Source organism: Butyrivibrio sp. AE2005 (assembly GCF_000686965.1).
GTDB lineage: Bacteria > Bacillota > Clostridia > Lachnospirales > Lachnospiraceae > Butyrivibrio > Butyrivibrio hungatei_A.
This window is the reverse complement of the sequence record NZ_JMMD01000023.1, coordinates 1-57,671: the sequence shown is the minus strand read 5'-3', so window position 1 is coordinate 57,671 and position 57,671 is coordinate 1. Positions and strand designations below refer to the sequence as shown.

Sequence of the window (57,671 nt, the reverse complement as noted above, 5' to 3'; positions counted from 1 at the left end):
TTAAGAAGTATCTGAGAATATATCAGACAAGCAGCCCGTCATATGTTTTGATGGCTTCAATAGATCTTTGTATGCAGGAGATGGAAGAAAACGGAGATCGCTATATAGAAGCTCTTTTAGACTACAGAAACAGAATATCCTACAAGACAAGATCGCTTAAGAACATTGTAATACCGGGACGTGAGATGATAGACGATCCTGCCAAAGTTGTGATCTGTGATAGTAGTGGGACAATGACAGGAAAGCAGATATATGGTATACTTCGGGAGGAATATAATCTTCAACTTGAGATGGCGGGAGATAAAATTGCGCTTGCCATTTTGTCAGGATGGGATACGACTGAAGGTATCGACAGGCTTATAGAAGCAGTCTCGGAACTAGATGAAAAAATCCAGAAAACTAAGATAAATACCGGAACATCTGTAAATGATCCTATTTGCAAAAAAGGATTTACAGAATATCCCAATGTTATAATGAAATTGAGCGAAGCATGGGATAGACCTACTGATGAAACTCTGCTTAAAGAGGCAAAAGGAAAAGTGGCCGGAGATTTTATAAATCTTTATCCGCCCGGAATTCCGCTTATTGTGCCGGGAGAAGAGTTTTCAGAGGAACTTATTCAGGATATTTGCGGATATATTGAAGAAGACTTAAATGTTCAAGGCGTGATTTCTGAGCCCAGTGGGACGGGCTTTTACGTAAGAACAATAAAGTAATATACAAATGGCGAACTATTTTTTATAGCAAGAAAGGAATTACATGCGCAGAACCAAGATAATCTGTACAATCGGACCGGCAAGTGAGAATGAGGATAAGTTACGTGAGATAATGCTTGCAGGTATGAACGTTGCACGTTTTAATTTTTCTCACGGATCACATGAAGAGCACAAGAGAAAATATGACAGAATAAAGAAACTTCGTGAAGAACTCAATCTTCCTATAGCAGTTATGCTTGATACAAAGGGACCTGAGATAAGACTCAAAGATTTTGCCAATGGCAAAGAGGAGCTTGTTGCAGGCCAGAAGTTCACTCTGACTTCAAGGGAAGTTGCCGGAACTAAGGACGAAGTTTCAATTACATATAAAGAGCTTACATCCGATTGCAAAGAGGGAATGACAATCCTTCTTGATGACGGACTTATTGAGCTTAAGGTTGATGAAGTAACAAAAGAAGATATCATCTGTACCGTAGTAAACGGCGGACCTATATCCGATAAGAAGGGCGTAAATGTTCCCGGAGCAAAGCTTACAATGCCATATCTTAGTGAGCAGGACAGAGGTGATATCGAGTTTGGATGTGACCAGGGATTTGATTTTGTTGCAGCTTCTTTTGTCAGAACAAAAGAGGACGTTCTTGATGTCAGGAAAATCCTTGATGCAAAGAACAGCTGCATGAAGATAATTGCAAAGATTGAAAGTACACAGGGTATTAATAACCTTGAGGAAATTATTGATACAGCGGACGGAATCATGGTTGCAAGAGGAGACATGGGTGTAGAAGTTCCTTTTGAAGATGTTCCGGTTATCCAAAAAGAGATGATAAAGCTAGCGGAATCAAAGGGTAAATATGTTATCACAGCAACACAGATGCTTGATTCCATGATCCATCATCCAAGACCGACAAGAGCAGAAGTAACAGACGTTGCGAATGCTATATATGACGGAACAACAGCAATCATGCTTTCTGGCGAGACTGCTTCGGGAGATTATCCTGTAGAAGCGGTAAAGACAATGGCTAGAATCGCAGAGCGCACCGAGCAGGATATTGACTACGTCGGAAGACTTAAAAAGAGAGATTACGCTCCTTCCGATTCTACAACAGCTATTTCACATGCGACATGTAATATCGCGACTGAAGTCGGTGCAGACGCAATCCTTACTGTATCAATGTCTGGATTTACAGCTGCAATGGTATCAAGATATAAGCCAAGCTGCAGGATAATCGCATGCACAACTAAGCCTACGGTTTGCAGACAGACTAACCTCATGTGGGGAGTAACACCTCTTCACATCAGACAGGAAGATACAACGGACGAACTCTTTAAAGAAGCAATCAATTCTGCAAAGAACGCAGGACTTCTCAAGGAAGGCGATAAAGTAGTACTTACAGCGGGTGTACCTCTCGGAATACCCGGAAGAACCAATATGATACGTGTTGAGGAGCTCTGATGGGAAAAATATTTCTTTTAATGGGGAAAAGCTCGTCTGGAAAAGACACTATCTATCGTGAACTCATGAGAGAAAAAGATTTGGGACTTAAAAAAGTTGTCTCTTACACTACAAGACCCATGCGTGAGGGCGAAACAGACGGTGTTCAGTATCTTTTCAAGAATGAAGAAGAGTATAAGCAGCTTAAGGCAGATAACAAGATAATCGAAGAGCGCGCATACAACACCAAATGTGGCATTTGGAGATATTTTACGGCTGATGACGGACAGATCGACTTAAGTGACGGCGACTATCTGATAATCGGTACACTTGAGTCCTATTGCTACATAAGAGATTATTTTGGAAAAGAAAATGTGGTGCCTGTTTATATAGACACAAGCGCAAGAACAAGGCTTGAGCGCGCAATGCATCGCGAGGATGAGCAGGAAAATCCCAGATATGACGAGATGTGCAGAAGATTCCTTGCGGATGAAGAAGATTTTAGCGAAACAAAGCTGTCGGAAGCGAAGATAGAAAAACGTTTTGAGAACAATGCTGAGATTGACGACTGTATTAAGGAAATTACTGAATACATAGCGCAGAAAATACGATAAAATATATGTAGAAGCATAAGTGTGCCGGAACATTGAATCTATAGTAAGTGCGTCGGCATACCGGATTAAGAGGTGCGCGGCATGGATATCAAAGTAAACAATATCGGTCAGACAGCTCAGGTTACAGGGCCGGAACAGCCCAAAGAAGCAAATGGCGATTTTAAGTTTATGCTTACTTCCAAGCTCGAGGATACAGGGCTTGCGGAGAGGCTTAATCTTATGTTGCAGGATATTGTTCAACAGGGCGAGAGAATTGCGAAACGCAACGACATCAAAGACATGCAGCGTTACAGGATTCTTATTAAAGATTTTATGAATGAAGTAGTATCAAGGTCTCATGCTTTTTCACGTGAGAACTTTCTGGACAGAAAGGGACGCCATCGCGTGTACGGAATAATCAGGCAGGTTGATGACGAACTTGATGCTTTGGCAAAAGAACTTGTTAAAGATGAAAAAGACAACATAGGGATACTTGCAAAAATAGGTCAGATACAGGGGTTATTGCTGGACATATTTACTTAAAGAGGAGTGAAAATGGCGGATTTTTCCGAGATTATCGATCAGGGGCAGCTAAAAGAACACATGCAGAATGCTCTTTTGGCGGATAAAATATCTCATGCATACATAATATCCGGAGAAGTCGGCTCGGGAAAAGAATTTGTGGCAAGAATTTTTGCCAAGGCACTCCAGTGCGAGAACAGAGAAGAGCGGGACGGATACACGGAAGCGTGCAACACATGCCCATCCTGTGTAAAGGCACTAAGTGACAGCCATCCCGATATAATAACGATAACTCATGAGAAGCCGGGAAGTATAGGTGTTGACGACATCAGACAGAAACTACGCGATGATGTTGTCATAAAGCCATATGAGAGTAAGCATAAAGTGTACATCATCCCGGAAGGCGAAAAGATGACACCGGCAGCACAGAATGCGCTTCTTAAGACGCTTGAAGAGCCGCCGTCATATATAGTCATAATAATTCTTACAAGCAATATCAATGCTTTTCTGCAGACAATCATAAGCAGATGCATAGTACTGCCAATGAAGCCTGCTCAGGACGATTCTATCAAGAAATATCTTATGGAAGAGTGTCAGGTGGTGGATTATAAGGCGATGCTTTGTGCGTCTTTTGCGAGGGGAAATGTCGGAAAAGCGCTGGAACTTGCGTCAAATGAGCGTTTTGAAAACCTCAAAGATTCCACGATTGAGCTTATATCTAAGTTAGAGCGGCTTGAGATCCACGATATCATGGACAGGCTGCATACTCTGCTTGCGCCTTTGGAAGAAGACGCCAAGACAGCGAAAAAAGGAATCGACTCAAAGAACTTTGAAGACTTTATGGATATTCTCGTTTTTTTGTTCAGGGATATGCTTGTCTACAAGGCGACTGAGAATCCCGATCACTTGATTTTCACTGATAAGTTGTCGTATATTAGAAGTGTTACAGTTAACATTTCATATGAAAAACTGAACGAAATAATAAAAACAATGGATCAAGCGAGAAATCGCATAAACTCCAATGTTAATATAGATCTTGTACTTGAGCTTATGCTCATTGCAATTAAGGGGTACATTTATGACAAGAGTAATCGGCGTTAGATTCAGAACAGCCGGAAAGATATATTTCTTTTCACCGGGAAAGTATGTGATCAAAAAAGGCGATCACGTAATCGTAGAGACAGCCCGTGGAGTTGAGTACGGAACAGTAGTTGGAGAACCCAGAGAGGTGGAAGACAGCGAGGTTGTCAAGCCACTCAAATCGGTGCTTCGAACAGCAAGTACCAAAGACGACGAGCAGGAGAAGGCCAACAGGGAAAAAGAGAAAGAGGCATTCAAGATCTGTCTTGAGAAGATCAAGAAGCACAATCTTGAGATGAAGCTTATAGACGCTGAATATACCTTTGATAATAACAAGATTCTCTTTTACTTTACTGCGGACGGCAGAATAGATTTCAGAGAGCTGGTAAAAGATCTCGCGGCTGTATTTAAGACAAGGATTGAGCTCAGGCAGATCGGCGTAAGAGACGAGACCAAGATTATCGGTGGTTACGGTATTTGTGGAAGAACACTTTGTTGCCACACTTACCTTTCCGATTTCGTGCCCGTTTCGATCAAGATGGCCAAAGAGCAGAGCCTTTCCCTTAATCCGACCAAGATTTCCGGAGTTTGCGGAAGACTTATGTGCTGTCTTAAAAACGAAGAGGATGTTTACGAAGAGCTTAACCGCATGATGCCCGGAGTCGGTGACTTCTGCAAGACGAAGGACGGATACGAGGGTGAAGTTGCGAGCGTTAATATCCTTCGCCAGACGATAAAGCTCCTTGTCGATGTTGACGACGAGAAGGAAGTACACGATTATAAGCTTGATGAGATCGAGTACACCAAGAAGAGACAGAAGAAAAAGAATAATACAAAAGACAATCACCGTGATGATGAGGATGTCAAAGAGCTTGAGAAGCTTGAGCGCATAGAGAAACAGGAAGGAAAGTCAAAACTTGGGGACAATTAATCTTAAACCCGGAGAAAGACTGGATGATCTTCAAAGGAACGGCTATAGGATAATACAAGATCCCGAAAAATTTTGTTTTGGAATGGATGCGGTATTATTGTCGGGATTTGCGGATGCACCGGAAAATGGCAGAGTGCTTGACCTTGGAACCGGAACCGGAATAATACCGATATTGATGGCAGCCAAGACCAAGGCAAGTGAACTTATAGGATTGGAGATTCAACCTGAAAGCGCTGAGATGGCGGACAGAAGCGTTGAACTAAACGACCTCCGAGATCGGGTGAAAATAATTCAAGGCGATATTAAAGAGGCAGGTCAGATATTCGGAGCTGCTTCTTTTGATGTTGTGACAAGTAATCCGCCTTACATGATCGGCGGGCACGGACTGCAGAATCCGGACGGGCCGAAAGCGATTGCAAGACACGAAGTTCTGTGTGAGTTAAAAGATGTAGTGGCAGCGGCGGCAAAATGCCTTAAGCCCGGCGGAAAGTTCTACATGGTACACAGACCGTTCCGACTTGCGGAGATAATGGTCACAATGCATGAATATAAGCTGGAGCCAAAGAGAATGAGGATGGTTCATCCTTTTATCGACAAAGAGCCCGGCATGGTTCTCATTGAAGGAGTAAGGGGAGGAAAATCAAGGATAAAAGTTGAGAGTCCTCTCATAATCTACGAAGAACAGGGCAAATACACAAAGGAAATATTCGACATCTACGGATATTGATAAAAGCATCAAAAAGGAAATACGGATGAGCGGAACACTATATCTGTGTGCGACACCCATAGGAAATCTCGACGATATGACCTTCAGGGTTTTGGACACACTTAAGCAGGTAGATCTCATTGCGGCAGAGGATACGCGAAACAGCATTAAGCTTCTTAATCACTTCGATATCCACACTGAAATGACAAGCTATCACGAATACAATAAATATGACAAGGCGCAGTATCTTATTGAGCAGATGCAGCAGGGAAAAGATGTTGCTCTTATAACGGATGCAGGAACGCCCGCGATATCAGATCCGGGTGAAGTTCTTGTGGCTGAGTGTCATAAGGCCGGAGTGCCCGTAACTTCTCTTCCTGGACCGGCTGCATGTATAACTGCACTTACACTTTCGGGGCTGAGTACGAGAAGATTTTGTTTTGAAGGTTTTTTACCCGCATCGGATGATAAAAAAGCAAGAAAAAGAATTCTCGAAGATCTGAAAACCGAGAGCAGGACGATCATATTGTACGAAGCGCCTCATCACCTCAGGGCGGTTCTTGATGACCTTTATGAAACTCTCGGAGACAGAAGAGTGAGCATATGCAGAGAGCTTACAAAAAAGTTTGAAGAAGTTAACGTAACGACACTTGCACAGGCAATTGCTTTTTACAAAGAAAATGAACCCAGAGGTGAATACGTGCTTGTTCTTGAAGGGAAAAGCCTTGAGGAACAGGAAGAAGAAAAAAGGCAGAGCTGGAAAGAAATGAGCATCGAAGATCATATGAAATATTATGAAGATGAGGGATTTTCTCATAAAGATGCCATGAAAAAAGTTGCTGCGGACCGAGGAGTCGGAAAACGCGAGATATATCAAGCTCTTTTGGAAAACAACGAGAAGTAAGCCATAGCATTTTTCAGTCGAATTTGTTTTTTTTGTGCTAAATTCTTGTTAAAAGATAGACTTTGTAGTATAAAAGAAGTATCGGTCATAATTTGTTTTCTTTTCAAAAGATGATTGAAAAGAGAGTACAATTTATTACATAAGATCAAAAATAAAAGAAGAGAGGTCAAATCAGATGGCAGAGATTAATTTAAGTCAGTATGGTATCACAGGAACAACTGAGATAGTTCATAACCCTTCATATGAGTGCTTATATGAAGAAGAGTTAAAGCCTGAACTTACAGGTTATGAGAAAGGACAGGACACAGAACTTGGTGCTGTCAACGTTATGACAGGTATCTACACAGGACGTTCACCTAAAGATAAATATATCGTTATGGATGAGAATTCTAAGGACACTGTATGGTGGACAACAGAGGAGTATCCTAACGATAACCATCCTATGACAGAAGAGACATGGGCAAAGGTTAAGGAGATCGCAAAGAACGAGCTTTGCAACAAGAGACTTTTCGTTGTTGACGCATTCTGCGGAGCAAACAAAGATTCTCGTATGGCAGTTCGTTTCATCGTTGAGGTTGCTTGGCAGGCTCACTTCATTAAGAACATGTTCATTCAGCCTACAGATGCAGAGCTTGCAGATTTCAAGCCTGATTTCGTAGTATACAACGCTTCACTTGCAAAGGTTGAGGATTACAAGGCACTTGGACTTAACTCTGAGACATGTGTAGCATTCAATATCACAAGCCGTGAGCAGGTTATCATCAACACATGGTACGGCGGAGAGATGAAGAAGGGTATGTTCTCAATGATGAACTACTACCTTCCTCTTAAGGGCATGGCTTCTATGCACTGCTCAGCTAACACAGATATGGACGGAAAGAACACAGCAATCTTCTTTGGTCTTTCTGGAACAGGTAAGACAACACTTTCAACAGATCCTAAGAGACTCCTCATCGGTGATGACGAGCACGGCTGGGATGACAACGGTGTATTCAACTTCGAAGGTGGTTGCTACGCTAAGGTTATCGGCCTTGACAAAGAGTCTGAGCCTGATATCTACAACGCTATCAAGAGAGATGCTCTTCTTGAGAACGTTACAGTTGCAGCAGACGGAAAGATCGATTTCGAAGATAAGAGCGTAACAGAGAATACTCGTGTATCTTATCCTATCAACCACATCGACAACATCGTACAGAAGGTTAACAAGATCTCTGCAGGTCCTGATGCGAAGAACGTTATCTTCCTTTCAGCTGACGCTTTCGGAGTACTTCCTCCTGTATCAATCCTTACACCTGAGCAGACTCAGTACTACTTCCTTTCAGGTTTCACAGCTAAGCTTGCAGGAACAGAGAGAGGAATCACAGAGCCTACACCTACATTCTCAGCTTGCTTCGGACAGGCATTCCTTGAGCTTCATCCTACAAAGTACGCTCAGGAGCTCGTTAAGAAGATGCAGAAGAGCGGAGCTAAGGCTTACCTCGTAAACACAGGATGGAACGGAACAGGTAAGAGAATTTCTATTAAGGATACTCGTGGAATCATCGATGCAATCCTTAACGGTGATGTAAACAAGGCTGAGACAAAGAAGATCCCGATCTTCGATTTCGAAGTTCCTACATCACTTCCCGGAGTTGATCCTGCAATCCTTGATCCCAGAGATACATACGCTGATGCTTCTGAGTGGGAAGCAAAGGCTAAGGATCTTGCACAGAGATTCAACAAGAACTTCAAGAAGTACGAAGGAAACGCAGACGGCAAGGCACTTGTTGCTGCAGGCCCTCAGCTTTAATTAGAAATTAAGTCTTGGACTTATGATAAAAGGCGTCGAGAGAATATCTCGGCGCCTTTTGTAATATAGCATGATATAAAAAAGAGCTATGGTTTATGAAGTGATTTATCATTCATAACCATAGCTCAATATTTTTACTTTTAATTCTTAGCTGTTCTTTTTCTCGTGCTCAAGAGAAGCCTTGATAAATCCTGAGAAAAGAGGATGTGGTCTGTTGGGACGAGACTTAAGTTCCGGATGAGCCTGAGTAGCAATGTGGAAATCGTTTTCGGGAAGCTCGATCATCTCAACGATACGTCCGTCGGGAGACAAGCCGCAAAGCTTCATTCCGTTGCTTACAAGAACGCTTCTGTAATCGTTGTTTACTTCATATCTGTGACGATGACGCTCTGTAATATTCTCTGAACCAAAGAGCTTATATGCCATTGAGTCCTTATCAAGAACGCAAGGATATGAACCGAGACGAAGTGTTCCTCCGATATCCTCAACACCGTTCTGGTCGGGAAGAAGTGCAATCATAGGATGTGTTGTATTGGGCTCAAACTCAATTGAATGAGCATCATTATATCCGATAACATTTCTTGCAAACTCAATGATGGCAAGCTGCATTCCAAGGCAAAGACCAAGGAAAGGAATGTTGTTCTCACGGGCGAACTTGATAGAGTGGATCATACCTTCGATACCACGGTCTCCAAATCCACCGGGAACGATGATACCGTCAACATCTGAAAGAATGGAAGCAACATTATCTTCCGTAACTTCTTCAGAATCAACCCATTTGATATCTACGGCTGTATGATTTGAGATACCGCCGTGTTTAAGAGCTTCAACAACACTTATATATGCATCGTGGAGCTGAGTATATTTGCCGACAAGAGCAATCTTAACTTCATGGCTGAGAGAGTAAAGAGTATCAACCATTGCCTTCCAGTCTGTAAGATCGGGCTCGGGACAATCAAGGTTGAGACATTCACATGCAACGTGAGCCAGGTGCTCTTTTTCCATAGCAAGCGGAGCTTCATAAAGGTACTCAAGGTCAAGGTTCTGAAGAACGTGATTGCTTGGTACGTTACAGAAGAGCGCAATCTTGTCCTTAGTATCCTGATCGAGTGAAACCTCTGAACGACATACGATAACATCGGGCTGAAGTCCCATTCCCTGCATAGTCTTAACAGCAGACTGTGTGGGCTTTGTCTTGATTTCCTGAGAAACACGAAGGTAAGGGATAAGAGAAACAAGAATAAGCATAGCGTTCTCGTGTCCTACCTCATGCTGGAACTGTCTGATTGCTTCAAGGAATGGCTGGCTTTCGATATCTCCGACTGTTCCGCCTACTTCGATGATAGCGATATGAGTTTCCTCATCAGTAAAGTTCCTGTAGAACTTACTCTTAATCTCATTTGTGATATGAGGGATAACCTGTACGGTACGTCCGCCGTAGTCTCCGCGACGTTCTTTCTGAAGAACGGACCAGTAGATCTTACCGGTTGTAACATTGGAATTTTTATCAAGATTCTCGTCAATAAATCTTTCATAGTGACCAAGGTCAAGGTCAGTCTCAGTGCCGTCCTCGGTAACAAAAACTTCACCGTGCTGAACGGGGTTCATTGTTCCCGGGTCGATATTGATGTATGGATCGAACTTCTGCATTGTAACCTTGTAGCCGCGCGCCTTCAACAATCTTCCGAGTGAAGCAGCGGTGATTCCCTTGCCGAGTCCGGATACGACACCACCTGTCACAAAAATATACTTTACTGCCATTTTAAATATTCCTCCTGATCTTTTGACGAGATAAAAATTTTAATAACAAAACAAGTTATTATTATATAATTTCGCCGGAGTAAAATCTATACATAAGTGGAAATAATTTAATAAAACTTTCAGAATCAACAATTGAAATAATAAATTGTACACTATATAATGGTTAAATGTGAGGGCAAAAGCCCACATGCTGTCGACTTTTCAGAAAATAGTGTCGACTGAAACATTATTACTACAATAGTATAGCATATAGATATAAGGAATAAATAGAATGGATAACAATCAAAATCAGAGAAATAACAACCCCATGGGGGGCGGTGGATCCAATTCACCAAGAAGACAAAATATTATTTTGTTACTTGTTGCAGCACTTATTACAATGGTCTGCATGACATATTTTCTCAGAGCATTTTCTTCAGAGACCAACAAAGAGATATCTTACACTGAGTTTATCAGCATGGTCAATGAGGGAAAAGTTGAGAAAATAGTTATCGAGTACGACAGGATAAACATTTATCCCAAGGAAGAGGAAAACAAGGATCAGAACAGCCTTAGATATGCATATTGGGCAGGTGTGGACCAGATTACTTACTTTACAGGTAAAGCGGAAGATGACAGCGACCTTACAAAGAGAATGCTTGATGCGGGAGTTGAAGTCAGCAGCGAAGTTCCCGATAATGCGGGACTTATCGTTTCGTTCATTCTTCAGTATGTTGCACCTGTACTTATATTCTGGCTCATTCTTTCAGTGATCTTCAGAAGAATGGGAAGAGGCGGCGGCCCTCTCGGTGTAGGTAAGAGCAATGCCAAGGTCTACGTTCAGAAAGAAACCGGCGTGACGTTTAAGGATGTTGCAGGTGAGGATGAGGCAAAAGAGTCACTTGTGGAAGTCGTTGATTTCCTTCATAATCCGTCAAAGTACGCCAAGATTGGAGCTAAGCTTCCAAAGGGAGCACTTCTTGTGGGACCTCCCGGAACAGGTAAAACACTTCTTGCCAAGGCAGTTGCGGGCGAGGCACACGTTCCTTTTTACTCACTTGCAGGTTCAGACTTCATCGAGCTCTATGTCGGTGTCGGTGCAAGCCGTGTAAGAGATCTTTTCAGCGAGGCAAGCAAAAATGCGCCTTGTATCATTTTCATAGATGAGATCGATGCCATCGGAAGAAGCCGTGACAATAAGTACGGCGGTGGAAATGAAGAGAGAGAGCAGACACTTAACCAGCTCCTTTCTGAGATGGACGGATTCGATTCATCAAAGGGTGTACTTATCCTCGGAGCAACAAACAGACCCGAGATCCTTGATAAAGCTCTTTTAAGACCCGGTCGTTTCGACAGAAGAATCATCGTTGATAAACCCGATCTTAAGGGAAGAGAAGAAATCCTTAAGGTTCATTCCAAGGACGTTAAGATGGATGAGACCGTTGATCTTAAGGAACTTGCTCTTGCAACGGGCGGAGCGGTAGGATCCGATCTTGCCAACATGATCAATGAGGCTGCCATCAATGCGGTTAAGGCAGGAAGAGAATTTGTATGCCAGAAAGACCTTATGGAAGCTTTTGAACAGGTTATCGCAGGAAAAGAGAAGAAGGATTCAATCCTCAGCAAAGAAGAGCGTAAGCTTGTAAGCTACCATGAAGTTGGTCATGCTCTTGTGAGCGCTATTCTTTCAAATACAGAGCCTGTACAGAAGATTACCATAGTTCCCAGAACAAAGGGCTCACTTGGATATGTTCTCCGTCTTCCTGAGGATGAGAACCATTTAAGAACAAAAGATGAACTCATGGAGCAGCTCATTGTTTCGCTCGGCGGACGTGCGGCTGAGGAGCTTATATTTAATACTGTAACAACAGGTGCCATGCAGGATATCGAGGATGCAACTGCTACTGCAAGGAATATGATCACACTTTACGGTATGAGTGACAGATTCGGACTTATGCAGCTTGAATCCATCCAGAACAGATATCTTGACGGAAACAGAGTCCTTCAGTGCAGTGATGAGACTGCAACACTTATTGATGAGGAAGTTAAGGCACTTCTTGCAGAATGTTATGAGAAGTCCAAGAAGATCCTCAGCGAGCACCTTAATACGATCGACAAGATAGCTGAGTTCCTTATTGAGAAAGAGACAATAACAGGAAAAGAATTCATGAAGATATACAGGGAAGTTGAAGGCATCCCTGAACCCACAGAGGAAGAGGCAGAGGAGTCAAAGAAAAAGCGTATCTACGCTGTAAGACCTGAATCTGCCAAGATCGGCGAGAATATTCCTTTGAGGGAAAACAAGAAAAAAGACAATGATTCCGAGGCTTCAAAAGAAGCAGAGAAGGCTGAAGCTCCCAAGGAAACAGAGGAGCAGATTGCACCTGCAACTGAAGAAAAGACTGAGGAAAAGAGCGTAACAGCATCCGAAGAGAATGCTTCAGGCGGAAGATTTTCACACGTTCCGGATAATTTTGACAATAAGTAAATAATAATTCCCCCCGCTTTTTGGTTTTGCGCCTGTATAACGGCAAAAATGCAGATGGCGGGGGTTTTTGCATTAACGGATTGTCGTATTATCATCGGTATATTATAATGTTAATGCGCTGTAGTCAGTGCTGTGATTACGAAATGGCGATTTTTCGCGGTAATACAGACACAGAGAACATAAGGTAGATCAGGAATGAATTATAAGATTTGTATAAGTACGGATAAAGGAATTGTCAAACAGGTCAATCAGGACGCCACGATGGTGAAGGTTGCCAGTACTTCCGCATACGGAAGGATAGTGATGGGAGTTTTGTGTGACGGAATGGGTGGACTTTCCCACGGAGAAGTTGCAAGTGCGACAGCAATCGAAGGCTTTGCACATTGGTTTGTTACGGACCTTCCGAGGGCACTTACGAGAGAAAACTCGACAGAGCGCCTTGATACGGTGGAGAAGCCGGATATAATGACAGAAGTTGAGCGCCACTGGATGTCGCTTGTAAGAGATATCAACATCAATATATTAAGATACGGCGATGAGAACAGATGCAGACTCGGAACCACAATAGTTGCATTTATAGAAGTTGCCGGTGACTATCTTATCATGAATGTCGGAGACTCAAGAGTTTACAGCGTTGAATCAAATAAGATGACTCTTTTGACACATGATCAGAGTGTAGTGCAGGATATGATGGACAAGGGCCTTATGACTGAGGAAGAGGCAGAGAAGAGCCCGCAGAAGAGTATTCTTTTGCAGTGCGTAGGTGCGTCGGATATAGTTGTGCCTCAGTTCGTACGAGGCAGGGTTAACCCCGGTACATCGATACTTATGTGCTCGGATGGATTCTGGAGGAAACTTTCCGAAGGAGAAATAATTAGTAAATTCACGAAGAGCAGAGCTTTATCTGAGGAAGAAATGAAGAAGGAACTGGACAATATGGTTGATCTTTTGAAGGAAAGAGGCGAGACAGATAACATTTCCGCAATCCATATTGCCATAGATTAAGGGAAACATATGTTAGAAATTGGAAGCATTGTCGGCGGCAAGTATAAAGTACTGAATATTATTGGTCAGGGTGGTATGAGTACCGTTTACCTGGCTATGAATGAGCGTGCGAACAAGCAGTGGGCAATTAAAGAGGTCAGAAAAGACGCAGTTACCAACTACCGCGTTGTGCGTCAGAGCCTAATTACAGAGACCGATCTGTTAAAAGAGCTCTCACATCCCTATCTTCCCAGTATAGTGGATGTCATAGACGAGGACGGAAGATTCCTCATCGTAATGGATTACATTGAAGGAAACACCTTGGAGAAAGCGCTTAGGCTCCTTGGACCTCAGCCGCAGGAATATGTAATTGAGTGGGGCATACAGCTGTGTGATGTGCTTGGATACCTTCACACCAGAAAGCCGCCTATCATATATAGAGATTTAAAGCCCGGAAATATCATGCTCCGTCCAAACGGAACAATTACACTTATTGATTTCGGAACAGCGAGAGAATATAAGGAAGCCAATACGGGAGATACATCATACCTAGGAACAAGAGGATATGCAGCTCCCGAACAGTTCGGCGGAATGGGACAGACTGATGCAAGGACGGATATCTATTGTCTGGGAACGACAATGTATCATCTTGTAACGGGACACAATCCCGGAGAGCCTCCGTTTGAGCTGTATCCTATAAGATACTGGAATCCGCAGCTTTCACCCGGACTTGAGTATATTATCGCGAAATGTGTTCAGAATAATCCTGATGACAGATATAACTCCTGTGCGGAGGTTATGTACGATCTCCAGAATTACAAGGAGCTCGACAGAGGATACAAGAAGACAGCAAAGATCAGTATTGCGCTTTTTGCCGCAGTAGTAGCACTTTTCGTCGTATTCCTTTCATCTGCGGTGTCATTCAAGGTTAAGGCCAATACGATACAGAAAGAGAATTACACGCATTACATAACAGAAGCAAAAGGTGCTGCAGATAACCTTACATCCGTTGAGATGTATGCGAAGGCCATAGCGATGCAGCCTGAAAATAAGGATGCGTATATAGATCTTTTGGATAACTTCTTCCTTATCGATGATAACTTCTCTGAGGAAGAAGATAAGCAGTTAAGGTCTATACTCATTACTCCCACAAAAGAGGGAACCGTTGAAGAAGCTCTTGCGAAGAATAAAGATGCTTATGCGGAGATAGCTTACAAGCTTGGAATAGCATATTATTATTGTTATAAGGAAGAAGGCAATAAGCAGATGGCAATCAAGTGGCTTGAGATTGCTGCAGAAAACAATAAGCTATCAACTGCGCAGCAGGAAAGAGCGAAGCGTCTCGGAAAGATTGCCGGTTATTACAACGTGATAGGTAATTCAACTAAGAACGGCGATAAAGTGGTTAGTTACAAAGAGTTCTGGGGTGACCTTGTAGCGATAGCAGACGGCGATATCGCAGCTGTTGATAACGAAACAACGGCGCTTATCATCTATAAGGAGATAGCAAGCCAGGTATATAACAATGCGGATAAGTTTTTGAAAGACGGAGTAACATATGAGGAAATTAATGATGAGATAACCCTCTTACTCAGAAGCATTGATTATATTGTCAGCAACTACGAGCTTACAGACAGAACCAGAGAACTTGTCAGCGAAGACCAGAGAAATTTAGCGCTTGCAAAGGATGCGCTTGAAACCGCCGCAGGCAAAAAGAAGAATGGATAAAAGATGAACGATATAGAATTATACAACCTTATGGCGCTCATATCCGCCGGCGTGGCGCTTATAATGCTTGTGCTTGCCATAGTAATGTGGATTAAGCTTGATATAAGGCATTATATAGCCGTGCTTACGGGAACCGAGGCCAGAAAAAGAATAGAGAACTTAAGGAAATCAGCGGAAGCCGGAAGCGTCCATGCAGATGTCTACGGAAGCAACAATAAGGCCAAGCTTTCATGGAATACATCGGAAGGCCTTGCGAGAGTTGCTGCGATGGAGATTTCCGATGAAGACGGAACAGTTGTCCTTGCGCCTACAGGTACCATGCAGAGAGAAGGTACAACGGTGCTTGAGAGTAGCGAAGAATACGCAACAACAGTATTAAACGCAATAAAAGATTCAGAATTTGTTGTTGAAAGAGAAATAGTTAACAGAGGCGATGAGTGATTTTGACGTCAAAGAAGAATTAAAGAAACTTCCCAATAAACCCGGCGTATACATTATGCGTGATTCAAACGACGCCATAATGTACGTTGGGAAAGCGGTTAACTTGCACAACCGTGTCAGGTCTTATTTTCGAGCAAATATCGGAAGAGGACCGCAAATAGACAGAATGGTTGAGCAGATTGCCCGCTTTGAGTATATCGTGACGGATTCTGAGCTCGAAGCCCTCGTTCTTGAGAATAATCTCATCAAAGAGCATTGTCCCAGGTATAATACCCTTCTAAAAGATGACAAGACATATCCCTATATTAAAGTGACAGTCTCGGAGGATTATCCGAGAGTTCTTTTTTCCAGATTGATGAAAAAAGACAGATCGAGATACTTCGGCCCATTTACGAGTGCTGCGGCCGTAAAGGATACGATCGACCTTATAAACAAACTCTATGGCCTTAGGACATGTAACAGGGTTCTTCCAAGGGACATAGGGCTGGACAGACCGTGCCTTAATTACCACATGAAGCAGTGCAGCGGTCCCTGTACAGGCGATATTACCAAGGAAGAGTACAGAGAGCGCGTTGACAAGGCGCTTGAATTTTTAAACGGAAACTACGGGCTTATTATAAAAGAGCTTGAGCAGAAGATGAATGATGCTTCGGAAGAACTTGATTTTGAATCTGCGGCGAAATACAGAGATCTTCTTTCGAGTGTCAGAGTCGTTGCCCAGAAACAAAAAATGACAGACTCGTCAATGGAAGACAAAGACATAATCGCTATAGCTTCAGACGAGAACGATGCAGTGGTACAGGTCTTTTTCGTAAGGGACGGAAGACTGATCGGAAGAGAACACTTCTATATGACTCATGTGTCAGAAAATCCGGAAAAAGAAATCCTTCTCAATTTCGTTAAGCAGTTCTATGCCGGAACACCTTTTATTCCCAGAGAATTGGTGCTTCCTGAACCCATTGAGGATATGGAGATAATTCAGGAATGGCTCAGCGAGAGGAAAAGCAGCAGAGTCTATATCACCGTTCCCGAAAGAGGACAAAAAGAAAAACTCATGGAACTTGCGGCTCAGAACGCAAGGCTTATTTTGTCCAAGGATAAAGAGAGGATAAAACGCGAAGAGGGTAGAACCATCGGCGCTGTAAAAGAGATAGAAAAGCTCCTTGGACTTAAGGATATCAGCCGAATGGAGGCATATGATATTTCCAATATAAGCGGCTTTGCAAATGTAGGTTCCATGGTAGTTTACGAAAAGGGAAAGCCCAAGAAGAGCGACTATAGGAAGTTTAGAATCCAGTCGGTTTCAGGGCCCGATGACTATGCGTGCATGCACGAAGTGCTGACAAGAAGGCTTCTTCATGGAATCGAAGAAAAGAAAGACCTTGAAGTAAGGGAGATTGACGCAAGATACGGAAGTTTTACCAAGTTTCCCGACCTGATATTGATGGACGGAGGAAGAGGACAGGTCAATATCTGTCTGAAAGTTCTCGATGAACTTGGAATCAACATCCCTGTGTGCGGAATGGTGAAGGATGACAATCACAGAACCAGAGGGCTTTATTATAACAATGTCGAGCTTCCTATAGATATAAGATCGGAGGGCTTCAAACTTATCACAAGGATACAGGATGAGGCGCATAGATTTGCTATCGAGTATCACAGGTCACTACGTAGTAAAGCGCAGGTTAAAAGCTCGCTTGATGACATCCCGGGAATTGGTCCGTCGAGAAGGAAGGCGCTGATGAAGCATTTTAAGTCCATAGAAGACATAAGAAATGCTTCAGCTGAGGAAATTGCTGAAGTTCCGGGGATTCCTGTAAATGTTGCGATAAAAATTAAGGAGTTTTTAAGCGGGAATAAATAGAATATTTGATTAATTTATCCGAAAAAACACATGCTTAAAAAGTGGCTAAAAAGGCCACTTTTTTTAATTGAAAAATTTAATGCGATTTTCGATATTTTTAGCAGAAAATCTATTGCTATTATCAAAAAAAAGATGTAATATTAGCGAAGCTGAATTAACATTCAATAACAATTCATTAACAGCTTGATTACAAATGCTTGGGAAAAAGCATGAGAAAAGTCTGGGATAGCTTGGAGGAAAGTATGAAGAAGGTCAAATTAAGGTCTATGGCGAAAAGAATGCTTCCGGTAATGTTGATACCGATTCTTTTGTTCGGAAACTATGCCACAATCACGGCTTCTGCTGAGGAAGTAACTGCTCAGGAGAAGGCAGTGGAGGAGAAGGCTACTGAAGAGAAGAAGTCTGAGGAAAAGGCTTCAGAGGAAACAAGCAAGGAAGATAAGGCTAAGGAAGAGAAAGCTGCTGAAGAAAAAGCCAAGGAAGATAAGGCTAAAGAAGAGAAAGCTGCTGAAGAAAAAGCCAAAGAAGATAACTCCAAAGAGGAAAAAGCCAAAGAGGACAAATCTAAGGAAGAAAAGGCAAAAGAAGATAAGTCTAAAGAAGAGAAAGCTTCAGAGACTAAGGCTTCAGAAGACAAGAAAACCACAGAGACAACTGACTCCAAGACTGATAAGAGCAAAGAGTCGGACGAGAGTGACAAGAAAAGTGATAATAATGAAGATAGCTCTAAGTCTGATGAAAGCACACCGGATGTGGTAGAACCTGTAAAGAACGTAGACGACGTACTTGAGAACAAGCAGGAGACCACACCTGAAGAGACTGAAAAGAAGGAAGATACAGACAAAAAGCCTGTTAAGAAAAAAGATAAAAAGGTTACAATAAGTTTCGATATACAGAACAAAGGCAATAGCGGATTGAAGATTTCTGCTGAGGATAAGAATGACATAGGCAGATACTATTCTTTTAATGTTGACGGAGAAGAAGATTCTGCAGAGGTTGTTTTCAGCTATTCTATTGCAAGTTTTTATGAATTGTATTTTGCTTCAGGTGACGAGTTCACTGTAGATGCAAAGGAACATACCATCACATGCAAATTGGAAGACCTGAAGGACGGCGAGAATAGGTTCAAGTTCACAGGTAAAGTTGATGTGACAGATAAAGACGCTCCTGCAATCTCAGAGCCCGGAGCAAAGGGAGATGCGGATTACACAGGAAGCAACGGAGAAGCTGTTGTAGCAGGTTCAGACAAGTCAAAGCCTGCTTTCACAGTAAAAGTTACTGACGAGGGATCGGGCGTTGATAAGGTTTATGCCGTAGATTCATATGGCACACAGCGTGAAATGTCAGGAGATGACGGTTCATATTCATGGTCTCCTTCAAATTACGGAAATTACAAGATTGTAAAGGTAATCGCTAAGGATAAGCTTGGAAATAAGTCAGAGAGCGGAGTGGGAGATATTCCTCTTATCTGCTACTATGCTTCAGATGAAGAGAAGGATTTCATAGTAAATACAAAGACGGAAGACTGGTATTCACTTGCAGCACATAATGAATCAAACTTTATGCTTGAAGTAACAGGTATATCCAACCGCGAGGTTCAGGAGATCACTGTTTCCGATGTAACAACAAAGGTAGATATCTCAAGAAGCAACTACGGCGGTAGATATACATTCAGAGCAAATATTCCGCTTCCTGTAAAAGAAGGCGAAAAAGAATATGAAGTAAAATGTCTTTTCTACGGAGACAAAGAGGCAAAGACAATTGCGAAGAAGACAGTAAGAATCGATAACACAGCACCTTCTGCAGAAATCAAAGTAGACGGTGAAGAAGAGAAGCTCACTCCTTTTGAGAGATTCCTTCGTCTGTATGACAGATTCGGATGGTTCGCTTCAAACAAAGACATAAATGTCCTTATCAAGGTTCCAAAGAACTGCGATGGCGAGACAAAAGATAAGAAAACCAGCGGATTCTATGGTATTGTTTACAACGTAAACGGCCAGAGAAGAGAAAAGACAATTAACGATGCAAGCGGCAAGAGTGATAAAGAATATTACGTATTTGAGGAAAGAGTTCGTTCATATGGCGGATTATCAGAGTGCAAATACGATGTAGAAGTAGTAAGTATCAGAGACTATGCAGGAAACGTGGCAGATCACGTTGAAGGCGGAACGGGTTCATTCGTTATCGATAAGTCTGCACCTACCATCGTTTACGACGTTGACGGAATGGTTGCACAGGACGAGAACAGAATGTATTTTGGCGGCAATGGTCGCGGTACGGTAACAATCGAAGATATGGATCTTGATATTGATTCTATCAAGTTTACAGAAGGTTCCGGAGACAACTTCAAGTATGCTATTCCTTCTTACAATGAAAAAGAGAGCGACGGAAAGCATAAGGCTGTTTACGATTTCAGACTTGAAGGCGACGGAACATACAAGATCGAGACATATGCTAAGGATACACTCGATCAGGAAAATACAGCGCTCAGTAATGAGATGGTTGTTGATACAACAGCTCCCAAGATTGAGATTTCTTATGATAAAGAAGCGCCTTCGGCAGACGGAAACAAGTACTATGCACAGAACGTGCAGGTAACCGTTAAGGTAGATGAGAAGTGGCTTGATGAGACTAAGTCTTTTGTATATATCAAAAAGCTTGATGTTTCAGGCGCAGAAGTGGGTCATGCACCTCTTAATGACTGGAGCGGAGACCTTGGAGATGAGAGCCATCAGATCACATTTACAACTGACGGCGACGGAATGTATCAGATCTCGGTTGAAGCTTATGATATGTCCGAGAATCACGAAAGTGCAGAAGGAAACAAGTTTGGCGTAGATACTACAGTACCTGAGGTAACACTTACATTTGATGAGAACGATCCTCAGAATGACAAGTACTACAACAAGCCCAGAACAGCTACTCTCACAGTTACAGACTTCTCTTTCTACAACGAGGGAGAAACACTTGATATCGACCAGAAGGTTGGCGGTGCAGAAGTAGACGGATGGGCAAACACAGGCCTTAACACATACACACGTACAATTAAGTTTGCGGAAGACGGATTCTACAGCTTCAATTTCCTTTGCAAGGACAGAGCGGGAAATGAGTCAAAGAATGTTTATGAAAAAGAATTTGTAATTGACCGCACATCACCTGAAATAAATGTTACATACAACAAAATAGCTGTTGGAAACGAGAAGTTCTACAAGGACACAAGAGTTGCAAACGTAGACATTAAGGAAATGTCTTTTGCAGACAAGCTCGTTGAAGTTACACCTCAGTCAATTCCTGATGTTTCATCAGTACCGGCACTTGCAGGATTTGCTTCAAACAACTTCAACAACGTTTCACATATCTCATTCAGTGAGGATGGAACATACGGCTACACGATCAAGTGCACAGACCTTGCAGGTAATACATCAAAAGAATTCACATCTGATGTATTCATTATCGACAAGACAGCACCTGAAGTAACATTCTCGGGAGTTGAGAACTACTCAGCAAACAACGGTGTGGTAGCACCTTCGGTAGTTTATGGAGACAAGTATATTGATATAGATGCATCCAAGGTTGCTCTTAAGGGCGCAAACAACGGCGGAGTAAACGTGGAATGTGCAATTAAGCCTATTGAGAACGGCTTCTCAGTTTCATACAGCGACTTCTCACATGATAAGAAGATGGATGATCTGTATGTACTCGAAGCAACAGTTCGCGACAAGGCAGGAAACGAGACCAAGGACAAGCTTGTGTTCTCAGTTAACCGTCACGGTTCGGTATTCGTAATTGGTGACGTTGCAAAGAAGTTCAACGAGAAGTACTACATAAATGAGCCCAAGGATATCACGATCACAGAGATCAACATCGACGAGCTCACACAGAAGAACGTTTCAATAAGCCGCGACGGAGATATCAAGGACCTCAGAAAGGGAAAAGATTTCTCAGTTAAGCAGCAGGGAAATGAAACATCTTGGAAGACATATACATACACAATTTCCAAGAACAACTTCAATGAAGACGGTGTTTATGCATTAACCGTTTACAGTAAAGATAAAGCTACAAACGTACAGGATAACAAATCAAGAGATGCAGAAGTATCATTTGCAATTGATATGACCGCACCCGGAATTGTTGCCGCAGGAATTGAACAAGGCGGAGTATACAAACAGGAATCACTCGACTTCAACGTCAACGTAACAGATAACATGGGCGTATCAAAGCTTTCTATCTGCAATAACGGAGAAGAAATTGATTCTTGCACAGGAGAAGAGCTTGAGGAAAAAGGCGGAGTAAGAAGTCTTACACTTAAGGAAGCCGATAAGGTACAGGAAATCACGGTTATTGCCGAGGACCTTGCTGGTAATAAGGAAACAATGGCAATTGGCGGAATACTCGTAACAACCAAGCAGGAAGTAATTGATGATAATAAGACTGCTTTGGATCCCGAGCCCGGACATAAGCCCGGAAATGTACCCAGCCCTGCAAACAGCATGTCATACTTTGTATTTGCAATTGCAGCAATCGCAACATTGTCAGTCGGCGGCGGAGCAATCTGGCTTATTAGGATGAAGAAATAAATAAAAAAATAAATAACAAACAAAAGAGCAGTTTAACGACTGCTTTTTTGTTTGGGAAAAATAATTTCACATTTGTTTTTTCGTATGAAAATATATTGTCAACTGCGCAGAACTGCGGTACTATAAACGATGCTGGGCGTATTAGCCCGCATGCTTTTGGGGAAAAGCATATAAAGTCTGGAAATATCTTGGAGGAGAAGTATGATGTACACCAAAGTCAAGGCTATTGCGAAAAAAGTGCTTCCGGTTATGATGGTACCAGTTCTTTTATTCGGCAATTATGCCACAATCACGTCTTATGCAGATGATGTCGAGATATCTGCAAGTTCCACAGAAGAAAAACAAAAAACAGAAACAGAACAAAACAGTACAAGTACAGAAAATGGCCCTACAACGAATGGTCCTGTAATAATCGATGGAGAGGATAAGTCCAAACCGGTTGAGCCAAAGAGCGAGTCCGGAGCAGAACAGGATATTTCAAATTCCGGTGATTTAAACAAGCAGGAAGATGAAAAATTGGGCGGCGCATCAGAGCAGAGGGATGAAGCCGGCAACGATTTACTAAAGCAGAATGGCGTAGGTGCCGATGGTTCAACGGAACAGAATGGTAAAGAAACCGTAGAGCCAGGCAATGCAGAATCATACGATTTAGGAAAAATGGACGGAGCAAAAAGCAAAGATGTAGCTCGAAATTTGCTGACATCTATGGCTGTTATCGGTAATACCGGAAATCAATTAGATCTTTTGACAAAAGCCAAAGACGGAGTGTCTAATCAGGATAATCAGGCGAAGAATACCACTCCCTCAACTCCCAAAGTAAAAAAATGCAATATATCATTTAAAATTGAGAATAGAGCCGAAGGTGATTTTAAGCTTTATTTGGATGGTGATGAAATCGACGGTAATACATATTCTTTTGACGTGTCGGAAGACAGTGAGTCAAGAGAAATTGTTTTTAACTATGCACTTGCCGACAACTACAAGCTGGAAGAAGTTTCGGGCGGCACTATAGATACTGAAGAAAAAACTATCACATGTTCATACGAAGATATTGATTTCGGCGATGATAGTGAAAATGATGCCGGAAACAATAATGACAACGAAAACAATAACGATAATGATGCCGGAAACAATAACGACAACGAAAACAGTAGCGAAAACAATAACAACGACGGTGATGGCGAAAACAACACAGATAATACTAACAGCGGAAGCAATAGTGGAAGCCATGGACAGGAAGAACTCAGCAAAGATTACACATTCTCCGCTACAGTGATCAAGATCGACGCCGAAGGCCCTTCCATTGAATCACCTTCTATAAACACTGAAACGGGTGCGGTTCAATATGAAGGAAGCGACGGAAAAAGTGTTATAGCTTCATCAAATAACGATAATCTGGTATTTACAGTAAAAGTAAAGGACGAGAAGTCAGACGTTGACGAAAACGAAGTGTTTATTGTTGACTCGAAAGACGCAAAGCACCTACTGACTAAGCGCGAGAATGATGAAAACATCTATACCTGGTCACCAAGCGAGGTTGGCAACTATTCGATCAAAAAAGTAATCGCAAAAGATAAGTGGGGCAACGAATCATCCATTCCTAATAATGATGATGATGAAATGTCGGATCTCTTTAATTCTTTCCCGACAATCTGCTATTATCCGGAAGACGAGGAGAACAAGTTATCTGTTAACACTATCGATAATGAAGGAGAGTGGCAGCAGGTTAACTCAAAAACGTTTGGAATGACGATTGAGACTGAGAATAAAACAGTCAGAGAGATAGAGTCGGTAAAGATAAAGAAAACAGACGAGAGCGGAAATACGTCTGAAATTCCTGTCGATAAATCTCAGATACAGCGCAGCTTTTCAAATGATTCAAGTTCAGACGGAAAGCACTATTTCAGCGTAACAGTTAATATACCTGTAGAAGAAGGCGAAAAGATTTATGAAGTAAGCTGCCATTTTTACGGCGACAGCGAGAAAGACGAAAACGATAATGACATAGACTTATACAAGCAGGTTGCCACGAAGACTGTTAGAATCGACAACACGGCTCCCTCAGCGGAGATTGTTGTTGAAGGTGATGAGAATGAGATTAACCTCACTTCATTTGGCAGATTTTTCCACGATTTTACGCGAGGATGGTTTGCGGCTAACAGCGATATAACTGTACTCATCAAGGTTCCGAGGAACTGCGACGGTGCGACGGATGTCAAGAAGGTCAGCGGTTTCGATAGCATAACATACAAGGTTAATTATGACGGTAAAGACAAAGTAGTAACCAAGAAAATCAACGACATTAACGCTTCTAAGAGCACGGATGAGTATTATGTGTTCGAGGAAAAGATAAGATCAACAGGCGAACTTAACATAGACGATTATAAAGTTCAAGTGCTCAGTATTTGCGACGCTGCAGAAAATGTCGCAGATCATGCGAAGGACAACAAAGAGTTTGGAAGGACAAGATTCATTATAGACAGAACTGCACCGACTATTGTTTATGATATCGACGGACAGGTTGCGCAGGACGAAAACAGACTTTATTTTGATGGCAGCGCACGCGGAAAGGTAACTATCGAAGATATCGATCTTAAGGTTGATTCAATCAAATTCAGAAACGAAGACGGATCGGTTAAGTATGTAGTTCCTTCTTATAATGAAAAGGACAGCACTGAACTTAGCAAGCGCATTTACGATTTCCTTCTCGAAAACGACGGTGCATACAAGATTGAGACAACTGCCAGTGATACCCTCGGACAGACAAGTTCTGAAACAAGCACAGAGATAGTTGTCGATAAGACTGCCCCCAAGATTGAGATAACCTATGATAAAGAAGCACCTTCGGCAGACGGAAACAAGTACTATCCTTCAAACGTTCAGATCACTGTAAAGGTAAACGATAAATGGCTTGATAAAACAAGTTCTTTTGTCCGTGTGAAAAAAATTGATGTGGCAGGCGGAGAAGTTGGTGTTGAGCCGCTGAATAACTGGAGCGGAGATCTTGGCGACGATGAACATGTCATAACATTTACAACTGACGGCGACGGTTTCTACCAGGTTTCGGTTGAAGCGAATGATATGTCAAAGAACCATGACAGCGCTGAAGGAAACAAGTTTGGCGTAGATACTACGGTTCCTGAAGTTACGCTTACATTTGACGAGAACGATCCTCACAATGATAAGTACTATGACAAGGCAAGAACAGCAACCATCACGGTTACAGATTTTTCTTTTAACGAAGATGAAGCGAAGCTTGCAGTAGATGAGCAGATCGGAAAAGCATCTGCGAGCAGCTGGGCAAACACAGCGGTTAATGTGTATACGCGCACGGTTAGCTTTGAGCAGGACGGAAAGTATACGCTCAAGTTTAACTGTAAGGATAAGGCAGGAAACAGCTCCAATGAGGTTTCTGAGGCGGAGTTCGTAATCGACCGTACAGCGCCTGAGATAAATGTTTCATATAACAGCCTTACACCCGGAAACGGTAAGTATTACAAGGATACACGAATCGCAAATGTAAATATTAAAGAGATGTCTTTTGACGACAAACTTGTTGAACTGGCGCCTCAGCCTGTGAGCGACTTGGGTACAATGCCGGGACTTGGCGGTTTTTCATCGTCGGATGACAAGAACGTTTCGCAGATCTCATTCAGTGAAGACGGAACCTACGGATATATCATTAAATGTAAAGACCTTGCGGGCAACACGGCAACCGAGTACATGTCGGATATATTCATTATTGATAAGACAGCTCCCGAAGTTAACTTCTCAGGAGTTGAGAACTTCTCGGCCAACAACGGCGAGGTTGCGCCTACTGTAGTTTACGGCGATAAATACATTGATATTCAGGCATCTAAGGTTACTCTGAAGGGTGCAAACAACGGCCCTGTAAATGTCGGAAGTAGCGTGAAACAGATAGAGAACGGCTTTGCGGTTTCATACAGCGATTTTGCGCACGACAAGAGCATGGACGATCTGTACGTGCTCGAAGCGACTGTTTGCGATATGGCGGGAAATCAGACCAAGGACGAACTTGTCTTTTCCGTTAACCGCCACGGTTCGGTATTCGTTGTCGGCGATGTGGCCAGAAAGTTCAATGAGAAATATTACATTAACCAGCCAAAAGACATCACGATAACTGAGATCAACATCGATGAGCTCACTCAGAAAGATGTTTCGATAAGCCGCGACGGAAGTATCAGAGAGCTCGTAAACGGCAAGGATTATTCCGTAAGCCGACAGGGAAGCGATACTTCATGGAAGACATATACTTACACGATTGGTAAAAAGAACTTTGGAACGGACGGAATTTACTCCGTAACGGTTTACAGTAAGGACAAAGCTACAAACATCCAGGATAACAAGTCAAGAGATGCCGAGATCACCTTCGCGGTTGATATGACGGCTCCGGGAATTGTTACCGCAGGACTTGAAGAGGGCGGCGTTTACAAGCAGGATTCGCTTGACTTCAACGTTGACGTAACAGACAACATGGGTGTTGAGAACCTCACCATCTACAAGGACGGTCAGATCGTTAAGGCATGCACCGGTGAAGAACTCGAAGGAGCAGGCGGCGTAGAGACAATCACACTTAACGAGTCTGAGGAAAGACAGTCTGTAACTGTTATCGCACAGGACTATGCCGGCAACAAGGAGACGCTCGCAATCGGAGGTGTCCTTGTATCAACCAAGGAAGTTCCTGTCGAGACGGAGGATATTCTCGGTCAGAAAAAAGAGAATCCTCACAAAAAAAATGCGGCTAAAAACAGCTTATCATTCTTCGTTTACGCTCTTGCTGCTGTGGCAGCGTTGTCCGTTGGCGGAGGAGCGGTATATTTACTTAAAGTAAAAAGTAAGGTTGAAAAATAAGATTATGTGATAGAATAAATATCATAATATTAAGATACAGTGCAGTAATTCATGGAATTTGGTAAAAGATCTAGTCTTAAAAATTTACAGGAAAAGAACACACTGATGCGGAATTTTTATCACACAATCATAATCAATATTCACAGAATTATTTTTTATCTTATTAAGTCAAATATATGGCTTAGGCATATCGAGAGACATTCAGCAGAAGAGCGATATGCGCTTGCAAACGAGATGGTCGCTTGGTCGAACAAGTCATCCGGATGTAAGACTATTGCTTACGGATACGAGAATCTTCCGAAAGAAGGCGGGTACATGCTCTATCCGAATCATCAGGGGAAGTACGACGTACTTGGAATTTTTAATACTCATAAGAGACCGGTCTCATTTGTGATGGATGAAAAGAGATCGCATCTGATATTGGTCTCGGAGTTTCTAAGGCTTGTTGAAGGTAAGACGATTGAGCTTAACGATCCGAGACACACAATAACTGTTTTTAACGAGATGGCTGAAGAACTTAAGCAGGGCAGGAAGTTCATTCTTTTTCCGGAAGGCGGATACAAGGAAAACAACGGCAATGTAGTGGAGCCATTCAAGGCGGGAAGCTTTAAGGTCGCACTGATGGCAAAAGTTCCGATTGTGCCCGTGGCGCTTGTTGATTCTTATAAAGTGTACAACAGCGATCACGTTGGGCCTGTCACAACATATGTCTATTACCTTGATCCGATCTATTATGACGAATACAAGGACATGCGCAGTCACGAGATTGCGGCCATGGTTGAAAAGATCATAAAAGAAAAGATTGCGGAGCATCTTGCGAATAATAAATAAATCTTCCGGAGGTTGTAATGAACAAGCTATTTGCGGTTTTTGCGGCGCTTACCTTTATCGCCGGCGTTATCGTTTTTACTCACGGCGAGCTCAATAAGAACAGTGAGGATGAGCCCGAGACCTATAAGTGGATGAGGGTATTCGGGGCAATTTTAGCGCTCATCGCGATTGTATGTGCCATATTATGTAAAAGTATGTAGCCTTTCGTATTTCTTTTTTATCATATTGGGTGTAAAATAATACGTAATTAAGAACACTTTATATTGAGGGAGGGAATAAGATGGCGGCTACAAGTATCAAAACTAAGGTAGAAATTCAGTACTCAGATCTGACGATTACCGATGATCAGCTTGTTTCAAAGGCTAAGAAAGCCTATGGAAAAAAAGACATTAAGGACCTCAACATTTACGTTAAGCCCGAGGAGAAGATGGGATATTTCGTTGTAAACGGAAGTGACAACGGATGTTTCGACCTCTGATAGTAAGGCGAAGTAACAAGTATAACAGATAATTGATCGCAGACGGGAAGCTACGGTTTTTCGTCTGTTTTCTTTTGTGCAAAACATGGTATTATAATAGGGTTAAAGTGTAATTTCAGAAAGAAGGAACATAATGGAGAAACTTGCGATAAACGGAGGAACTCCGGTAAGAAAAGAAAAATTATATTACGGAAAACAGTGGATAGATGAAGATGATGTAAAGGCTGTGGCAGAAGCGCTTACAGATGACCTGATAACATGCGGCCCGCGCGTTGCGGCACTTGAGAAAAAACTCTGCGAAGTTACGGGGGCAAAATATGCTGTAGCAGTCAGCAACGGAACAGCGGCGCTTCACTGTGCATGCATCGCTGCAGGAATTGGCGCGGGAGATGAAGTTATAACATCACCTATCACATTTGCGGCATCTGCAAACTGTGCGGTATACGTAGGCGCAACACCTGTATTTGCAGATATTGATCCCGAGACTTATAACATAGATCCCGACAGCATAGAAGCTCATATAACGGATAAGACCAAGGCTGTGGTTGCGGTTGCTTATACGGGACAGTCTGTCGAGTATGACAGAATACAGAAAATCTGCGACAAGCACGGACTTATTCTTATAACAGATGCGGCTCATGCGATCGGAACTAAGTACAACGGACAGCCTGTAGGTTCTATAGGCGACATGACCTGCTTTAGCTTCCATCCCGTTAAGACAGTAACATCGGGTGAGGGCGGAGCAATAACAACCAACGATCCTGAATTATATAAGAAACTGAGACTTGCTTCGCAGCACGGAATCGTAAGAAATCCGGATGACCTTGTACATGAATCTGACGGAGCATGGTACTACGAGATGCAGGAGCTTGGCTTTAACTACAGACTTACGGATATTCAGTCAGCTCTTTTGATAAGCCAGCTTGATAAATTGAAGAAGTTCTCTGACAGAAGAAAAGAGATAGTAAATAAGTACAACAAAGCATTCAAGGATGTACCTGAGATAATCGTGCAGAAGGAAATTCCCGAATCCGATACTACAAGGCATCTTTATGTGATACAGCTTGATCTTGATAAGCTTAAATGCACAAGAAGAGAGTTCTTTGACGCTCTTTCTGCTGAGAACGTTCAGCCGCAGGTTCATTATGTGCCTGTTTACTACTTCCCGTTCTATGAGAAGAAAGGGTACAAGAAAGGTCTTTGCCCCGAGGCTGAAAAGCTCTACAACGGAATGATGAGCATACCTCTTTATCCTCTTATGACTGACAGCGACGTGGATGATGTTATCACCGCGGTTAAAAAAGTTGTTGATGGGTATAAAAAATAATAACGAAAATGTCCGCATAAGAAAGTAACGTAAAAATGTGGACAAGCTTTTATATAATGAATTAAAATGAGGTAGATGTTAAAAGAAATTTTGATATCTATAATTATAAAAAACAGTGATAAACGGAGATGTTTATGAAAAGTTCTATATTAGATAATAAGACGATATTGGTTACCGGAGGAACAGGTTCTTTTGGACACTGCTTCACACAGTACCTTCTTGAAAACTACAATCCCAAGAAGATCATCATCTACTCACGTGATGAGTACAAGCAGTTCACAATGGCGAACGAGCGTGTGTACAAAGAGAACGCCGACAAGATGAGATTCTTCATCGGTGATATCAGAGACGGAGCAAGATTTGAGAGAGCATGCGAGAACGTTGACTATGTTATCCATGCGGCAGCTCTTAAGCAGGTTCCCGCTTGCGAGTACAACCCTGATGAAGCTATCAAGACAAATATCGCCGGCGCGCAGAGCGTTATAAATGCGGCACTTAATACAGGTGTAAAAAGAGTTGTGGCTCTTTCTACAGACAAGGCTGTTAACCCCGTAAATCTTTACGGTGCGACCAAGATGGTATCAGATAAGCTCTTTATCGCAGCAAATGCATATTCGGGAGCTAAGGATGTCAACTTCTCAATCGTAAGATACGGTAATGTTGCAGGAAGCAGAGGTTCTATCATTCCTTTCTTCAAAGAGCTCATTGCAAAGGGAGAAAAAGAGCTTCCTATCACGGATTACAGAATGACACGTTTCTGGATCAGCCTTCCCGAGGGTGTTGAGCTTGTTCTCAAGGCACTTGCAGAGGCTAAGGGTGGCGAGACATTCATCAGTAAGATTCCTTCATTTAACGTAAAAGATCTTGCTGAAGCTATGTGCCCCGGAATCAAGACTGTTGAAGTCGGAATCAGACCCGGCGAGAAGCTTGATGAGATAATGGTTACAACAGAGGATGCACCTTTCACTTATGAGTACGACAAGCACTTCATCGTATATCCTCAGGTTGTATTTAACGAGAGACAGGTACCCGACCTTTCAGGAAAGAAAGTTGCAGACGGTTTCTACTACAGCTCGGGAAATAACACAGAGTGGATGTCTGTTGACGAGATTAGAAGAAGACTTCCGGAAGCTGTAGATCATTGAGAGGCTTTCAAATAATAACTTAGGAAATACCGATCTTACCGGTGTTTCCTCGTATATATATGCATATGCAGAAAGGAGAACCACCATGTACGAACAGATTAAATTACCCTATGCTACAAATGCTCTTGAACCTTTCATTGACCAACTTACCGTTGAGACTCATCACGGTAAGCACCACGCTACTTATACCAAGACTTTTAATGAACTTGCGGAAAAAGCAGGCATGAGTAATCTCAGTGCGGAGGAGCTCCTTGCATCACTCGATAAAGTTTCGGATGAAACTTTAAGAAAAGGCCTCAGAAATCAAGGCGGCGGATATTATAATCATAACCTTTATTTTGAGATGTTCTCACCAAGCCCTGCCAAGGTTCCGTCAGGAAAACTTGCAGAGGAGATTGACAAGACTTTCGGTAGTCTTGATGCGCTCAAAGAACAGCTTTCCAAGGCGGCAGCAGGACAGTTCGGTTCAGGCTGGGCATGGCTTTCAACTGATAAGAACGGAAAACTTTCAGTTTCTGCTTCACCTAACCAGGACAACCCTATAAGCGAGGGCAAGGGACTTATTCCCATTGTTGCGCTAGATGTGTGGGAGCATGCATATTACCTTAAGTATAAGAATTTGAGACCCGATTATATTAAGGCATTCTTTGAGATCCTTGATTGGAGTAAGGTTTCGGAGAGATATAACGAGATTATTAAAGATTGATGAACGGACTTTGTATATGTGACGGAGGTGGCTGTAAAAAATGAGAAATCATTTTTACAGCCATTTTTGTCGGGTTGCGTGCATTATTAGATTTGCTATAATGTAATTGAAAAAGATTGTTTTATGAATCAGCTGAAGAATCTACGAATGGGTTATCTTCTGTGTCTATAGAACAAAGAGTATGAAATGAAAGTGGGATAATCCATGAGGCAGAAAGAATTTAAAGAATTAACCTTTGCAGATGATTTTATGTTTGCGAAGGTGATGCTCAATGAGAAGCTGTGCAAACAGTTAATTGAGATTGTATTGGATATAAAGATTAAAAGAATCAGCTATCCGGAAGAGCAGAAAGTAATCGATCCGTCATACGATAGTAAGAGCGTAAGACTTGATGTGTATGTGGATGATGAAAAAGGAACAGTTTACAATATTGAAATGCAGACGACAAATCCGGGAAATATTCCCAAAAGGGCAAGGTATTATCAGGGAATGATAGACCTTAACCTGATAGAAAAGGGTGAAGACTATGCGAAGCTTGCCAAAAGCTATGTAATCTTCATTTGCATGGAGGATATATACGGGATAGACAAGCCGGCGTACAGATTTGAAAATTATTGTAAGGATTATGGCATTTCGCTGGGAGATGAGACATATAAAGTTATACTTAATGCATCTTGTACTGAACTTCAAGATACCGGACTTGGTAATTTTTTACGATTTGTTCGCACCGGAGAACCAACAGATAAGTTCACAGATGAGTTACTTAACGAGGTAAATTCAGTTAAGCGTAATGAGAGATGGGAGGTGGAATACATGACACTTCTGATGCGAGATAGAGAGAAGATTGAAGAAGGAAGAAGAGAAGGGCTTGAGGAAGGAAGAAAAGAAGGAAAAAAAGAAGGAAAAAAAGAAGCCTGGGAAGAAGCAATAAAAAAATTTATTGAAATCGAGATGATGAACGGACTTTCCAGAGAAGAAGCTGAAAAGAAAGTACGTACAGCTTTGGGTAATCTGGAAGAAGATGAATAAAAATATTTTTATGTAATAAGCTTCGGGCGTGCCCGAAGCTTTTAAAATGCCGCAAAATGCTGTGATTTTGTAATTTTGATAAGATATATTTGTTGATAAATTGCGTTATCTATACTATCATATAAAAGATTGTTGATTATATAACGATAGCGTATGACTCATATGGGAAGAAGAAAAATTAAAGAACAATATCATACTGACAAACGACAGGTTTTTTGCATTGGATGCAAAGGTATACCTGCAAAATATGGTGGGTTTGAGACATTTGTCGAGAACCTTACTCTTTGTAGGAAAAGTGACAAGATAAGATATCATGTTGCCACCATTGCAAGGGAAGATTCAAGATACCAGTATAACGGCGCAAAGTGCTATAACGTCAAGGTTCCCGAGATAGGACCTGCTAAGGCGGTTGTCTATGATATCAAGGCACTTGCAAGAGCAATAAGATATTGTGAAGAGCGACCTGCTATTGATAAACCAATCTTTTTCATAATGGCGTGTAGGATTGGAATTGTGATCAGGCACTACAAGAAAAAGATAGAAAAGCTTGGCGGAAGGCTCTATATCAATCCCGACGGTCACGACTGGGAGAGAAGGAAATGGAGTGCTCCCGTAAGGATGTATTGGAAGCTGTCAGAGCGACTTATGATCAAGCATGCTGACAGGATTATCTGCGATAGCAAAGAAATAGAGAGGTATATCAACAAAGAGTATTCTGCGTATAATCCAAGTACTACCTTTATCGCGTATGGCGCAGACCTTGAGAGGTCAACATACGCAGATAACGACTTCAAGTTCACGGAGTGGCTCGCGGAGCAAGAGACCAAGCCCTTTGAATACTATTTGGTAGTCGGCCGATTTGTAAAAGAGAATAACTTTGATATTATAATTAAAGAATTCCTTAAGAGCTCATCTGATAAGAAACTTATAATAATAACAACTGAGAACGATAAGCTTTTACAGGAATTTGATGACAGATTACATTTCCTTGACAGCGGCAGAGTAACTGTGGCTGATTCGGTTTATGATAAACAGCTCCTTAAGAAGATAAGAGAGAACGCTTACGCTTACATTCACGGCCATGAGGTTGGAGGAACCAACCCGAGCCTACTTGAGGCACTTGCATCAACAGATGTCAATTTTGTTCTTGATGTAAGCTATAACCATGAAGTTGCGGAAGACGCCGCAATATACTGGGACAAGGACGGAAGAAATCTGTCCGATGTGATCAATGCCAATGACAAAATGCAGCAAGATCGCAGGGCAGAGTTTAGTAATCTTGCTAAGACCCGTATATCGGATGAATATACGTGGGAGAGTATATCAGATAAATATGAGAAGGAATTTTTTGCATAATTACAAATGAATATCCTTCACGGCTGATTTGTTCGGCAGGTAAATCGAGGTTGAAATATTGAAAGTACTTATTATACATAATTTTCACAGGACCGGCTCCGCTAGTGGAGACGATCAGGTTTATAATAATGAGGCAAGACTTCTTGAAGAACATGGTATAGAAGTTGTCAAATATAATACTTCGAATGATGTTTTTGATAATGCCAAATTGATTGGCAAGATATGTATTACATTAGGAATGATATGGTCTTTTAAACATTATAATAATGTAAAGAGCATAATAAAAAAAGAAAAGCCGGATATTGTTCACGTACATACTTTTTTTCCGATACTGTCTCCTTCAATTCTATACGCTGCAAAAAGATGTGGTGTAAAAGTTATTGCGACGCTTCATGATACCAGATTTGTTTGTCCATGTGCTTCATCGTTAAGGGGAGATACTATCTGTAATGATTGTGGTGATGGCAAATATTTTAGAATGTGTGGTTTTAGATGTTTTAAAGGGTCTAAAACCATGAGTTTTTTTGTGGCTTGTGTTTTTAAGTATCATAGGTGGAGAAAGTCTTTTTATAAGCAGATAGATCGATATATATGTCTTAATGATACACAGATAGATTTGCTTAAGGCGATTGGATTTGCAGAAGAGAAAATTATAAAGAAGTATAATTTTGTGGATAACAAATCTCAAACTGTGAAAAAGAATGGTGTAGATATTACACGGATAACATCAGATTTTCCAAAAAGATATGTTGTTTACTATGGCAGATTAGGGGTTGAAAAAGGTATAAATACATTGATGAAGACATGGGATAACCTTGTTGATATACCTCTTGTTATAATAGGGGGAGGGCCGCTTGAACAGGAAGTTGAACAGTGGGCTGCTCATAAATCAAATGTATATTATCTTGGATATAAAGATCATGATACATGTCTTGCCTTTGTAAAAAAAGCTGATTTTGTAGTGTTTCCTTCTGTATGGTATGAAGGTTGCTCTATGGTGGAAATTGAGTCACAGATGTTGGGAAAACCTGTTGTGGCGTCTGACATAGGCTTTTCAAGAGAGCTTATAAAAGATGGTTATAATGGATTATTATTCCCGCTTAAAGATTGCAATAGTTTTGCAAAAAGAGTAAAAGAACTGTGGTATGATAATAGTCAAATTCTGAAAATGGGGAATAATGCTGAAGCGGAGTTTGAAAACAAGTTTGATAGAGAAAACAATTATCTTCAATTAAAAAAGATATATGAGGATGTATTATTGACATGAAAGAATTAATTTCTGTCATTATTCCATTTTATTATGGGAATGAATATATTGCCAGAGCATTGCAAAGCATAAAAAAAGTAAGTGATGTTATTGCAGATTCTGCAGACATCGAAGTTATCATAATAAATGACAGTCCTGAGATAGAAGTAATGCTTCCTGATATAGAACTTAACTGCACGGTTATAAAGAATGATACAAATTCAGGAATACACAGATCCAGGGTAAATGGTTTAAAAATTGCAAAAGGCAATTATATTCAATTTTTAGACCAAGATGATGAACTTATGCTAGATGGCTATGATAAGCAATTGGCATTGCTTGAAAATGCTGATATTGTTGTTGGAAATGGCTACTATAGTATGGGGCAGAAGAATTATGTGATATATAAATCATATTCTTCTATGGAGTATCTTATTCAGCTTAAGAGGTTGTTAAAAATAAGGAATCTTATACCGTCTCCGGGTGAATGCCTTATTAAAAGAGAATCAATTCCTAAAGTTTGGATAAATAATACGTTGTCAACAGATGGTGCAGATGATTGGATGCTATGGGTCTGCATGTTTAAGCAAAACGCAAGGTTTGCGATGAATTCGGATAACGTGTATAGACATAATGATTCTCAAGGTGCGAATTGTTCTGCGAATATTGGCAAAATGCGCGATTCGGCTAATGAGGCCAATAGTATCTTGAATAAATATGGGATAATTACTGCAACGGAAGCTAAGACATGGAGAAGTGCGATAGATTTCAAATATTTTCAGGATACAAGGCAGTTAAAGATATTTGATTACATACGATTTAGAAAAGAGATTTTTAATAACATTATATATAAATTTGTTATATATATAAAAAGTGTATTTTGATTTTTTTACTAAATAATGTTTAAAGAAGGAAATGATATGGCAGATAGTGTAATTAATAATGAATCTGACATGAGAATACAGGAAATTGGTAACGTTAAGCTGAATCTCCGGTGGTATGACGGAGAAGATAAATATTCGGATGGAGATGTAGAAGATAGTATTTTGAATATTGTAAAAAATCATGATTCATCAGAATTTCCAAAGATAATTAGCGAAAGTGGTTCATGGCCGATTTTGTATCATCTTTCCTCATATAGAGAAAACATACTTGCGGGAATACAAATTGGCAAAAACGATTCGGTTCTTGAAATAGGTGGCGGTTGCGGAGCTATTACCGGAATTCTTTGTAGAGAAGCCGGAAAAGTTACAACTATAGAGCTTTCTAAGAGAAGAAGCGAGATTAATGCGTATCGTCATAAAGATGAAAAGAATTTGGAGATAATAGTAGCAAACTTCCAGACAGCATATAAGAACTTACATGAAAAATTCGATTATATTATGCTCATTGGAGTTTTGGAATATGCCAAGCTTTACATTGATGATCCAAAGCCGTATCAAGGATTTTTGAAGCAGATTGGTACACTACTAAAACACAATGGGAAAATAGTAATTGCTATAGAAAACAGATTTGGTTTAAAATATTTTGCCGGTTGTAAAGAAGATCATTTGGGAACTATATTTGAGGGTGTTAATGGATATTCTGATGGCAAAGCAATGGTACAGACATTTACCAGAAAAGGATTGGAAGATATCATAGTTAATGCTGGTTTTAAAAGCTACAAGTTTTATTATCCGTATCCTGATTATAAATTTGCTACCAATATATATAGCGACGAGTATTTGCCAAAAAAAGGTGAGCTTGATAATAATATTAGAAATTTTGATGCAGAAAGATTAAGGCTGTTTGATGAGAAAAAAGTATTTGATGAGTTAATTGATAATGGACTTTTTCCATATTTTTCAAATTCGTTTTTAGTAGTTGTTAATGGGGATCAGTGATGAATATTCTTTACACAAAAGCCTCTGATTACAGGGCGAATGAGTATAATTTAAAAACAGATATAGTAGAAATAGATGGTGAAAGATTTGCAAGAAAAGTAGCTGTTTATAAGGAAGGGATACCGCATTTAGAAAAGATTTTATCGAATGCTGATAATCTTAAAAAGGTTATGGAGCAAGAATGCGGAGTATGCGCCGTTAGAAAAGAAGATAATGCTATTCTATTTGACTATATAAATGGAAGCAGCTATGAAGAGTTGCTGGCGGAGGCATACAATGAAGAAGACTGGGCTCGTGCTTTAGAAATCATAGAGTCTTATCATAAGATTGTTTATAAGATGTGCACGCAGAGAGGCTTTTGTGCTTCAGAGCAGTTTGTTGATGTGTTTGGCGAAATTCAAAATGATGATACACTTGATGTTGGTGATTTTGTTGATGTTGATTTGATCTTCAGCAACGTAATTTATGTTGACAAGCCATATATTATTGATTATGAGTGGTGTTTTAATTTTGCTATACCTTTGCAATATGTTTTTTGGAGAGGACTTTTTACATCCAAGATATTCAGTATCTTTCCGGATGAAATAAAAGAAGTTGTTTTTGATAGATATGAGCTTACTGATGAAAGAAGAAAGCAATTCCTTGGTATGGAGGTTGCTTTTGTAGAGCATTCAAAGGGGCGGAGTTTATCTTTTTCAGATGAAATAAAGAAGATACGTCCGGTTGTGTTTGATGCCAATCATCTGAGATGGAGTGGGCAGTCGTATCCTCTTGTTTTTTTTGCAATTAAGAATAATGAAGCAAAAAGAATTTATGAAGGGGTATCATATCCGGGTAAAAATGTATTTAGTCTGGCAATTGAAGATGATTATGATAGACTGGAGTTGTTTATTGCTCCCGTTTTGAGTGTTGTTTCGGGTATACACGTTACAACAGATATTGATGGTGAGGAAAGAGATATTGCCTATAGTACAAATGAGTCTGATGATATAGAGCCCAAATATTTTTTAAAGCATACTCCTGTTATTTTTGTTGAAGAAAAGTGTTCTAATATTAGAGTTGAATTTGCTGTTGATATATGGAATGCAGAATCCTTAGGGGAGAATAACTTAAATACATATCTTAATAGTATTAATTATGTTTGTGATACGGCTAAGTCAGATTTAAAGGTTGCAAGAAAAAAATCGCGTGAAAAGATTAATGCGGTTGAAAAAGAATTAGAAGAAGCAAAAGTGAAAAATACAAAGATGCGTCGTGCGCTTCAGCATAAGAATGTATTTAAGGCATTTCAGGCGTTCATTAAAGTGAGGAATAAAGAAAATGATTTTTAGTAAAAAGAATATGAAGACTCTGTGGGAGCTGGCAAAAAATGATTTTGCAACTCGTTTTGCAGGTTCTTTCTTTGGCATAGTATGGGCTTTTATTCAGCCACTGGTGCTAATTTTGATGTATATGTTTGTTTTTACGGTAGCTATTCCGGCTACACCTATGGGAGATAAATACCCATATGTGCTTTGGCTTGTGGCAGGTCTGGCTCCGTGGTTTTTTTTCAGTGAAGCAGTAGTTAATGCTACAAACTGTTTGATAGAATATAGTTATCTGGTAAAGAAAGTTGTATTTCCGATAAATATTTTGCCGTTTGTAAAGATTCTGTCATCATTGTTTGTGCATCTTTTCTTTATTGTTGTTACATTGATAATAAGCGCTGTTGTAGGAAATTTTCCCGGATTATTTTTTATACAGATAGTATATTATTTATTTTGTCTTATTTTGCTAATCTCAGTGATTGGTTTTTTTACTTCATCGGTTTTGCCATTTTTTAGAGATTTTATGCCGATTGTCAGCATTTTCATGCAGGTTGGAATGTGGTATACACCTATTCTTTGGGATATTGAGAGACTGAAAGATTATCCTGTACTTATGCTTATTATGAAAATAAACCCGGTAGCATATATTGTAAATGGCTATAGAGAGACATATTTAGGTATTGGCTGGTTCTGGGAAAATCCATCATATATGCTTAGTTTCTGGTGCCAGGTGCTTATTTTGGGAATAATCGGTACAGCTTCATTTAGGAAGATGTTACCACATTTCGCAGATGTTTTATGATTAAAGAAGAGTTAGGAAATTGATATGGATAATAGTGTAATAAAGGTTTCTCATGTAAGTAAATCTTATAAGCTTTATGATAAACCTATTGATAGATTGATAGAATCATGGTCATTAAATAAGAAAAAGAGTTATCATCGGGACTATTATGCTTTAAATGATATAAATTTCGATATAAAGAAGGGAGAATGTGTAGGCATTGTAGGAACAAACGGTGCAGGTAAGTCGACACTTCTTAAGATTATTACCGGTGTATTACAGCCTTCATCAGGTTCAGTTACAGTAGATGGAAAGATTAGTGCGTTACTGGAACTTGGAACAGGTTTTAATATGGAGTATACGGGCCTTAAAAATATCTATCTCAATGGTACGATGATGGGATATACCAAAGAAGAAATGGATCGGAAGGTTGCAGATATAATTGAATTTGCAGAGATTGGTAATTTCATCAATCAGCCGGTTAAGACCTATTCCAGCGGTATGTTTGCGCGCTTGGCTTTTGCTGTTGCTATCAATGTTGAACCTGACATTCTGATTGTAGATGAAGCGCTTAGTGTGGGAGATATTTTCTTCCAGGCAAAATGCTTTAAGAAGTTTTCAGAGTTTCAAGAGATGGGAAAAACTATCCTATTTGTTTCTCATGATCTTAGTAGTGTATTAAAATATTGCAATAAATGTATTTTGATAAACAAAGGAAAGCAGATTGCAATGGGTGATACTGCTGATGTTGTTAACTTATACAGAAAAGTACTTGTGCAGGATTCGAAGGAAAAAGATGCTATAAAAGAGAATGATCCTCTTTCGGGAGCAGATGACCAAAAGAATACTGATGATAGAGCTGATAAGCAGGCAAATGGAGAATTATGGAAAAATACTCTTTTAATCAATAGAAATTTTGTAGAGTATGGAAATGACAGAGCAAAGATAATTGATTTTGCAATAGTGGATGATCAGGGCAATGTTTCAACCTCAATCATGAAGGGCACGGAATATGAAGTCAGAGTGAAGGTTGAGTTTTATGATGATATAACAGCTCCTATTTTTGCCTACACGATAAAAGATCTTAAGGGAACAGAGCTTACAGGAACAAACACAGTTCTTGAGAATAATAATGTTAAAGAAGCCAAAAAAGGCGATATAATTACTGCATGTTTTAAGCAGAAAATGTGCTTGCAGGGAGGACAATATTTGTTATCCATAGCATGTACCGGATATGAAGGCGACAAGTTTGTGGTTCATCACAGATTGTTTGATATCTGTAACCTTCATGTCATTTCTGAGAAAAACACTATAGGATTTTTTGATAGTAATGCAAGTGTCAGATATATGTAAAGAGGAACTATAATGGATGTTACAATAGTTATACCAACCAAAAATGCAGGAAATATTCTTGATGAATGTTTAAAAAAAGTTTTTGAGCAAAAAACAAAATACGAGTATGAAGTAATTTGTGTAGATTCAGGCTCATCTGATGATACATTGGACATTTTGAAAAAGTATCCTGTTAAACTTTATCAGATTTCGGCGGCGGAATTTGGACATGGGAAGACAAGAAATTACGGGGCTTCAAAGGGAAGCGGAGAATACATTGTTTTTATTACGCAAGATGCAGTTCCGGCATCTGATACATGGCTTGATAGTTTTATCGACGCAATGAAATTGGATTCGGATATTGTCGGAGGCTTTGGAATTCACTATCCATATCCTGATTGTAATATTATAGACAAAAGAGATTTAAAACTGCATTTTGAAGGTTTTGGCCTTGATAATACGATTTTTTCAATTGAAGATAAGGAAAGATATGAAAAAGATGAAGTTTATCGCCGATATCTTTCATTCTTTAGTGATAATAATTCTTGCATAAGAAGAGATATTTGGCAAAAATATCCATATGATGATGTTGAATTTGCTGAAGACCAAATGTGGGCAAGAAAGATGATTGAGAAGGGGTACAAAAAAGTATATTGCCCATATGCACCTGTTTATCATTCGCACAATTATGATATTCATTCATATTTGGGAAGATATTATGATGAAAGTAAGGGGTTATATGAAATATATCAGACAATAGGCGTTAAGCACTGGTACTATATTCTTCCCGCAGTAATGAAACATAATTATATAGATAACGAATACTTCAAGAGTATCAATTTAAGTGGCAAAGAGCTTGTAGAAGCAAAAAGATATAGTTCAAGAAGAAATTATGCAAGATATGTGGGGGCTTATTTTGGGGGATACTATCATTCATATCCAAATTGGTTTAAGGACTTTTTGGATAAGAAAATATCTCAACAGTATGAGCAAAGGAGTAAATGATTTTTGAGAATAGTGGATTTATTGAAAAAAGCGATATATATTTATAAAACTCGTGGCAGTGAAGGGGTTAAAAATGCCATAGATAATTCTTATGGAATGAGGGATATTATTCAGTTTTATGGATGGATAACTGATAATAGTGTAATTGAACTTGACAAGGAACAGAAAGAAAAAATGCGTGGTGAAAAGACCACATTAAACTGGGTAATACCTGATTTGGATATCGGATCAGGTGGGCATATGAACATTTTTAGATTTATTTCGCTTCTTGAAAAAATGGGGGTACATAACAGAATATATCTTTTTGCAAGTACAAGGTTTGCAAGTGATGAGGAATTCAGAAGCTTTTTAAAAGAATATTATTCCTCAACATTAACAAGTGATTTTGTAGAGGCATACAATAGTACTGAGAGTATGACATATGCGCATGCTACGCTGGCAACAGGCTGGCAGACAGCTTATTTCGTAAGACGTTTTAATAATACGGATGAGAAATTTTACTTTGTACAGGATTTCGAACCGTGCTTTTTCCCTTTGGGATCTGAGTATTTGTTTGCAGAAAATACATACAAATTTGGCTTCAAGGGGATAACTGCCGGAGGATGGCTGAAAGATAAACTTCATGACGAATATGGAATGGAAACAGGATCTTTTGGGTTTTCATATGATAAAGAATTATATAATCCTAAAGAAAAACATGACGATGTACAAAGACTGTTCTTTTATGCTAGGCCGGTTACACCACGTAGATCGTTTGAGCTTGGCCTGCTTGCATTAAATGAAATATATAAGAAAAAGCCAAATATAAAAGTAGTATTTGCAGGATGGGATATCAGTAATTACAAAATTCCTTTTGAGCATTTTAATGCCGGATGTGTAAAACTTGAAGAATTATCTGAGTTATATGCGCAGTGTGATATTTGTATTGTTATGTCTACATCCAATTTATCGCTATTGCCTTTGGAAGTAATGGCGTCAAATTCTGTAGTTGCTACATCTTATGGGGCAAATAATGAATGGCTTATTGATGATCAAAATGCAATTTTGTTTAACAACGATCCTAATGATATAGCGGAAAAGATAATATATCATTTAGATAATCCGGACGAATTGCAGAAGAAAAGAGAAAATGGTAAGAAATTTGCTCTTGCTACAAGTTGGGAAGATGAAGCTCGTAAAGTGTATGATTTTATAAAAAAGGAAACTAATATTGATGAATGAAAAAAAAGTTCTGGTATTAGGGGGGAATGGTTTTATTGGAACCAATCTATGTGTTTATCTTAGAGGATTAGGATATGATGTGTATTCTTTTGACAGAGTATTGCCAAAGGAATCGATTGAGGGGATAAAGTATATTGAAGGTGATTTCTTTGATGATGATACATTAAAGAATGCCGTTAGTGAAAAAGATGTAATCATTCATGCTATATCAACTATTACTCCCGGAAACTCTAATACGGAGTATATGAGAGGATATAAAAAAGATTTTATTCAGTCGGTAAAACTGTGTGAGTTGGCAAGAGATATCGATGCTAAACTTATCTTTTTATCTTCGGGCGGAACTGTATATGGAATTCAGGAACAAATGCCAATTAAAGAAGATGCATTGCCGCACCCTATCAATCACTACGGAAATATTAAATTGTGCATTGAAAACACAATGATCTCATTTAAATATCAAAACGATATGGATATAGCGATTGCAAGAATTGCTAATCCATATGGTCCGGGACAGGATTCGGAAAAAGGAGTGGGCTTTATTGATGCTGTAATAAAGAATGCGCTTTCAGGCAATGCTGTAGATGTGTACGGAGATGGGTTAGTAGTAAGAGACTATATCTATATTGATGATGTGTGCAAGGCAATAGCGGCGCTTATCGATCATAAAATTGAAGGGCTTCCGATTGTAAATATAAGCACGGGGGTTGGCGTCACAATAAATGAGATATTGGATATAGTTAAAGATATACATGGTCATTTGAAAGTAAACTATAAAGAATCTCGAACAGTCGATCTTGCGAAAGCTGTTCTTGATAATGCTAAGATAAGGAAAATTGTTGGTGAAGATTTTTGTGCTTTGAGAGAGGGTGTTGAAAAGTATTACCACTATATCAAAGCAGAAAGATGGAAAAGATAATTATTGAGAGAATAATAAATGTTAGGCTTAATAGATTTCATCAGAAAAGTATTTCATATATTTAAGACACATGGCATAAGAGGAGTCAAAGCTGCGGTAGACTCCTCTTATGGTAATTCGGATATAATTCATGGCTATAGCTGGATAAGTGATGATTTAGTTATTGTATATAATGAAAAACAGAAATTAGAAAATGGTGATACGATCACGCTTAACTGGATTTTACCTGATTTTGATCTTGGATCCGGTGGTCCTGTGACAATTCTGAGGTTTGTTTCTAATCTTGAAGATTTGGGCTTTCACAACAGAATCTATCTTTTTGGCGGAAAAAGGTTTAACGACAATAAAAGTTTTCATAGTTTTCTTTATACGTCATATGCGAAAATTCTTACAAATCCAAATGTTGAAGCTTTCAGTGATGTCATTTCAATAAAATATGCAACTGCTACCGTGGCAACGGGCTGGCAGACGGCATATTTTGTTAAACGCTTCAATAATACAGAAAGAAAATTCTATTTTGTTCAGGATTTTGAACCGTATTTTTATCCAATGGGTTCAGAATTTCTTTGGGCTGAGGAGACATACAAGTTTGGCTTTACAGGTATTACTGCGGGTGATTGGCTTAAGGAAAAGCTAAGTGATGAATACGGCATGAAAACCGAGAGCTTTCATTTTGCTGTTGATAAAAAGGTGTATAAGCATAGAGAAAAAGAAGATAAAACAAAACGTATTTTCTTTTATGCAAGACCTACAACTGCCAGAAGAGCTTTTGAAATGGGCATATTAGCTCTTAATGAGATATGCAAGCGAGATAAGAATATAGAAGTAGTCTTTGCGGGATGGGACATTGGAAGCTATATTATTCCATTTAAGTATAGAAATGAGGGAATTGTATCTGAGGATAGATTATCATATTTATATTCTCAGTGTGACATCTGTATGTTGATGTCGGCTACAAATCTATCATTATTGCCGCTTGAGATTATGGCATCCAATTCTGTTGTTGCTACAACACGAGGTGCTAATAACGAGTGGCTTCTTGATGATGAAAACGCAATTTTATTCGGAAATAACCCGGTTGAAATAGCCAATACTATAATCAGCTATCTTAATAACTCTGTAGCGTTAGATGAAAAGAGAAAAAAGGGAGCTGAAATCGTAGAAGATTTAAGCTGGAAAAAAGAAGCTGAGAAAGTATATGCATATATATGTAAAAACATATAATGTAAGTTACAGGTGAACCAATTGCACAGAGGGTTTTATCATTGGATTTTTTGTGCAAAAAATATATATTAAGAAAGAATAGATGGAATTATGAAAATATTGATGATTTGAAGAATAGCAAACCTAGAGTAGTTGTCTATAATCCGGTTCAGGAAGCATGGAGTTATCAGTATTTTACTAATTCATTTTTCAAGGAATTAAAAAAGGAGTATATATACATTTTTCAGAACAGCCAAGTGATGATTGGCAGTATAGCGTATGGATTAGAAGAGACTAGAACTAAAAATGTGCATTGTAAGCGCGAGATAATCACAAGATTATCTCGCGCTTACTAACTTTCTGAGAAAGCTATATTAGTTATAGAATTAAAAAAAAAATCATGATATAATCTTACAGATGTCAAAATGTCTGTTTATTGACATCTTTATAATGTTAGTAACATTATTTTTGTTTTTAATTTAAGTAATAAAATCTGTTATAGAGCTATATTAAGTTACTATTTTCATTGTTTTCAAAGAGCAGTACCCAGTTTTTTAGAATTAAGTGTTATTGTTAATATCCATATATAAGATTGCTATAAGCAAATTGTTAGAGGGAGTAAATTGACGAGGAGAGTACATTTATGGGTAAACTTCTAGTTATTGTACCTGCATATAATGAGGCAGATAATCTGAAAAGGGTTATAGATGAACTGTTGGCATTTGGATATGATTATCTAATAGTTAATGATGGGTCTTTAGATGAGACAGAGAATATATGCAAGGAACATGGCTATAATAGAATCTCTTTTCCAATTAATCTTGGATTATCTGCAGCTTTCCAAGCGGGGATGAAATATGCTGATCGAAATGGATATGAAATGGCTATACAATATGATGGGGATGGCCAGCATGATCCTAGATATATAAAAGGAATGGTTGAAACAATGTTATCGTGCAATGCAGATATAGTCATTGGTTCACGCTTTATAGAGGGGAATAGAAAGGTATCTGTTAGAAATATTGGAAATATGCTTTTAGGATGGCTTATTTTCTTTGTGACTAGAAGGCGAATTATTGATTCTACAAGTGGTATGCGTTTGTATAGTCGAAGAATGATAGAGTGTTTAAGCAGAGAATGTAATTTTCCACCTGAGCCGGATACTATTGCGTATTTTTTGAAAAATGGATATAACGTCAAAGAAGTTCCGATAAAAATTAGAGAAAGAATCGCAGGAGATAGTTACTTAAATATTGGAAATGCAATTAGATATATGGTTGATATGATTGTTTCCATTGTTTTTATTCAAAACTTTAGAAAGAGATAATGAGATGAGCACTTTATTAAGAATTTCACTGGTTATTGTTTCTGTTTTCACTCTATGGTATATAATTCGGAAAATTAGAAAATCGCAAATGATTACAAAAGATGCCAGCTTTTGGGTGTTGTTTTCTGCGGCTTTAATACTGTTTGCGGTATTTCCTTCTATAGTTATTTATACTGCAGATTTGTTTGGAATACAATCTCCGGTTAACGGGACATTTTTAATTATAATTTTTATACTGCTAATAAAAGTTTTTTTGCTTTCGATAAAGGTATCTAAGCTGGAGAGTAAATTGACAGTTTTGACAGAAGAGATTGCATTAAAAGAGAAAGAAAGAGAGAACGGGAATTCATGAAAATTTTGTTTTTAAATTTACCATATAAGTTTGACATAAGTAGAGCAAGTAGATGGCCTGAAAAGACAAAGAGTGGAACGATGTATTATCCTTATTGGATATGCTATGCAGCAGGTGTATGCATGGAAAAGGGATATGATGTTGATTTAGTTGACTGCATAGCTCGAAAAATGACAACTGAACAGGTCGTTGAATACGTAAAAAAGTCTAATGCCGATTATATTATGGGAGAGATCACAACATCTACTTGTGCTCATGATTATGAAGTGATTCATGCGATAAAGAAGGAAAGTCCTAATGTAAAGATAATAATCGGTGGTACACATGCAACCGTTTTGTCTAAGAAAGTAATGGAAGAATGTCTTGATATTGATGTTGTAGCAAGACAAGAGTATGACTTTACAATTGATGAAATCATGAGTGGGGGAGATGATTTATCAAATGTACTAGGAATTACATATAGAAATGGAAATGACATTGTTGTACAGAAAGATAGACCATGGCTGGAAAATCTGGATAAATTGCCCATGGTTTCAAAAGTATATGAAAAATTCTTAGATGTGCATGATTACTGTTATGCTTTTGCTCAGAGCCCCATGATTCAGGTTTTTAGTTCAAGGGGATGTCCGTTTATGTGCAATTTTTGTTCATATCCAGAAAGCATGAGTGGAAGACGATTCCGAGTAAGAAGTGTACAGAATTTTGTTGATGAGCTTGAATATATACATACGAATATGCCTTATATTCGAGAAATCTTTATTGAAGATGATACTTTTACGGTAGATAAAGAAAGAGTAAAACAGGTATGTGCTGAAATATTGAATCGTGGATTAAAACTTGTTTGGTCTTGCAATACAAGGGCAAATACGATTGATTATGACACTATGAAAATCATGAAAGAGTCCGGCTGCAGACTTTTAGTAGTTGGATATGAATCAGGCAACCAGAAAGTTTTGGATGAAACCAGAAAAGGAATTAAGCTTGAGCAGTCACTGGAATTTGCTAAGAATGCAAAGAAATTAGGACTAAAGGTATTCGGCTGCTTTATGATAGGTCTAAAAGGTGATGACAGAAATACAATTGAGGATACATTTAAATTTGCAAAAAAAGTGTATCCGGATATGGTATTTTTTCAGCAAGCAGTACCTTTTCCAGGAACGGCATTCTATGAATGGGTAAAAAAGGAAGGGTATCTTAGAACCGAAGATTATTCAAAATGGTTAAATTCAGATGGATATCTTAATTGCCTTGTAGACTATCCGTATGCTGATCATAAAGAAATCGAAAAGATTAGAGATAATCTTATGAGTAGATATTATTTTTCATTTACATATATTTTTAAAACCTTTTTGGCAAATTTGGATTGGTTTGAGTTTAAACGTGTGATGAAAGGTGGAGTCACATATATATTATTTAGAATAAAGAAAGCATTTAAAAGAGAATGTTAGTTAGAAAAGGGTAAATGAAAAGAACTAGGGATATTATGAGAGTGATATTGATTATATTGGCATTTTTGTGCGGGCTATATAATTTATATCTGAGAAATAATAAAAACTATATTGATTGCGCATGGGTATGGCTTGGAATAGCGTTTATTTTTTTTGTGGATTTTTTGCTTGGAAGCGCTTGTGATAAAACGCTGGGAACAGTTTGGTGTATAGGGAATCTTTTTTTATTTGTCCTTCTATCGTTGGCAGTTTATATCATTTGGGCTAATGGTGAAAACACATTTGAAGGAAGTGAAGAAAAGATAATGATACTTGCCGGTGGGTTTCAGAGAAGTGGTCAATTATCTACGGATACATTGGCTAGATTACAACTTGCATTATCTTTGGGAGATAATAATTCGGAATATATTATTACCGGTGGGTTATTACTTAATGGAAAAAGAGAAGCAGAATTAATGAAGCAAGAAATAATTGTAAGCGGTGGTGATGTAGATAGAATAATAACGGATGCGAAGGCAAATGATACGCATCAAAATATAGTGAATTGTAAGAGGTATCTTACTGATTGTGATAATACTGTAGTTGTTAGCAGTAGATACCATTTACTTAGAATAAAGATGTTATTGGCAAAGTGTGGCATTACTGGTATTCATGTCGCAGGAGCACGAACGGATATATCACTTATTCCACATAACTATGTAAGAGAGATTTGTTCTCTAATCAGAGATACATTTTATGGATGGATAGACTGGTCATTATTATGGAGATAACGAATTACGCTGTTACTGTTGTTATAACAGCATATAATTTGGAAAAATATATAAATAGTTGTTTTAATGGTCTTGTGTCTCAGGATATGCAGGATTTTGATGTTTTGTTTGTTAATGATGCATCTACAGATAAAACAATGGAAATGGTATCACGATGGAAAGAACGCTTTAAGAGTAGATTACATATTCTTGATTTAGATAATAATACAGGCATGCCCGCATTGGCGCGAAATGCGGCATTAGATAGTGGTTTGATAGATGGAGAGTATGTTTTGTTTATAGATGGGGACGATCTAATAGAAAACAACATGCTTTCAAAGCTATATAATACTGCATTACAGGGAGAAAAAGCAGATGTTTGTATTTGTGCTTTTGATCGGATCGATAAAGCGACAGGAAAAAGAATTAGTACAGATATGAAAGGTTTTCCTTCGGAATACTTTATTACCGGTAATGATGATATGTTGGCATTTATAAATACTTCGCCTTGGAATAAACTGTGGAAGTATGATGTGATTAAAGAATTAAGATATCCATCTTTTAAGGTCGGAGAAGAAGTTTCTTTTAATTTCCGTGGATATATGGCAGCAAATAAAATTCGATTTGTAGATGATGTACTTATCCATTATATGGTGCATAGAGATTCTGTTATATCAAATACAGAGGAAAAAACGATATGGGATTTTGCTGAAGATTTGAAACAGCTTGAAAGAGAAGTATCAGAAAAGTATAAAAATGTAGTTCAGCTTATTATTTTTATTCATATTGGTTTGTCAATGGCAACTAGGGCATGTGAGAATGATAAAGTGGATTTTGATGATTATTTGAGAAGAATCAGTTTGTATTTTGATGAATTTATATGGTTTAAAGGAAATAAGCTTCTATCATTTATGAATTTGTCTAGAAGAGGATTAAAAGGTATATGTATTTGGTTGGCTTTTCTGATGTATAAGTGTAGGTTGGTCGGGAAAGTAATTCGGGTAGGTTATAAACTTTCGAAACGTATGAGATTTTGAGTTATTAGTAATGTGATATTGCACTAGGAGAAAAAGAAAGTGGATACTACTAAAAAAGGATATATTATTATTGCTCTTATAGTACTACTAATCATGGTGGTAGATTTGTGTATTAGTAACGCTCCATATGCATATGCCGAAACAACAATGATAGATTTGACAAGTGATATGTTTGAAGTTGACAGTGTGGGGCTTATTACAAAAGAAACCGTAATAATACAGACTTTTTTGTGTACCGAAAATATGATAAGTGGGATAGCATTGTATCCAAGCAATTATGGTCGACTTAATGAAGGTGAATTAAATATACAATTAGTTGATCAGGAAAGTGATACACTTTTAAAAATGTGGGAGTATGATGTATCTAAAATATCTTCTGATCAAGCGATTATACTTATGTATGATTTTTATGATAAATATGACGATATGAAAGGAAGGACTTATAAAATAATCATATCTGGTGAAAATTTAGGAGAGGGAACTACTCTAACTCTATATAAAAATATGAGTAATAGTGAATATGATAATTGCGAGTTATGGGGTGATGGAATAGCTCAGAATGGAAATTTGAAATGTAAAATAAATGGTGTTTCTAATAAGGTTAATTTTAGAATGGTACAAATACTAATATACTTGTATTTATTGATTGTTTTAGAAGTTGCATGGAAACTATGTATATCTATTAGCAGAAGAAATCGGGAGATTAAAATTTGAAAAGATATTTGAAAATATTGGGATTGCTGATATGGACAATATTTTTACTGTGGTTATTTCCGTTAGATGATATTCGAGAATATTCGATTAAACGTGTTGGAGTGCCAGCCAAAGATACACTATTTATTTTTGGGGATAATGTGGTAGTACAGAACTTTTCTTGCGACAAAGATTTTAATGCTATTGAATTAGCTGTTTCATTTTATGATACTACATATTATTCGGATGGATTATTTACAATAAAAATATATGATGAAAACTATAATTGTATAAAGAGCCAGGATATATCTCGGATCGATATAGAGGGAGAGTATATTGCAGTTTCGTTACCGTATACGTGTAAAAAAGACAAATTATATACGATAGAAATTTCAGCACCTACTCTTGAAAAAAATAATTGTATTAAGATAAATACTTATGCTGACTCAACGAGAAAAAATGCTGAGATGAATGGAGTTATTTTAGATTCTTCTATAGGTATAGCAACATATGAGAGTAAAAGTAATGTTTTGATTATATTTGCTCTTATTTTATACGGAATAGGAATAATTATATGGATATTTGATAATAGGCATATATTAGAGCAAAAAGCATTTTCTTTGATTATGTTATTAGGAATTGCTTTTATGTTGTGCATAACACCTTATAGCGTACCAGATGAATATACACATTATTGTTATGCGCTTAGATTATCAAATATATTATTACATCAAGAAGATATAGGATTAATAGATGCGGAATGTTTAAATAGCCAAGGAATTATTGGACATAAGAATGCGAATTCTTCATTTGCGACAATACTAAATAGTTGTTATCTGGATAAAATTGACGAAAAGATATATATATATGAAGGATCACAGATGATCAATCTAATAATGTATTTTTTTTCGGCAATAGGAATTGTATTAGGACGTATGGTTGGAGCAGGTTTTTTACAAATTTTTTATTTGGGGCGATTATTTAATCTTGTTATATATGCCATGTTGTCTTCATTAGCGATTAGGATTATTCCGAAGAATAAAGAGTTACTTTTTATAATAGCAACCATGCCTATATGTTTACAACAGGGAATGTCATATTCTTATGATTCTATGCTTAATGGCTTGAGTTTTTTATTTATTGCGTATGTATTATATGTTTATGAAACGACAGTTTGTGTTGGATGGGAACAGATATTTTATATTGGTGTGTTATCCTGTCTTTTAACACCAATCAAGATAATATATGGAGTATTATTGCTTTTTACATTGATAATTCCCGTAAACAAATTTAAAAATAAGAGAGATAGAATTATTAAATATGGTGTTATTGTAGCTATGAATATAGGGATACTTCTTTTGACAGATGTTTACGCAATTATAGCTAAGGCAAAAGGGTATGTTTTGAATGGATATAGAACATATACAATACATGATTTATTTGACAAGCCAATATATTTTATTCATTTTTTTTCTGTGAGTTTTGCTAACTCCTTTATAGAGTGGGGAAAATCGGCTATAGGTAGTATGTTATCAGGGTGTACATTATTGGTCCCTGAATGGATGATTTTGGGATATGCTATTGCATTATTGCTAATGTTGATATATGAGGATGGATACAGATTAAATTTAACTCAGCGGCATGTCATTTTTTTTACTGTTTTATTGGGAGTATTAGGAATTATGGTTGCTGGGTTTGCATGGACAGTATTTGGAAAAGAATATATAGAAGGTATACAGGGGAGATATTTTGTTCCTTTTTTGCTTCCAGGGTTGATTTTGCTTAGAAGCATTGATTTGGTTGAATTAAAAAGAAAAGTTGATTCAGCATATTTATATTGGCTTTTTCAGATAGCTGTTATTGTATGGGTGGGTAGTAATGTTGTGTATTAAAGTTATATAGAAAAAAGAGGTATCATGTGAAAACTAGAGATTTATTTGTTATTGTAATGTATCTATTATTTGGAGTGTCTGGAACAACGCTTATAAAACTGGCTTCTAGAATTAAAGAGCATGCATGGTTTGAAATTTTTGGTATCTGTATAACCCCAAAGTTTATAGTAGGGATAATATGTTATGGTATTTCATTTTTGATATTTATTTTTATGGTATCAAAGTTACAGATTAGTATAGTGATCCCTTTAGTTGCTGCTTTAAATAGTATTGCTGTTATAATAATTGGAATAAAAATATTCGGAGAATCAATTAATGCAGGGCAGATGGTCGGAGTATCTATACTTGTGCTAGGTGTTTTTCTTACCGGATATTTTACAAAATAAGGAAAGCTGTTATTTGTAATTGAGCTAATTTTTGGGGGCGAGTTTTTTATGTGGGCGTTATCATCATTGTCCTTTATATTAGTAGTGTATTTGATAGGCGATTTGTATTATAGAGATAATTCAGAACAGAGAATTTCGGCAAAAATTTCAGCGGGATTTTTTTTATTGTTGGGGATATTTGAGATTGTTTCAATACCGCTCATGTTTTTTCATTTAAATTATTATCTCGTATATTTTTTATGCGTGGTGATGATAGTAGGGGTTCTGTTTTTTTGGATAAAAAGTTTTAAAAAACCAAAAAAAGAATTTATTGTTTTAAAGCCGGATAATTGGCTAATTTTATCAGCATGTATAATATTAGGTCAAATATTGGTATATATTATTTGCACTATTTCTGATGCTGATGATAGTTTTTATTTATCAATAATTTCTGATGCAATTCTGGGAAATCCTGTATTGAGTTATGATACTACAACAGGAATCAAGAGCTTTAAGTTTCAAGAAACATATAGTTTAGGCGGATACGAGCTTCTTTTAGCTTTTTTTTGTCGCACTTTTAGAATTAATCCGGCAGCATTTTGCCACACTTATTTACCTATAGTTTTAATTATTGTTCAATACTGCGTAATCTATGAACTTATATGTTTTCTAAGTGATAAGAATAGAAATCTATTGTTGTGTATTTTTGCTTTTTTTAATTGTATGGGTGGATATTCAGTATATTCTCGAGCATATTTTTTTGCAACAAGATTATGGCAAGGAAAAGGTGTTTATGTATGCATAGTCTTACCATTTTTGATGTTACAGCTATTGAAGATGATAAATATTGATAAATTTGATAAGAAATATTTGTTTCTTTTATGTGTGATTTTATATGCTTCATATGCAACAACTGCTGTAGCCATCTATTTAACTCCATTTTTTTATTTTGCATTAGCTATAACGGTATGTATATTAAATAGAAAAAAGTTATGTCTTGAAATGTTGGTTATTCCAGGTATTGTATCAATCCCGTTTGTGTTTTTAAAGTTTATTTTATTGCATAGAAATTATTACATTGTAACTCGACAGGAAGGTACAATTACTGGAAATGAGTATTGGTATTTGTTGAAGAGAAGTAACGGAGATGGAATCTACTATATCATTTATTTCATTGCTATTTTAATTATTATGATATGGGGAAAAGAAAAAGTAAAAAAAATGTTTTTGCTGATTCCAATAGTGGAGTTGGTATCATTTATTAATCCTTTTTTGTGTGATTGGATTGGGAATAATTTAACTGGAAAAGAGACATATTGGCGTATCTTTTGGCTGATTCCGGTAGATATTACAATCTTATATGCAGTTGCATGTATGCTTGAAAAGGCAATTAAGAAATGTTTAATTATTATACCTACACTTGTAATTACCTTATTAGTAGGAAGATTTTCATATACAGGTAACAAATTTAAAATGGCGGAGAATTCGGAAAAACTGCATGATAGTATCATTAAGATAGTTGATATACTTCCGAAAGGAAGTGCGATATTACTTCCTGAAGAATACTATTGTGAATTGAGGCAATATACTGGTGATATTTTGCTTACTTGGTCTAGATATATGGAAGTTAATTATAATCTGAATGGCGAACAGCAAAAATATGAAGATTTGCTAAGTGCATTATCTAGTATATATGAAGACAATGATTACAATTGTATAAAAGTAATAAAAGACGAGCTACCAATGGATTATATTGGGGTATATACAAATTCAGTAACGGATTATCTAAAATCCAATTATGATCAGATATATAGTGATGATGATATTACTGTTTTTGGCCTGACAAAGTGATATAAATGAAATAAGTTATTATCAAATATTAATATGTCTTTACATTTAACAACAATATCAAGGGAGGAAAAGTATGGATAGGAATGATGGAAATAATCACAGCATTTATACAAGATGGTGGGGAAACAAAAAAAGACGTGATTATAAGTTGCATAGTGCAGGAAATAGATGGATAAACGGTAGGATTAATGATGTTATTCAAGAATGTTTGACGAGTCAAGGACAGTATGTAGATAGTGTTACGGATATTGGAAGCGGAGATGGTAGTAGGGCATTCTTTTTAAGCAAATGTATTCCTGAGGCAACTATTCGTGGGATTGATTTTGTTCAGGAAGCTGTTGATGTGGCTAATAAATCATATGGCGACGATAAAAAGTTAAAGTTTGAATGTGTGGATGCAAGTGGGGCGATAGATATAAGTAGTACAATGGTGAGTGCTTTTGGAGTACTTGAGCATATACCTAATTGGAAAACTGCACTAGATGGATGGCTTAACAATCCTGATATAAAGTATTTTTTGTGTTATTTTCCTACGGGGAAATTGCGTAAAAATGAGAAATATGTGGGACATGTTAATGCATTTCATGTAGGAGAAGTCGAACATTATTTAGAAGAAAAAGGTTGGAAAGCATTGGCAGCGACTTATGGAGGTTTTCCGTTTTATTCTCCTATAATGAGAACACTTCAGTATATGTCTGTACCAAGATATGAAGAGTATAATACAGTTGAAATTTCGGGGCTTAATAAGATATTTCATGATATTGTTTATTTTTTATTCCGCTATTGTTCATGCCAAAAGACAAAAGGGGATGAATTTATCGGATTATTTGAACGGGAATGATTGATAGTATTATTGTAATTATTTTTTTGGGCGATGGAGATAAATTTTAAGATGATAGTCGTAGATAAAATGAACGGAGCCATTATAGGTAGACATAGAAGAATATGGGGGAAAAAGTGATAAATTTTGTGAGTTTTATATTGGTACTTTTGATAGTAATACTATATAAAAAAACAGCTAAATTGCAGTTAAATAGTAATTCATTTAGCAAAAATATAAGACTTGCTTTATTTTGGATTTATATTATTCTTCAAAGTTATATAGGCGGAGCATATATTGTTCAAAATATCTTTTGTGAACCTAGCTTTGGTGATACTTCGGAATATATAGCGATGAGCTATGAGGGTGAAAAAAATGCTTACAGATCAATGTTATATCCATTAATAATAAAATTGTGTAGGAAAGTAATAGGGGCTGATCACTATATGTTAAGTTTATATGTTTTTCAGATGGCAGTTGCTGTTATTTCGATTGCTTATTTGGTTGTTATTATTTTAAAACACTCAAATAGTGGATATAACTGGGCTGATGTATGTGCTATAACTATGGGAGTTTTTTTTATACCGCAAGTAATGGGGTTCAATATGGCGGTTTTAACAGATTCATTTGCATGTTCAATGTTGATTATTATGACAGCATGTGGGACAGACGTTTTTTGTAACAGGAAGATGAATTTAAAAAATATGATTGTTCTATGCGTTTCTTTTTCATTAGGAATATTGTTGAGATATGAACGAATGGTATTTGGGATAGCTTTTTTTCTTGGATTAGCTGTGGGTGTTTATTGGATGAAAAGAGAAAAAAAGATTTTTTATCAGATAGCAGTAGTGATTTTTGTGGGAATAGTATTATCACAGGGGTTTAATGCATTAACTCCAAATTCGGAGATGGATTCAAGGCATGAAATGTCAACAGAATTAATACTTTTACCAAGAATAGTACCGGGGTATGGTGAGAAATATTATGATAAGTATTCAGAAGCAACTCGAAAAATTTTCAATAAAGAAATGCTTAAGGGTATAGATGATGAAGCTGTATATATACCTTCTTTACTTTATGAACTAGAAGATTACTATAGTAAAGAAAAAGTGTCGGCAGCAATATATGATATGTGCAGAACAATTTTGGCAAATGAATGGATGTCGATTTTTATTGATACATTGGCAAAATGTTTTTTGTATGCTTTCCCACGTTTGTTTGCAATTATTGAGTTTCATATTGCACATGTAGGCGGTTTGGATTGGAATTATTCAAGGTTCATAATGCATACGCCAACTCTTTCTGATTTTTATTACAGATTTGGAGTATATATTCCTTTAATTGGAACTATCTGTTGCGTATTTCGACAAATATACTTATTTATTAAATGTAGAAAACAGCAAAAGAAGCTAGCGGTATGGGGGATTGTTGTATTGGTATGGGTATTAAGTATTGGAATATGGGGAGTAGTAAATCCATCTAGAGCAAATGATAGGTATGTTCTAGTGTTTTATATTTTTGGAGAATTATGGATGCTTTTGAAGTGGACAAATAATGAGAATCTTCGGGTGGAGAAATGCTAAACAAGTAGCATTTTTTCTTTGGTTTATAGCCTTTTGATTGCTGGAGTTAGTTGATTATCTAGACTTCTTTCTGAAAAAACGCATGAAAATTGTTTTACGCTGTGAAGTTAAATATATGAAAGACTAACTATTAAAGAAAGTCAATAAAAATGTTCTAAAACAGAAATGTTTTGAATAAAGTGGCGATGACACATTCATCGTAATCAGTACCTTGAAAACTGCATGACAAATAGAGCATCGTTTTAGATGCTCTTGAAAGAAGATTTGTACGGAATTAGTTAAGCTGCTTTGTTGTATGACTGATGAGATTTCTCAAGCTGATATATCAGTCTAACGAGCTTCTTCGCCGCATGGGATACAGCGACATAATAATGCTTCCCTTCAGCCCGCTTTTTGGCGAGGTATGCATTGAACGTCGGAT

46 protein-coding genes and 1 pseudogene (1 of these 47 running past the window's edge) are annotated in these 57,671 nt (G+C 38.3%); 45 read left to right on the top strand and 2 right to left on the bottom strand.

All coding sequences use genetic code 11. The features are described 5' to 3' along the window. From DL92_RS0113280 to pckA, 9 genes are all read left to right on the top strand, one after another. On the top strand, positions 1 to 716 hold the end of the coding sequence (locus DL92_RS0113280) for an aminotransferase class I/II-fold pyridoxal phosphate-dependent enzyme (RefSeq protein ID WP_026667994.1). The gene continues 736 nt to the left of window position 1, outside the view; the window shows 716 of its 1,452 coding nt (coding positions 737-1,452); the start codon falls outside the window, past its left edge; its stop codon occupies positions 714 to 716. Between the two features lie 43 nt (positions 717 to 759). Beyond that, on the top strand, positions 760 to 2,169 hold the full coding sequence (pyk, locus tag DL92_RS0113275; protein ID WP_026656208.1) for a pyruvate kinase: 1,410 nt from the start codon (positions 760 to 762) through the stop codon (positions 2,167 to 2,169). Beyond that, positions 2,169 to 2,762: a nucleoside/nucleotide kinase family protein gene (locus tag DL92_RS0113270; RefSeq protein WP_026656207.1), complete on the top strand. Its 594-nt coding sequence runs from the start codon at positions 2,169 to 2,171 to the stop codon at positions 2,760 to 2,762. Before pyk ends, DL92_RS0113270 begins: the two co-directional genes overlap by 1 nt. 81 nt (positions 2,763 to 2,843) lie before the next feature. Further along, positions 2,844 to 3,284, top strand: coding sequence for a YaaR family protein (locus DL92_RS0113265; RefSeq protein WP_026656205.1), 441 nt, complete (start codon positions 2,844 to 2,846; stop codon positions 3,282 to 3,284). A 12-nt stretch (positions 3,285 to 3,296) separates the two neighbouring features. Beyond that, positions 3,297 to 4,364: a DNA polymerase III subunit gene (locus DL92_RS0113260; protein ID WP_026656203.1), complete on the top strand. Its 1,068-nt coding sequence runs from the start codon at positions 3,297 to 3,299 to the stop codon at positions 4,362 to 4,364. Then, on the top strand, positions 4,342 to 5,274 hold the full coding sequence (locus DL92_RS0113255; RefSeq protein ID WP_026656201.1) for a PSP1 domain-containing protein: 933 nt from the start codon (positions 4,342 to 4,344) through the stop codon (positions 5,272 to 5,274). The genes DL92_RS0113260 and DL92_RS0113255 overlap by 23 nt, the downstream gene beginning before the upstream one ends. After that, complete coding sequence (locus DL92_RS0113250; RefSeq protein ID WP_026656199.1) at positions 5,261 to 6,001, top strand: tRNA1(Val) (adenine(37)-N6)-methyltransferase; 741 nt, start codon at positions 5,261 to 5,263, stop codon at positions 5,999 to 6,001. The genes DL92_RS0113255 and DL92_RS0113250 overlap by 14 nt, the downstream gene beginning before the upstream one ends. Positions 6,002 to 6,026: 25 nt before the next feature. Then, on the top strand, positions 6,027 to 6,884 hold the full coding sequence (gene rsmI / locus DL92_RS0113245; RefSeq protein ID WP_026667993.1) for a 16S rRNA (cytidine(1402)-2'-O)-methyltransferase: 858 nt from the start codon (positions 6,027 to 6,029) through the stop codon (positions 6,882 to 6,884). Positions 6,885 to 7,059: 175 nt separating this feature from the next. Next, the gene (pckA, locus tag DL92_RS0113240; RefSeq protein WP_026656196.1) at positions 7,060 to 8,673 is read left to right on the top strand and encodes a phosphoenolpyruvate carboxykinase (ATP); all 1,614 of its coding nucleotides are present in this window, start codon (positions 7,060 to 7,062) and stop codon (positions 8,671 to 8,673) included. 147 nt (positions 8,674 to 8,820) lie between these two features. Here pckA and DL92_RS0113235 read toward each other — a convergent pair whose 3' ends face one another. Next, positions 8,821 to 10,434, bottom strand: a complete 1,614-nt coding sequence (locus tag DL92_RS0113235; RefSeq protein ID WP_026667992.1) for a CTP synthase — start codon at positions 10,432 to 10,434, stop codon at positions 8,821 to 8,823. Between the two features lie 271 nt (positions 10,435 to 10,705). Between DL92_RS0113235 and ftsH the strand changes: the two genes are divergently transcribed. The 36 genes from ftsH (at position 10,706) to DL92_RS0113050 (ending at position 57,250) form a co-directional block, all read left to right on the top strand. After that, positions 10,706 to 12,901 carry an ATP-dependent zinc metalloprotease FtsH gene (ftsH, locus tag DL92_RS0113230; protein WP_026656194.1) on the top strand — a complete coding sequence of 732 codons (2,196 nt, stop codon included), beginning with the start codon at positions 10,706 to 10,708 and terminating at the stop codon, positions 12,899 to 12,901. 195 nt (positions 12,902 to 13,096) lie between these two features. Then, positions 13,097 to 13,906, top strand: a complete 810-nt coding sequence (locus DL92_RS0113225) for a PP2C family protein-serine/threonine phosphatase (RefSeq protein WP_026656193.1) — start codon at positions 13,097 to 13,099, stop codon at positions 13,904 to 13,906. 9 nt (positions 13,907 to 13,915) lie between these two features. Continuing rightward, positions 13,916 to 15,613: a serine/threonine protein kinase gene (locus tag DL92_RS0113220; RefSeq protein WP_026656192.1), complete on the top strand. Its 1,698-nt coding sequence runs from the start codon at positions 13,916 to 13,918 to the stop codon at positions 15,611 to 15,613. A 3-nt stretch (positions 15,614 to 15,616) separates the two neighbouring features. Then, positions 15,617 to 16,054: a hypothetical protein gene (locus DL92_RS0113215; protein WP_026656191.1), complete on the top strand. Its 438-nt coding sequence runs from the start codon at positions 15,617 to 15,619 to the stop codon at positions 16,052 to 16,054. Further along, positions 16,047 to 17,918, top strand: coding sequence for an excinuclease ABC subunit UvrC (gene uvrC / locus DL92_RS0113210; RefSeq protein WP_026667991.1), 1,872 nt, complete (start codon positions 16,047 to 16,049; stop codon positions 17,916 to 17,918). Before DL92_RS0113215 ends, uvrC begins: the two co-directional genes overlap by 8 nt. A gap of 242 nt (positions 17,919 to 18,160) precedes the next feature. Beyond that, positions 18,161 to 22,495 (top strand): Ig-like domain-containing protein, encoded by a 4,335-nt coding sequence (locus tag DL92_RS20415; protein ID WP_026667990.1) that lies wholly within the window; start codon positions 18,161 to 18,163, stop codon positions 22,493 to 22,495. 201 nt (positions 22,496 to 22,696) lie between these two features. Further along, positions 22,697 to 27,367 carry an Ig-like domain-containing protein gene (locus tag DL92_RS0113200; RefSeq protein WP_026667989.1) on the top strand — a complete coding sequence of 1,557 codons (4,671 nt, stop codon included), beginning with the start codon at positions 22,697 to 22,699 and terminating at the stop codon, positions 27,365 to 27,367. Positions 27,368 to 27,472: 105 nt separating this feature from the next. Next, complete coding sequence (locus DL92_RS0113195) at positions 27,473 to 28,198, top strand: lysophospholipid acyltransferase family protein (protein ID WP_026667988.1); 726 nt, start codon at positions 27,473 to 27,475, stop codon at positions 28,196 to 28,198. A gap of 17 nt (positions 28,199 to 28,215) precedes the next feature. Further along, positions 28,216 to 28,398, top strand: a complete 183-nt coding sequence (locus DL92_RS0113190) for a hypothetical protein (protein ID WP_026667987.1) — start codon at positions 28,216 to 28,218, stop codon at positions 28,396 to 28,398. Positions 28,399 to 28,478: 80 nt separating this feature from the next. Then, positions 28,479 to 28,676 (top strand): DUF6465 family protein, encoded by a 198-nt coding sequence (locus DL92_RS0113185; RefSeq protein WP_026655872.1) that lies wholly within the window; start codon positions 28,479 to 28,481, stop codon positions 28,674 to 28,676. Positions 28,677 to 28,809: 133 nt separating this feature from the next. Beyond that, positions 28,810 to 30,003 (top strand): UDP-4-amino-4,6-dideoxy-N-acetyl-beta-L-altrosamine transaminase, encoded by a 1,194-nt coding sequence (pseC, locus tag DL92_RS0113180; RefSeq protein WP_026667986.1) that lies wholly within the window; start codon positions 28,810 to 28,812, stop codon positions 30,001 to 30,003. Positions 30,004 to 30,137: 134 nt separating this feature from the next. Further along, positions 30,138 to 31,148: a UDP-N-acetylglucosamine 4,6-dehydratase (inverting) gene (pseB, locus tag DL92_RS0113175; protein ID WP_330370387.1), complete on the top strand. Its 1,011-nt coding sequence runs from the start codon at positions 30,138 to 30,140 to the stop codon at positions 31,146 to 31,148. 85 nt (positions 31,149 to 31,233) lie between these two features. Further along, on the top strand, positions 31,234 to 31,854 hold the full coding sequence (locus DL92_RS0113170) for a superoxide dismutase (protein WP_026667985.1): 621 nt from the start codon (positions 31,234 to 31,236) through the stop codon (positions 31,852 to 31,854). A 204-nt stretch (positions 31,855 to 32,058) separates the two neighbouring features. Next, on the top strand, positions 32,059 to 32,883 hold the full coding sequence (locus DL92_RS0113165; protein WP_026667984.1) for an Rpn family recombination-promoting nuclease/putative transposase: 825 nt from the start codon (positions 32,059 to 32,061) through the stop codon (positions 32,881 to 32,883). Between the two features lie 162 nt (positions 32,884 to 33,045). Then, on the top strand, positions 33,046 to 34,239 hold the full coding sequence (gene cps2T / locus DL92_RS0113160; RefSeq protein ID WP_051625354.1) for a beta 1-4 rhamnosyltransferase Cps2T: 1,194 nt from the start codon (positions 33,046 to 33,048) through the stop codon (positions 34,237 to 34,239). Positions 34,240 to 34,297: 58 nt separating this feature from the next. Beyond that, entirely contained in the window at positions 34,298 to 35,506 is a 1,209-nt protein-coding gene (locus tag DL92_RS0113155; protein WP_026667982.1) for a glycosyltransferase family 4 protein, read from the top strand. Further along, entirely contained in the window at positions 35,503 to 36,369 is an 867-nt protein-coding gene (locus tag DL92_RS0113150) for a glycosyltransferase family 2 protein (protein WP_026667981.1), read from the top strand. The genes DL92_RS0113155 and DL92_RS0113150 overlap by 4 nt, the downstream gene beginning before the upstream one ends. A 36-nt stretch (positions 36,370 to 36,405) precedes the next feature. Further along, entirely contained in the window at positions 36,406 to 37,368 is a 963-nt protein-coding gene (locus tag DL92_RS0113145; protein WP_242845865.1) for a class I SAM-dependent methyltransferase, read from the top strand. Next, positions 37,368 to 38,699 carry a hypothetical protein gene (locus DL92_RS0113140; protein ID WP_026667979.1) on the top strand — a complete coding sequence of 444 codons (1,332 nt, stop codon included), beginning with the start codon at positions 37,368 to 37,370 and terminating at the stop codon, positions 38,697 to 38,699. The genes DL92_RS0113145 and DL92_RS0113140 overlap by 1 nt, the downstream gene beginning before the upstream one ends. Beyond that, the gene (locus tag DL92_RS0113135) at positions 38,689 to 39,477 is read left to right on the top strand and encodes an ABC transporter permease (protein WP_034469219.1); all 789 of its coding nucleotides are present in this window, start codon (positions 38,689 to 38,691) and stop codon (positions 39,475 to 39,477) included. Before DL92_RS0113140 ends, DL92_RS0113135 begins: the two co-directional genes overlap by 11 nt. Positions 39,478 to 39,501: 24 nt before the next feature. After that, on the top strand, positions 39,502 to 40,809 hold the full coding sequence (locus DL92_RS0113130; RefSeq protein ID WP_026667977.1) for an ABC transporter ATP-binding protein: 1,308 nt from the start codon (positions 39,502 to 39,504) through the stop codon (positions 40,807 to 40,809). 12 nt (positions 40,810 to 40,821) lie between these two features. Further along, positions 40,822 to 41,793 carry a glycosyltransferase family 2 protein gene (locus tag DL92_RS0113125; protein ID WP_026667976.1) on the top strand — a complete coding sequence of 324 codons (972 nt, stop codon included), beginning with the start codon at positions 40,822 to 40,824 and terminating at the stop codon, positions 41,791 to 41,793. 12 nt (positions 41,794 to 41,805) lie between these two features. After that, entirely contained in the window at positions 41,806 to 43,014 is a 1,209-nt protein-coding gene (locus tag DL92_RS0113120) for a glycosyltransferase family 4 protein (protein ID WP_242845866.1), read from the top strand. After that, complete coding sequence (locus tag DL92_RS0113115) at positions 43,007 to 43,930, top strand: NAD-dependent epimerase/dehydratase family protein (RefSeq protein ID WP_034469216.1); 924 nt, start codon at positions 43,007 to 43,009, stop codon at positions 43,928 to 43,930. Before DL92_RS0113120 ends, DL92_RS0113115 begins: the two co-directional genes overlap by 8 nt. A gap of 18 nt (positions 43,931 to 43,948) precedes the next feature. Next, on the top strand, positions 43,949 to 45,154 hold the full coding sequence (locus tag DL92_RS19360) for a glycosyltransferase family 4 protein (RefSeq protein WP_034469213.1): 1,206 nt from the start codon (positions 43,949 to 43,951) through the stop codon (positions 45,152 to 45,154). A gap of 622 nt (positions 45,155 to 45,776) precedes the next feature. Continuing rightward, complete coding sequence (locus DL92_RS0113100) at positions 45,777 to 46,460, top strand: glycosyltransferase family 2 protein (protein WP_026667972.1); 684 nt, start codon at positions 45,777 to 45,779, stop codon at positions 46,458 to 46,460. A 4-nt stretch (positions 46,461 to 46,464) separates the two neighbouring features. Then, the gene (locus tag DL92_RS0113095) at positions 46,465 to 46,812 is read left to right on the top strand and encodes a DUF2304 domain-containing protein (RefSeq protein ID WP_026667971.1); all 348 of its coding nucleotides are present in this window, start codon (positions 46,465 to 46,467) and stop codon (positions 46,810 to 46,812) included. Then, on the top strand, positions 46,809 to 48,260 hold the full coding sequence (locus DL92_RS0113090; RefSeq protein ID WP_026667970.1) for a B12-binding domain-containing radical SAM protein: 1,452 nt from the start codon (positions 46,809 to 46,811) through the stop codon (positions 48,258 to 48,260). Before DL92_RS0113095 ends, DL92_RS0113090 begins: the two co-directional genes overlap by 4 nt. A gap of 14 nt (positions 48,261 to 48,274) precedes the next feature. After that, entirely contained in the window at positions 48,275 to 49,030 is a 756-nt protein-coding gene (locus DL92_RS0113085; RefSeq protein WP_026667969.1) for a YdcF family protein, read from the top strand. Next, positions 49,000 to 50,046, top strand: a complete 1,047-nt coding sequence (locus DL92_RS0113080; protein ID WP_081816910.1) for a glycosyltransferase family 2 protein — start codon at positions 49,000 to 49,002, stop codon at positions 50,044 to 50,046. The genes DL92_RS0113085 and DL92_RS0113080 overlap by 31 nt, the downstream gene beginning before the upstream one ends. Positions 50,047 to 50,085: 39 nt before the next feature. Beyond that, entirely contained in the window at positions 50,086 to 50,760 is a 675-nt protein-coding gene (locus DL92_RS0113075; protein ID WP_026667967.1) for a hypothetical protein, read from the top strand. Beyond that, on the top strand, positions 50,757 to 52,631 hold the full coding sequence (locus tag DL92_RS0113070; RefSeq protein WP_026667966.1) for a DUF2142 domain-containing protein: 1,875 nt from the start codon (positions 50,757 to 50,759) through the stop codon (positions 52,629 to 52,631). Before DL92_RS0113075 ends, DL92_RS0113070 begins: the two co-directional genes overlap by 4 nt. 26 nt (positions 52,632 to 52,657) lie before the next feature. Further along, a complete protein-coding gene (locus tag DL92_RS0113065) occupies positions 52,658 to 53,017 on the top strand; it encodes a hypothetical protein (RefSeq protein ID WP_026667965.1) in 360 nt (119 codons plus the stop codon). A gap of 48 nt (positions 53,018 to 53,065) precedes the next feature. Further along, complete coding sequence (locus DL92_RS0113060) at positions 53,066 to 54,847, top strand: DUF6077 domain-containing protein (RefSeq protein WP_026667964.1); 1,782 nt, start codon at positions 53,066 to 53,068, stop codon at positions 54,845 to 54,847. A gap of 73 nt (positions 54,848 to 54,920) precedes the next feature. Next, complete coding sequence (locus DL92_RS19355; RefSeq protein ID WP_051625353.1) at positions 54,921 to 55,688, top strand: class I SAM-dependent methyltransferase; 768 nt, start codon at positions 54,921 to 54,923, stop codon at positions 55,686 to 55,688. A gap of 104 nt (positions 55,689 to 55,792) precedes the next feature. Beyond that, positions 55,793 to 57,250 carry a hypothetical protein gene (locus tag DL92_RS0113050; protein WP_026667963.1) on the top strand — a complete coding sequence of 486 codons (1,458 nt, stop codon included), beginning with the start codon at positions 55,793 to 55,795 and terminating at the stop codon, positions 57,248 to 57,250. A gap of 278 nt (positions 57,251 to 57,528) precedes the next feature. Here DL92_RS0113050 and DL92_RS21830 read toward each other — a convergent pair. After that, positions 57,529 to 57,671: pseudogene (locus DL92_RS21830) on the bottom strand (IS110 family transposase); the annotation flags it as partial.

Coding starts and splice junctions, on each gene's coding strand:
- pyk (WP_026656208.1), top strand. CDS start 760: ATGCGCAGAACCAAGATAATCTGTACAATCGGACCGGCAAGTGAGAAT.
- DL92_RS0113270 (WP_026656207.1), top strand. CDS start 2,169: ATGGGAAAAATATTTCTTTTAATGGGGAAAAGCTCGTCTGGAAAAGAC.
- DL92_RS0113265 (WP_026656205.1), top strand. CDS start 2,844: ATGGATATCAAAGTAAACAATATCGGTCAGACAGCTCAGGTTACAGGG.
- DL92_RS0113260 (WP_026656203.1), top strand. CDS start 3,297: ATGGCGGATTTTTCCGAGATTATCGATCAGGGGCAGCTAAAAGAACAC.
- DL92_RS0113255 (WP_026656201.1), top strand. CDS start 4,342: ATGACAAGAGTAATCGGCGTTAGATTCAGAACAGCCGGAAAGATATAT.
- rsmI (WP_026667993.1), top strand. CDS start 6,027: ATGAGCGGAACACTATATCTGTGTGCGACACCCATAGGAAATCTCGAC.
- pckA (WP_026656196.1), top strand. CDS start 7,060: ATGGCAGAGATTAATTTAAGTCAGTATGGTATCACAGGAACAACTGAG.
- DL92_RS0113235 (WP_026667992.1), bottom strand. CDS start 10,434: ATGGCAGTAAAGTATATTTTTGTGACAGGTGGTGTCGTATCCGGACTC.
- ftsH (WP_026656194.1), top strand. CDS start 10,706: ATGGATAACAATCAAAATCAGAGAAATAACAACCCCATGGGGGGCGGT.
- DL92_RS0113225 (WP_026656193.1), top strand. CDS start 13,097: ATGAATTATAAGATTTGTATAAGTACGGATAAAGGAATTGTCAAACAG.
- DL92_RS0113220 (WP_026656192.1), top strand. CDS start 13,916: ATGTTAGAAATTGGAAGCATTGTCGGCGGCAAGTATAAAGTACTGAAT.
- DL92_RS0113215 (WP_026656191.1), top strand. CDS start 15,617: ATGAACGATATAGAATTATACAACCTTATGGCGCTCATATCCGCCGGC.
- uvrC (WP_026667991.1), top strand. CDS start 16,047: ATGAGTGATTTTGACGTCAAAGAAGAATTAAAGAAACTTCCCAATAAA.
- DL92_RS20415 (WP_026667990.1), top strand. CDS start 18,161: ATGAAGAAGGTCAAATTAAGGTCTATGGCGAAAAGAATGCTTCCGGTA.
- DL92_RS0113200 (WP_026667989.1), top strand. CDS start 22,697: ATGATGTACACCAAAGTCAAGGCTATTGCGAAAAAAGTGCTTCCGGTT.
- DL92_RS0113195 (WP_026667988.1), top strand. CDS start 27,473: ATGCGGAATTTTTATCACACAATCATAATCAATATTCACAGAATTATT.
- DL92_RS0113190 (WP_026667987.1), top strand. CDS start 28,216: ATGAACAAGCTATTTGCGGTTTTTGCGGCGCTTACCTTTATCGCCGGC.
- DL92_RS0113185 (WP_026655872.1), top strand. CDS start 28,479: ATGGCGGCTACAAGTATCAAAACTAAGGTAGAAATTCAGTACTCAGAT.
- pseC (WP_026667986.1), top strand. CDS start 28,810: ATGGAGAAACTTGCGATAAACGGAGGAACTCCGGTAAGAAAAGAAAAA.
- pseB (WP_330370387.1), top strand. CDS start 30,138: ATGAAAAGTTCTATATTAGATAATAAGACGATATTGGTTACCGGAGGA.
- DL92_RS0113170 (WP_026667985.1), top strand. CDS start 31,234: ATGTACGAACAGATTAAATTACCCTATGCTACAAATGCTCTTGAACCT.
- DL92_RS0113165 (WP_026667984.1), top strand. CDS start 32,059: ATGAGGCAGAAAGAATTTAAAGAATTAACCTTTGCAGATGATTTTATG.
- cps2T (WP_051625354.1), top strand. CDS start 33,046: ATGGGAAGAAGAAAAATTAAAGAACAATATCATACTGACAAACGACAG.
- DL92_RS0113150 (WP_026667981.1), top strand. CDS start 35,503: ATGAAAGAATTAATTTCTGTCATTATTCCATTTTATTATGGGAATGAA.
- DL92_RS0113145 (WP_242845865.1), top strand. CDS start 36,406: ATGGCAGATAGTGTAATTAATAATGAATCTGACATGAGAATACAGGAA.
- DL92_RS0113140 (WP_026667979.1), top strand. CDS start 37,368: ATGAATATTCTTTACACAAAAGCCTCTGATTACAGGGCGAATGAGTAT.
- DL92_RS0113135 (WP_034469219.1), top strand. CDS start 38,689: ATGATTTTTAGTAAAAAGAATATGAAGACTCTGTGGGAGCTGGCAAAA.
- DL92_RS0113130 (WP_026667977.1), top strand. CDS start 39,502: ATGGATAATAGTGTAATAAAGGTTTCTCATGTAAGTAAATCTTATAAG.
- DL92_RS0113125 (WP_026667976.1), top strand. CDS start 40,822: ATGGATGTTACAATAGTTATACCAACCAAAAATGCAGGAAATATTCTT.
- DL92_RS0113115 (WP_034469216.1), top strand. CDS start 43,007: ATGAATGAAAAAAAAGTTCTGGTATTAGGGGGGAATGGTTTTATTGGA.
- DL92_RS19360 (WP_034469213.1), top strand. CDS start 43,949: ATGTTAGGCTTAATAGATTTCATCAGAAAAGTATTTCATATATTTAAG.
- DL92_RS0113100 (WP_026667972.1), top strand. CDS start 45,777: ATGGGTAAACTTCTAGTTATTGTACCTGCATATAATGAGGCAGATAAT.
- DL92_RS0113095 (WP_026667971.1), top strand. CDS start 46,465: ATGAGCACTTTATTAAGAATTTCACTGGTTATTGTTTCTGTTTTCACT.
- DL92_RS0113090 (WP_026667970.1), top strand. CDS start 46,809: ATGAAAATTTTGTTTTTAAATTTACCATATAAGTTTGACATAAGTAGA.
- DL92_RS0113085 (WP_026667969.1), top strand. CDS start 48,275: ATGAAAAGAACTAGGGATATTATGAGAGTGATATTGATTATATTGGCA.
- DL92_RS0113080 (WP_081816910.1), top strand. CDS start 49,000: ATGGATAGACTGGTCATTATTATGGAGATAACGAATTACGCTGTTACT.
- DL92_RS0113060 (WP_026667964.1), top strand. CDS start 53,066: ATGTGGGCGTTATCATCATTGTCCTTTATATTAGTAGTGTATTTGATA.
- DL92_RS19355 (WP_051625353.1), top strand. CDS start 54,921: ATGGATAGGAATGATGGAAATAATCACAGCATTTATACAAGATGGTGG.
- DL92_RS0113050 (WP_026667963.1), top strand. CDS start 55,793: ATGGGGGAAAAAGTGATAAATTTTGTGAGTTTTATATTGGTACTTTTG.